Genomic DNA, 57,671 nt, shown 5'->3' with positions numbered 1-57,671 from the left:
CTGCTAAAACCCCGGCACCCCTCGGCCCAACCTTGTCGGCGGGCTTAGCGCATCACAAAGGGATCCGGGATCGGATCGTCAGAGGTGCGCAGCCAGACCGCTTTGACCTTGGTATAGTCCAGCGCCGCCTGCAAACCGCCTTCGCGGCCATGCCCTGACAACCCGTGACCGCCAAAGGGCGCAATGGGAGAAACCGCCCGATAGGTGTTGACCCAGACGATGCCGGCACGAATGCCCCGGATCATCCGATGGGCCCGTGTCAGGCTTTGCGTGAACACACCCGAGGCAAGGCCAAACTGGGTATCATTGGCGATGGCCAGGGCTTCGGCCTCAGTGTTGAAACTGACGACTGACAAAACCGGGCCAAAGAATTCTGTGTGCAGACAGGGGGCGTCCGGCGCATCGGAGCAATCCAGAATGGTGGGCGGAAAGTAGTAGCCCGGCCGATCAGGCGCGACGCCCCCGGTGACCAGCTTGGCACCTGCTGTGGTGGAGGCGGCAATCAGCGCCAGTGCATGGTCACGCTGCGCTTGGGTGCATAGCGGGCCCACCTCGGTCGCCATATCATCTGGGGCGCCGATCACCACGGCCTCGGCCTTTTGTTTCAATCTCGCCAGGAACTGATCCTTGATTGAGCTGGCGATCACCAGCCGTGACCCGGCGACGCAGCTTTGGCCAGTGGCGGCAAAGATGCCCGAGATCTGCGCATTCACCGCGCTGTCGATGTCGGCGTCTTCAAAGACGATAAAGGGCGATTTGCCCCCTAGCTCCAGCGAGGTGGAGGCCAGGTTTTCGGCGGAGTTGCGGACAATATGGCGGGCGGTTTCCGGCCCGCCGGTAAAGGCCACATGGGCAACCTTGGGATGCGAGGTCAGCGCCGCCCCCGCTGCCGCCCCGCCGGTCATCACGTTGAGCACACCGGGCGGAAAACCCGCCTGATCAAAAATACGGGCAAATTCCAGCAGTGGCGCCGGGGCTTCTTCTGAGGCCTTCAGCACCACGGTGCAACCTGCGGCCAGCGCCGGGCCGATCTTGACCGCCGACAGAAACAGTTGCGAGTTCCAGGGGACAATGGCGGCCACCACCCCCAGGGGTTCGCGCCGCAGCCAGACCTCCATGTCGGGTTTATCAATGGGCAGATGCGCGCCTTCGATCTTATCCGCCAGTCCGGCATAATAGCGGTAGTACTCCGCCACATAGGCAATCTGGGCTGAGGTCTCGCGGATGATCTTGCCGGTGTCGCGGGTTTCCAGCTCGGCCAGACGCGGGGCGTTTTCGGCCACCAGATCCGCCAGCCGCAGCAACAGCTTGCCGCGCTGGCTGGCGGTCATTTCTGCCCAGTCGGGCGCATAAAAGGCGGCCTCGGCGGCGTCAACGGCCCGGTCCACATCCGCTGGGCTGGCCTCTGGCATCCTGGCCCAGGCCGCGCCGGTGGCGGGATCCAGGCTATCAAACTGGGCTGATCCGGCCTCAAACTGGCCGCCGATATAGTGATGGAACTGCTGCATGATCTGTCCTTTTGTGCGACGGCGGCCTTTAGGCAAAGGCGGGCATGACCTCATGGATGAACCGCTCAAGCGAGGCCTTTTTGCGCTCAAAGCTCATGCTGGAATCGATCCAGAAGGAGTACTCATCATAGCCCAGGGCCTCATATGTCTTGATCCGGTCAATAACACCTGCAGGTTCGGCGATCACCAGATCACGTTCCATCGCCTCCGGCGAGTAGAAAGGATGCGCGGCGATTTCTTCATCTGAGAGCGGTGTGATCAGGCCCTGATCAACGGCGCGTTCGTTTTTGAACCAGGCGCCAAAGTAGCAGTAGAAGCGGTTCAGCTCTGCTGCGGCCTGCTTCACGTCTTCGGCGCTGTCGGCGACATAGGTGTGCAGCAGCAGCATGATCTTGGGGCGCGGGGTGTCGGGGTGTTTGGCGCAGGCATCGTTGAAACGCTGCATCAGGCTGCTGATCTCACCATCGCCCTGCCATAGCGGCGTCACCTGCACATTGCAGTGATTGGCGACAGCAAACTCATGGCTGTTGGGATCGCGGGCGGCAACCCAGATCGGCGGGCCGTCCTGCTGCACGGGCTTGGGGGCGGAGGTGGTTTTTGGGAAGGAATGGAACTCTCCCTCCTGGGCATAATCGCCCTGCCAAAGCCCCTGCACAGCGGGGATCAGCTCGCGCATGCGCTGACCTGCTTCCCAGGCCTCCATGCCGGGCATCATGCGCTCGTACTCAAAGGAATAGGCGCCACGGGCAATGCCCAGATCCAAGCGCCCATCGGTGATGATATCGGTCAGTGCCGCCTCACCCGCCAGACGGATCGGGTGCCAGAAGGGGGCAATCACGGTACCAGTGCCCAGCCGCACGTTTTCCGTATGGCGGGCCACATCAACGAGGTTCAGAAACGGGTTGGGCGAGATGGTGAAATTCATCCCGTGGTGCTCCCCCGTCCAGATCGCATGCATGCCGCCGCGATCGGCGATTTTGCACAGTTCTATGAACTCGTCATACAGCTGCTTTTGGTCCTGATCCGGTGAGATCCGCTCCATATGGGCAAACAAGGAAAACTTCATGCCGTTGCACTCCCTGACACGATTTTGCGGATATTGCCGCTGGTTTGAGTGCCGTAAAACACCCCGTAATTGCCCATGCGGCTTTCGCTGGCGAAACGCTCCAGCATAATGCGCAGCGCCGGGTCGGTGACCTCCATCATGGTTGATGCAGTCAGAGCCGTGAAACAGCCCTGTTTTGGGGTGCCTTCGCCAGCCTGACAGAGGAAGGAAATATGCTGATGCTCGCGGGCGGCGTCTTCAAAGACCGAGTAGATAAAGCCGGGATCCGCCTCAATTCCGCAGCTGGTGATCAGCTCGCTCAGCGCTACCGAGGCCCCGGCGCGGCCAACGGGTTTTTGCGGCAGGGTCAGCCCGCCAAACCCGTCGTCGATCAGCAGCACTTCGCCAGCCCGTTCAATCAAAGCCGAGACCACCAGGTTGGCGCCATGGGCCAGCGCCTCTGCCTCGGCGGCGGGAGTGACATAGGCGCCACGGGCATAGCCCAGACCAGGGGCGGTGCTGGTGTCAAAGGCCTCCACTTGGCCGATCAGGATCACATGGTCGCCGGCCTCAACCGTTTTATTCATGCTGCAGTCAAACCAGGCCGAAACCCCGGCCAAAATGGGCGAGCCCTGGGGCCCGGCCTGCCAGTCCACCGCAGCAAAGCGGTCCTCAGCAGGTCGCGCAAAGGTGTTGGAGATGTCTTTCTGGTCTTCCGCAAGAATGTTCACCGCAAAGCCGGAGGCCTGGGTCAGAGCCTCGAAGTTCCGGGAGCTATTGGCCAGGCAGACCAGCACCAGCGGCGGGTCCAGCGACACCGAGGCAAAGGAATTGGCGGTAAAGCCCAGCGGTGTGCCGGTGTCGTCATGGCTGGTGACCACGGTGACACCGGTCAGGAAGGTGCCAAAGGCGTCGCGCAGGGCGCGCGGATCAAGCGGGGAGGGGGCCATTGGGGTCTCCTTTATATTGGGTGTAGGGCGTCGCAACCAGCGGCTTAGGCTTTGTGTCACCGCATCCGGGTCGGTCAGATTGACCATATGGCGGCCGGGCAAAATTTCCGCCGTGCCGTTCTGGGCCAGATCCGCCATGGCGTGGGCCATTGCCGGGGTCGAGTTTGGATCGGCGTCACCGGTGAGCGCCAGCAGCGGGCAGGCAATCTGTGGCCAGGCTTTTGCATAGGTGGCATCGCCCCGGGCAAAGGCGCCATAGGCGGTGGCATAGCCCGCTTGATCGACCTGCGACAGCCAGCGCGCAACCTGCGCACGGGCCTGCTGTTCAGCCGGGCTATCGCCAAACCAGCGGCTGAGCGGCGTTTCCAGATCCACCTTGCCGGCCTTGATTTCGCCAGCACGGGCCAGCACCGCAGACCGGGCCGGGTCTGAGCGCCTGAACACGCCATTGATCAGCGCAACCCGGCGCAGCATTTGGGGATGCGTGCAGGCAAAGCCCCCCGCGATCAGCGCCCCCATGGAGTGGCCGGCAAGATTGACCGGGCCCAAATTCAGCGCACCCAGGGCCGCATGCAGCCAGGCCACATAGGCCGCCAGATCGGCACCTTCTGCCAGGGCGCTGCTGCCACCGTGGCCGGGCATGTCCAGCGACAGGACCCGATGGGTTTTCGACAGCGCCTCAATCTGCGGCGCCCAGGCGGCGCTCTGCATGCCGACCCCATGGATCAACACCAGGGCTTCGCCGCTGCCGGCTTCGCGGTAGCTGAGGCTGCCGAAGGGGTCAGACAGAGGCAGGGTTGTCGAGATCATGGCCCAGATCCTTTAGATCCTGATAGCGGTCACCAATACGGTGATGTGGTCGCCCACCAATTGAGGCGCCCAGGGCGATGACAATCTCATCCGCCGCCGGGGCATCCGCCACCGCGCATTGAATGGTGAGATAATGCGAGCGGCGACCGCCGTCGTTTTTATCCATCAAGGGGATCATCAGCGGCGCATTGGCTGGGCCACGGGTGTTGCAAAAGGCCAGGTAGCTCTTGGCGCCCACGGCCTCGCGGTAGTGGTTGCCAAACCGCAGGGTGTGGATCAGCGCCGAGGCATGCTCGACCTCGCCGTCCAACCCGACAATGGCGGATTTGCCATAGGCTTCGACCTTGTCGCCACCACCGGCAGCATCCAGCACCATCTTGGTCAGCAACTCGCCCAGCTCTGGCGCGCAGTCATGGATTTCCGGCTTCAGGTCCTCAACAAACCCCCGACCTGCCCAGGGGTTTTTGACCACCGCGATGGCGGCAATCAGTTTGAGCGGAGTTGCGGCTTCTTTGCCGCCCTCGATCAGGGTTTCTTCGATATGGAGGAGAGTTTTGCGAATGACAGCTGGCATGGGGCACCTGAGTTGGAGTGAATCTGTTGGGCTAACTTATGGTATACCATAATCTCGTTAGTCAAGAATCTATTGTCTTGCCGCAGGACTGCTGGTAGATAGCACCCATGGAAAACCCTGGTCTGGCTCAACTGAGAATCGAACAACCCCCTGCAACGCTTCGTGAAATCGTGCAGGAAAAAATGCGTGAGGCGATCATCGCGGGGGTATTTTCCCCAGGTGAACGGCTGGTGGAGCGGCCCCTGTGTGATCAACTGGGGGTCAGCCGGACGGTCATCCGCGAGACGATTCGATACCTTGAGGCCGAAGGGCTGGTGGAGATCCTGCCCAATCGCGGCCCCATCGTGGCCGCGCTGAGCTGGGAGGATGCGCGCCAGATCTATGAGATCCGCCGCATGCTCGAGACTTCGGTTGCCATGGCCTGCGCCCGATCTGGCGCGCCCAGCTTGCACCGCGATTTGCGGGCAGCACTGGCGGCCCTGAAACGGGCCTTTGCCCAGACCGGCGCAGATGTAGAGCCGGGGGCTTTGTATAAGGCTTCGACCGGGTTTTATCAGGTGATGTTTGAGGCCGCCGGCCATCATATCGCCTGGGAGGTGGTCAATCGGCTCAATGGTCGGATCAGCCGGTTGCGGGCGATGACGCTGTCAGCCAGCGACCGGGCCCAGCCTGGGCTGTTTCATATGCAGGCGATTTGTGATGCCATCATTGCAGGCGACCCCGAGGCGGCACGCCGCGCGGTGGAGGCGCATCTGGCGGATGCCTCAGCCGTGGCAGAGCGGCTGCTGGCGGGGACAGAAAGGGAATAGTCCGGTGCCTAAGGCCTATTGGATTGCCCATGTCACAGTGACAGACCCAGAGGCCTATCTGGGTTACCAGGCGGTCGCCCCGGCTGCGTTTGCGCAGTATGGCGCCATATTCCTGGCCCGTGGCGGCAGTGCACAAACCCTGGAGGGCGACAGTTGGCAGCGCCATGTGGTGATCCAGTTTGATAGCCTGCAACAGGCGCGCGACTGCTACAATTCACCCGCATACACCGATGCCCGCGCCCGCCGCGCAGGCGCCTGCGAGGCCAGCATTACCATCGTTGAGGGCTGCTGAGCTGGCTGCAGACTTGGCTGCAGACCTGGCGGATACTGCTGCACAGGTTGATGTTACTGGCGTCAGATTTCCAGCGAGACCCAAAGAACCTTTGCGTCCTCTGCGCTGGTGGATACGCAGCCATGGCCCATGCCGCTGTCGTAATAGACCGAATCACCTGCGGTCATGCTGAGCGGGCGATAGTGTTCGGTATAGAGCACCAGATCGCCGCTGATCACATACATGAACTCTTCGCCGCGATGGCGTACCCAGCTGTCATATTCGGTCACATCCCGCGCTTTGATGGTGCTGATATAGGGCAGCATCCGCTTGCTGGTGAGCTCGGTACACAACAGCTCATGGTCATAGGTCTTGGTTTCCTGATGCTCGCCGCGCCCCGACAGGGTGTAGTCACGGCGCCCCGAAATGCTGCTTTGCGCCGATTGGACGAACAATTGCGGCGTTTCCAGCTCCAATGTCTGCATCAGGCGGCGGATAATCTCAAAACTCGGGCGGGTCTGGTTGTTCTCGATCTTTGACAGGGTTGAACGCCCGATGGCCGCAGCCTTGGCCGCTTCCTCCAGGGTCAGGCCCTTTTCCTTGCGCGCGTCGCGAATCATCTTGCCCAGAACCTGCCCGTCCGGGGCTTCGCCTGCCTCGGGCGCGAGCCCTGCTTCTTCTGATTGAACCGGTTCCATGTTGGCGGTTTCTCCTGTTGCGGTTGAACCTTAGCCGTGATGCTTGCAGCAGTCAAAATTTCACTAGGACATCTTTTGTTGATTAAGGGGGAAAAGTTTCCTAAAGGAGATATGCGGGACGTATGGGCGCATTTTCCCAAACTGGGGGTGTCCTGATCGGAGGCGGAGCTGTGACGCGCGAAGATGTACAGATCAGAGGCCTGGCCCGTGTGGTGCGCAATGCGCCTTACACCGTTATGGTGTCCCGTGACTGCTCTTCGCAAACAAAGGCCCGATACAATGTCCGATACACTGACTGACGTACCCAAACGCACACCGCTTTATGACCTACATGTGGAACTTGGCGGCAAGATGGTTGATTTTGCTGGCTGGGAAATGCCGGTTCAATACCCCATGGGCATCATGGGAGAGCACAAGCAGTGCCGCGAAAAGGCAGGGCTGTTTGACGTCTCCCATATGGGGCAGGTGATCCTGAAGGGCGACGATATCGCCACCCAGCTGGAAAAGATCGCGCCCTCCGCCTTTACCACTCTGAAGGAGGGCAAGGCCCGCTACACCTTCTTTACCAATGACCAGGGCGGCATCATGGACGATTTGATCGTCTCCAATGCCGGTGATCATTTCTTTGTCGTGGTCAACGCCTCCATGCGGCACCAGGATATTCCCCATATGGCCCAACATCTTGAGGGCATAGAGGTCACCGAGATTTTTGACCGCGCCCTGGTTGCGGTGCAGGGCCCGGCGGCGGAAAACGTGGTGGGGGCGCTTTGCCCTGCTGCGCGCGATATGAAATTCATGGAAACCATCCTGGCTGACATCATGGGGGTCGAGTGCCGCCTGTCGCGCCTGGGCTATACCGGCGAAGATGGCTATGAGATTTCCATCCCGGAAGACAAGGCGGTAGAGATCACCCGTGCCCTGCTGGCGCATGAGGATTGCGAACCGGCAGGCCTTGGCGCGCGCGATTCCTTGCGTCTTGAGGCCGGCCTTTGTCTGTATGGCAACGACATCGACACCGAGACCACGCCGGTTGAGGCCGCGCTGACCTGGGCAATGCAGAAACGGCGCCGCGAAGAGGGCGGCTTTCCCGGCGCTGCCCGCATTCAGAAACAGCTGACTGAGGGCGCTGCCCGCAAACTGGTCGGGATTAAGCCCATTGGCCGCGCCCCTGCCCGCCAGGGCGTCGAAGTGCAAAGCACCGAGGGCGAGACCATCGGGGCGATCACCTCGGGGGGGTTTGGTCCCACCGTCGGCGGACCCGTCGCCATGGGATATGTCGCAGCCGACCACAGCACCCCCGGCGAAACGGTAAACCTGATCATACGGGGCAAGTCCCAGCCGGCCGAAGTGGTCGCGCTCCCCTTTGTGACCCAGAACTACAAACGCTAAGACACTAAACTTGGACACGAGGAGCGTCCCAGATGGCCACTTATTATTCAGAAGAGCACGAATGGATCACCGTAGAAGGCGATACGGCAACCCTTGGCATCACCAAACACGCGGCGGACCAACTGGGCGAAATCGTCTTTTGCGAACAGAAAGAAGCAGGCGATACCTTTGAAAAAGGGGACGAAATTGGCGTCATCGAATCCGTCAAGGCGGCCTCGGAAATCTACGCGCCACTGGATGGCGAAGTCATCGCCGCCAACGAGACCCTCGCCGATAATCCCGGCGCTTTGAACGAAAGCCCCGAAGGTGATGCCTGGATCTATAAAATCAAATTGTCGGATGCTGCCCAGCTCGACGATCTGATGGATCTGCACGGTTACAAAACCCTGATTGGCTGAGTGTGTCGGGGCCGGCTGGTCTGGCCCCGCTGTTTCACCTTTCTCCAAATATCTCCGCCGGAGGCTCCAACAGCTCCGGTTGGATGCCCCCTCTCCATAGGAGCGCTGCACATGGCCTTTAAACTGACCGACTACGAAGCCTATGATTTTGCCAACCGCCGCCACATCGGCCCCTCTCCCACGGAGATGGCCGAGATGCTCAAGGTGATTGGCTTCAAAACCCTGGATGATCTGATCGACGCCACCGTGCCCGAAGCCATTCGTCAGCAAGAGCCGCTGGACTGGGGTCCGGCGATGACCGAGCGCGACGCGCTCTATCACATGAAAGAAGTCGCCGGTCAGAACAAGGTGCTGACCTCACTGATCGGGCAGGGCTACTATGGCACCTCAACCCCGGCACCGATCCTGCGCAACATCCTGGAAAACCCCGCCTGGTACACTGCCTATACGCCCTACCAGCCCGAGATCTCCCAGGGGCGTCTTGAGGCGCTGTTGAACTACCAGACCATGGTCAGCGATCTCACCGGCATGGATATCGCCAATGCCTCATTGCTGGACGAGGCCACAGCGGCAGCCGAGGCCATGGCCATGGCGCATCGCGGTGCCCGGTCCAAAGCCAATAACGCCGCCTTTTTTGTCGATCAGAATTGCCACGCGCAGACCATCGCGGTGATCCAGACCCGCGCCGCGCCCCTGGGCATCGACGTGGTGGTTGCCGACCCGGATGAGCTGGACCCCGGTGCGGTCTTTGGCGCCATCTTCCAATATCCCGGCACCTATGGCCATGTGCGTGACTTTACCGATGAAATCAAAGCGCTGCATGACCACAAAGGCATCGCCGTTGTCGCCGCTGACATCCTGTCGCTGGCGCTGCTGAAATCCCCCGGTGAAATGGGCGCGGATATCGCCATCGGCTCCACCCAGCGCTTTGGTGTTCCCATGGGCTATGGTGGCCCCCACGCCGCCTATATGGCCACCACCGATAAGCTCAAGCGCGCCATGCCGGGGCGCATCATCGGTGTGTCGATCGACAGCCGTGGCAACAAGGCCTACCGGCTGGCGCTGCAAACCCGCGAGCAGCACATCCGCCGTGAAAAGGCCAATTCCAACGTCTGTACGGCACAGGCGCTGCTGGCGGTCATGGCCTCGATGTATGCGGTTTATCACGGCCCTGATGGCATCAAGGCGATTGCCCAGTCGGTGCACCGCAAGACCTCGCGTCTGGCTGCCGGCCTGGAAGAGCACGGCTTCAAGGTTGAGCCCGAAGTCTTCTTTGACACCATCACCGTCGAGGTCGGCCCGCTGCAACAGACCGTCATGGAGGCTGCCGTTGCCCGTGGTATCAACCTGCGCAAGGTTGGCGAAACCAAGGTGGGCATCAGCCTGGACGAACAGACCCGCAAGGAAACCATCGAGGCGGTCTGGGGTGCTTTTGGCATTGACCGCGAGGATGACAGTTCGAACAAACAGTATCGTTTGCCGGACTATGCACTGCGCGAAAGCGCCTATCTGACCCATCCGATCTTTCACAAGAACCGGGCCGAGGCAGAGATCACCCGCTATATGCGCCGTCTGGCGGACCGTGATCTGGCTTTGGACCGTTCGATGATCCCGCTGGGCTCTTGCACCATGAAGCTGAACGCCACGGTTGAGATGATCCCGGTCACCTGGCCCGAGTTTGGCAACCTGCACCCCTTCTGCCCCAAAGATCAGGCGATGGGCTATCATGCGATGATCGAGGATCTGAACGACAAGCTCTGCCAGATCACCGGCTATGATGCGATTTCTCAGCAGCCCAACTCGGGCGCCCAGGGGGAATATGCCGGGCTGCTAACCATCCGCAATTACCATGCCGCACGGGGAGAGGCCCATCGCAATGTCTGCCTGATCCCGACCTCGGCCCATGGCACCAACCCGGCCTCGGCGCAGATGGTGGGCTATAAGGTGGTGCCCGTGGTGGCGGACGATCACGGCAATATTGATGTGGCTGACTTCCGCGCCAAAGCGGAAAAGCACAGCGATAACCTGGCAGCCTGCATGATCACCTATCCCTCCACCCACGGCGTGTTTGAGGACACCGTGCAGGAGGTCTGCGAGATCACCCATGAGCACGGCGGCCAAGTCTATATTGATGGCGCCAACATGAACGCCATGGTGGGGCTGGCCCAGCCCGGCAAGATTGGTGGTGATGTCAGCCACCTGAACCTGCACAAAACCTTTTGCATTCCCCATGGCGGCGGCGGTCCCGGCATGGGCCCTATCGGTGTCAAATCCCACTTGACAGACCATCTGCCCGGTCACCCCGAGTATGGCTCTGCCGTTGGCCCGGTCTCGGCTGCGCCCTTTGGCTCGCCCTCGATCCTGCCGGTGTCCTGGGCCTATATCCTGTTGATGGGCGGCGCCGGTCTGACCCAGGCCACCAAGGTGGCAATCCTCAACGCCAACTACATCGCCGCCCGGCTCAAAGACGCCTATGGTATCCTCTATACCTCGGCGACGGGGCGTGTGGCCCATGAATGCATTCTGGACACCCGTGCGTTGAATGACGAGGGGGGCGTCACCGTGGATGACGTGGCCAAGCGTTTGGTGGATTCGGGCTTTCACGCCCCCACCATGAGCTGGCCTGTGGCTGGCACCCTGATGGTGGAGCCCACCGAGTCCGAGCCCAAGGATGAGCTGGACCGGTTCTGCGATGCCATGCTGTCAATCCGGGCAGAGGCGCAGGATGTCATCGACGGAAAGATCGACCCGCAGAACAACCCGCTGAAAAACGCGCCGCACACGGTGCGCGATTTGGTGGGGGACTGGGATCGTCCCTACAGCCGCGAAGCCGCCTGCTTCCCTCCGGGCTCGCTGGGGGTCGACAAATACTGGTCGCCGGTAAACCGGGTGGATAATGCTTACGGGGATCGCAACCTGATCTGCACCTGCCCGCCGATGTCGGATTACGACGAAAGCGGTGACAGCTGACACCAGCCCGATTGGCGCTGCCCCCTGTCTCATCTTGGGGCAGCGCCCACCCCTTCCTGCTTTTTGGCTGCAAAAGGGCCCAACACTAAGGTCTTGAACCGCTTTGCAAAGGCGGGTCAGGCTGCAGCCACCATCAGGGTCAAAGTCTCGGCACATCCTGTGGCCAAAGTTTTTTAAGAAATCTCTTGAACCTCTAGTCACTGTAGGTCCTATCTAGGGCAGGTCTTTGCAAACTAAGAGGCCCTAATGCCCCAGGATAGCTGCTGTAGTTCCGTCAATTCGACCCCTACCAACGCCAAAGCCCATAACCATGCCCATGCGGCTGAACCCGCGGGTTGTTGTGGCAGTGGGACTGTGGCTCCGCCGGATGCCGCAGAGCTAACGGCGGGGCGCAGTTTTCGCGTCAATGGTCTGTGCTGCGCCGAAGAGGTTGCGAGCCTAAATCGCGCCTTAGGCCCTGTGGTGGGCGGCGCTGACCATCTGGGCTTTGATGTGCTGAACGGGCGCATGACCTTGCTCGCCTCAGCAGTGCAAATCCCCGATGAACAGGTGCTGAGCCTGGTTGCCACCACCGGCATGAGCGCCAAGCCCTGGGACGCCAAAAGCGCCGAGGCGGATCAGGCGGCCCATCTGCGCCGTCAAAAGCGTTTTACCGCCGCCAGCGCGCTGTTCTGGAGCGGCGGTCTGGCCTGGCATGTGGCCCATTCCGGAGCCGCAGGTCTGGGGCAGCTGTTTGCCGGTCACGGCGATCTGCCGGTGCCTATGGGCGAGCTGGGTTTGTTTCTGGTCGCGGTGGCGCTGGGGGTCTGGCTGGTGCTGCCAAAGGCCTGGTATGCGCTGCGCAACCTTTCCCCTGATATGAACCTGCTGATGGTGGTGGCCGTGGCCGGCGCCATCAGCCTGGGCGAATATTTCGAAGCGGCAACGGTGGCGTTTTTCTTTGCCCTGTCACTGACGCTGGAATCCTGGAGCGTCGGACGGGCGCGCAACGCGGTGTCGGCGTTGCTCAATCTGGCACCCGCCACAGCGCGGGTGATCCGCGACGATGGCCGCGAGGTTGAAATGCCCGCCGGTGAGGTGCAGATCGGCCAGCACTTTGTTCTGCGTGGCGGCGACCGCATTCCGATGGATGGGCGGGTGATTGCAGGGGCAGGTGCTGTAGATCAGGCCCCCATTACTGGGGAAAGCGCCCTGGTTGCCAAAGAACCCGGCGATGAGGTCTATGCAGGCACGCTGAATGGCGACGGCAGCCTGACCGTGCAAGCAACCAAACTGGCCAGCGATACAGTGCTGGCCAAGATCACCCGCATGGTCGGCGACGCCCATGCCCGCCGCGCCCCGGTGGAGCAATGGGTGGCAAAGTTCGCCCGTATCTATACCCCGTCAGTTCTGGCCCTGGCCATTGCTCTGGCCTGTCTGCCGCCGTTGCTGGCGGGCGGGGATTGGGGCTTTTGGGTCTATAATGCGCTGGTGTTGCTGGTGATTGCCTGCCCCTGTGCTTTGGTGATTTCGACCCCGGTGTCGATTGTGGCCGCCCTTGCAGCGGCGGCCCGCGCCGGGGTGCTGATCAAAGGCGGCGCCTATATCGAGGCCCCGGGCAAGCTGCAGGCCATTGCGCTGGATAAGACCGGCACATTGACCGAAGGCCGCCCCGAAGTTGCCGGGATCCACCCCCTCGGCAGCGCCAGCCAAACCGAGGTGCTGCAGGCCGCAGCAGCGCTGGAGGCGCGGGCCTCGCATCCGCTGGCGCTGGCCATCCTAGCCGAGGCAACACGCCAGGATCTGGCCTATGTGGCCGCCACCGACAGCCGTACCATACCCGGGCGCGGGGTGGAGGGACGACAGGGAGAGCGGGCGATCTGGCTCGGCTCCCCTCGGTTTGCGACGGAAAAGGGTTTTGGCACCGCGCTGCCCGCCGCCCAGATGGCCGAGATCGAGGCCGAGGGAGCGACGCTTGTGGTGGTGGGGGATGCCAGCGGGCCAATAGGGCTGATTGCCCTGCGTGATCGGCTGCGTCCGGGGGCGCGCGACACCATCGCGGCCCTGCATGAACTGGGGGTCAAACAGGTTGTTATGCTTACGGGCGACAATGCGGCCGCCGCTGGCGCCGTTGCGCAAGCCACGGGGATAGATCAGGTGCATGCCGGGTTGCTGCCCGCAGATAAGCTTGCCGAGGTCGAGCGGCTCACCGAGCGCTATGATATGGTGGCGATGATGGGCGATGGGGTGAATGATGCCCCGGCGATGGCACGGGCGCATTTTGCCGTGGCAATGGGGGCTGTGGGCTCTGATGCGGCGATTGAAACCGCTGATATCGCCCTGATGAGCGACGACATCAGCCGCTTGCCCTGGTTGATCGCCCATTCGCGCCGGACCATGGCGGTGATCCATCAGAATATCGGGCTGTCGCTGGTGACCAAGCTGGGGTTTGCCCTGGCAACCGCCTTTGGTCTGGCCTCTATGTGGGGGGCAATTGCTGCGGATGTGGGGGTTTCCCTGCTGGTGGTGGGGAACGCGCTGCGGCTGTTGAAAGGAAAGGAGAGTTAAGATGCTGACCATTGGAACCCTGGCCAAACGCACTGGCACCAAGGTGCAGACCATTCGCTACTATGAGACCATCGGCCTGATGCCGGAACCCGAGCGCACCGAAGGCGGCCAGCGGCGCTATGGCCAGGCCGAGCTGGACCGGCTGGGGTTTGTCCGTCATGGGCGGCAGTTGGGGTTTTCGCTGGAGGCCATACGTGAGTTGCTGGATCTGGCGGACAATCCGGCGCAGTCCTGTGCCGATGCGGATTCTATTGCACAGCGACAGTTGAAACAGGTGGAGGACCGCATCGCCAGGCTGCAGGCGCTGCAGATCGAGCTGAAGCGGATGATCAGCGACTGCGGCCATCATTCGGTGGCGGAATGCCGGGTGCTGGAGGTGCTGCGAGACCACACAGAGTGCCTGACGGATCACGAACACACGGGCCAGGATCACAGAGGTCACGACCCCATTGGCACCTGACCGGGCAGGGCAGGTTCTGGACAGGCCCGGCATCAGCCGTGTGCCCGATCCTATGTCAGTGTGGTGGTTTCCGTTGGCAGCTGGTTGGTGGCTTTTTCAAAATTCAACTGTTGCCCGACCCAGGCTGCAAACATCTTGATCACTTCCAGATCGCCTGCTTCAAACGGATGGCGCTCTTCGGGGGAGGTGAAGTTCAAGGTGCCAAAAATCTCTCCGTCGACAATCAGCGGCACGCCAATATAGGTCTCCAACAAGAAGAGATCATAGCAGGGATGCGTGCCAAACTGCGACTGTTTGGCCGTGTGACAGGCCAGGGGGCCGCCGCTGTTCAACATTTCAGAACAATAAGTATCGCCCAGCGGGAAGACTGTGCCCCGTGGAATATCTACCAGATCCGAATAGCTGTAGAGGATGGTATAACGCTCCCCCTGCACCCAGCTGACCAAGGCCGAGTCGGTTTTAAAATGAGCGCAACCAAGTTTCAAAATGGCCAGGATCTTGCCGGATTGATCCAGGGCTTGATCCGTGGAAATATCAAACAACCTGTGCAAGAGATCTTCGATCGCACGGGTCTGGGAGATATCCCTGATAATGGCAAACAGGCCCATGACCCGGCCCTCTTTGTCGCGGATGGGGCCGCCAGTGGTGCGGGTCAGAAAACTGGTACCGTCCTTGCGCTTGTAGCGCATTTCGTAGTTGTGATCGAGATCTTCAACCGCAACCGAAAACCCGGCGCTGCGTTGTTTTTCATAGCTCTGTGGGGCGGCATAAAGCTGTTCGGCGCTTTGCCCGATCAATTCTTGCTGGCTATATCCAAATAGGGTCTGAAAGGCAGTATTGTACCACGTAATACGTTGGGTTTCGTCCGCGATGATCACTGCATCTGGCAGGTCTCGAAACAGATCGGGAATACGAATGTCGCCGATTGAGACGTCTTTTGTCCGTGGTGCGGGAGGCTCATTACTCGGCATCCTGTCTAGGCTCATACTGTCGTTCGCTTTATTTTTGCGCGCGCCTCTCGCCTTTGTTACCGCGTAACCGCCCCAGCCTGTTGCGGCCGCCGGGCGTTGAGATATCAGAGAAACGCAACGGGAAATCTGTTAGTTAAAGTCAGGCTTGGACAGACCTGTGCAGTGTGGAAAGTGAACAAGTGATGCTCATACCGCACAGGGTGAACTTGCTTTGACTATGATCAAAATTTGGTGGGCGTTCAGTAGGGGTCCTCTAATTTCATTACTTTGATTTTCAATTGTTGAGCTGAGAACTTTTTAGACGCTGCGCCCGCCGTGATGGGCTTCCCCGCGTTCACGGGCGAGACGCATCTGCTTTTGCCGCTCGCGGAACCGGGCCTTGTCTGCCTCAGTGGTCTCATCAATGCACTGATAGCAAGAGACCCCCATTTCAAAAGACGGCAATGTCTTATCCTTGGGCAGGATGGGGCGGCGACAGCCGTGGCACAGCTCATGTGGGCCTTCAACCAACCCGTGGCCAACTGATACCCGGTTGTCAAAGACAAAACACTCGCCTTGCCAGCTGCTGTCTTCGGGGGGCATTTCCTCCAGGTAGCGCAGAATGCCACCTTTGAGGTGATAGACATCCTCGACACCCTGGCTCAGCAGGTAGTTTGTTGATTTCTCGCAGCGAATGCCACCGGTGCAAAACATCGCCACGCGTTTGTTGTGAAACCGGTCCTTGTTGGCCTGCCACCAGGCGGGGAAGTCGCGAAAGCTGGCGGTTTCCGGGTCGATAGCGCCCTCAAAAGTGCCAATCTGCACCTCATAGTCGTTGCGGGTGTCGATGACCGCCACATCTTCGGCGCGGATCAGGTCGTTCCAGTCTTCGGGTTCAACATAATGACCAACACTGGCTTTGGGATCGACATCGGGTTGCCCCATGGTGACGATCTCTTTTTTCAGGCGGACCTTGATCTTGCCAAAAGGTGGCTGCTCGCTAAAGGCCTCTTTCCAGGAGAGATCCGCGCAGCCCGGCAGCGTTTTGATATGGTTGAGCACCGCTTCGATCCCGGCTTCAGGGCCTGCAATAGTGCCATTGATACCCTCCTGTGCCAGCAGCAAGGACCCCGTCACCGCGTGGTGCAGACAAAGCTCCAGCAGTGCCGGTTTGAGAGCGGCAGGATCGGTGAAACGGGTGAAGTGATAAAGGGCAGCGATTTTATACATGATGCGCCCTTAGAACTCTGCGCTGCATTTTTCAAGAAAAACAAAAAAGGCGGGCTGTTTTGCCGCCGGATCGCGCCCTTTCCCCCTGCATCAAGGTGACGTATTTCCTGTGTGGCAATAGACGTCTAGGTAGGTTGATAGAACAAACGCTTGGAGGAACAGAGATGACGCAGGCCCTGATCGTAATTGATGTCCAGAACGATTTTTGTCCAGGTGGCGCGCTTGCGGTCCCCGGAGGTGATGAGGTGGTGGCGCCGATCAATGCTATGATGGGGAATTTCGACACTGTGATCCTGACCCAGGACTGGCACCCGGCGGGGCATTCCTCCTTTGCGAGCTCGCACTCTGGCATGTCGCCGTTTGAGAGCGTCGGGATGAGCTATGGGCCGCAGGTTTTGTGGCCGGATCACTGTGTTCAGGGCAGCGCCGGAGCCGAATTTCACCCGGATCTGGATGTGAGCGGCGATCTGATCATCCGCAAGGGGTTTCGCCCCCTGATCGACAGCTATTCAGGGTTCTTTGAAAATGACCAAAAGACCCCCACGGGCTTGGACGGGTATCTGCGCTCTCGCGGGGTGTCGGAGCTGACCTTTGTTGGGCTGGCGACCGATTTCTGCGTTGCTTTTTCGGCCCTGGATGCCGCCAAGCTGGGTTTTAAGGTCCGGGTCGACCTCACCGCATGTCGGGGGATAGACTTGGAGGGGTCACTGGAGACGTCTTTGGCAGAGATGCAGGCTGCTGGGGTGCAATTACAACAAGTTTGAAGACCGAAACATAGTCTGCCGTCATTTTTCTTGCTACTGGTCTTTAGGAGTTTGAAAGAGTGAGGCGGCTATATTTGGCTGATTGCGCGGAGGCAACAGCACAGAATGACGACCCAAGGAAAGTCTGGCGAAGAAGAGCCTCGTATCAGCTCTTTGGCCCAACACCACGACCGATATAGCCAGCACGGGTTGTTCCGGCGCTATGTGCGTGGTCAGGTGAGGATTTTTTGGCCACGTTTGGCCTTTATTGCGCTGGTGTCTCTGATGATGGTGGTGTTTGCCTCAGTCGTGGCCGGGCTGATTGCATTTTTGGTCGCCGGTACCGTCGAGGTGATAGATGGCACATTCATGCGCTATGCCCAGCGAAAGCTGAAGGCTGGGGCTCCCAGCCGGGGATTGCGTCGCATCAGCGCGGTTACTGGCTTTCTGCAGAGTTGTGGCATGTTTGTCAGTACAGCGAGCCCCTATTGGGTGGGTTCGCTGATTGGCGAAACCAATCTGGCAGAATTAGATCCGCTTTTTGCAATTAGTGTTTTGGCGGGGGCAGCGATAAATGCGGGCCTGGTGATGCCCTACAATAGGCTAGCAACTGTGGCCCGTCTGAGCGTCTATATGCTGGCGCCCTATGTTTTGATGTTCAGTGGTGACAACGTTCTCAGCCAAATGGAATTTCAACTACGTCTCGGGGGATTGCTGATACTCGATGGGACGCTGTTTTGGTATCTGCATTTTATTAACCGCAGCTTTTCGCGCACCCGCAGCATGTTGTTGACCCAGGCCTTGCAGCAGCAGGAGCTGGAGGGCGCCTATCAGCGCTTGCTGGAGCAGCAGGTCGAGGCAAAGCGGCTGGCCTTGGTGGCACGCCATGCAAATGACAGTGTTCTTCTCATAGACGAAAACAACAAGGTAAAATGGGTGAACGAGGCCTTCACCCGGCTGACGGGATACGGCTTTGATGAAATTCTGGGCCGAGAGCCTGGTGACTTGTTGAACCATCCCGACACCAATCTAGACGCGCTTGACCAAATTCTGGAGGGGCGGCGCTCAGCGCAACCCTTTAGGATGGAGATCCTGAACCGCCACAAGGATGGGCGTGATATCTGGTTGGAAACCAACCAGGTTCCCATACGGGGGGATCAGGGCGGAGAGATGTCCTACATTGCCATCGAGCGTGACATAACGGCAGCCAAACAGAATGCCCAGCAGCTCGAAGAGGCCCGCCAGGCAGCCGAAGAAGGGGGCCGTGCCAAATCGGATTTCCTGGCCACCATGAGCCACGAAATCCGCACCCCGATGAATGGGGTCATTGGCATGGCACAACTGCTGGAAGAAACCGATCTGGATACCGATCAAAAGCTCTATGCCGACACGATTCTCAGCTCAGCCAAAACTTTGTTGGCGCTGATCAACGACATTTTGGATCTGTCAAAGCTGGATGCAGGTCAGATTTCAATCAACCCCTGTGATTTTGACCTGCACCAATGCATTGACGAGACTATTCGACTGCTGCGCACCCAGGCCGAAGCCAAGGGGCTGACCCTGGATGTTGAACGCGATGCCGATTTACCCCGCCACCTCAATGGTGACGATCACCGGCTGCGCCAAATTTTGAATAATCTGGTGGGCAATGCGATCAAGTTCACTGAACAGGGCCGGGTCAAGGTCACGGTAGAAGCAGAGCCAACACCTGGCGGTGGGGTATTGCTGAACTGGTCAATCATTGACACTGGCATTGGCATCCCAAAAGAAATGCTCACTGGCATTTTTGAGCGCTTCTCGCAGGCTGATGCGGCTATCAGTCGCCGTTTTGGCGGTTCAGGGCTTGGCTTGGCCATCTCCAGGCGCCTGGCCGAGGCCATGGATGGGCGCATCACCGTAACCTCGGAAATCGGGGCCGGATCATGTTTCACCCTTGCCCTGCCTTTTGCCCTGGCCAGCGCTGCGGACATCACTGTGGCACCAGTGCCAGAGCGGACAGGGGACACTGATGGGTTGTCTGGGCTGCGGGTGCTGGTGGCCGAAGACAACCGGGTCAACCGGTTGTTGATACAGAAGTTCCTGAAACAGACAGATCTGGAGCTGGAGTTTGCCCATGATGGCGCTGAGGCGGTAGACAAGGTCAAATCGTTCGAGCCGGATATCATCCTGATGGATGTTAGCATGCCGGTCATGGACGGATTGGAGGCGACGCGGATCATTCGCTCTTGGGGCCAGCCGCAACCGGCGATCATCGCCTTGACCGCAAATGCATTTGATACCGATCGTGAGGTCTGTCTGGCCGCTGGCATGAATGAATTTGTCACCAAGCCGATTTCCAGAACCCAGCTTTTGGAGGTTCTGGCCAGCTTTGCGCAAGCCCACCGGGTGCAAATGACAGGGTGACTGCGACTGGCTGACCAGGCCTGGGGGATCGTCACCGGAAACCCTTGGGGCCGGCCTTGCCTTGCTCTGGCTTGCTGCCTGTCCTATCAAGTCGTGACCCAACTTGCATGAGGCCGCCGGTGGATATCGCAACCCGCGTTTACAATCATAAATGGAAGATCGACCCGATCATCCGTTCCTTGATTGATACAGATTTTTACAAACTGCTGATGTGTCAGTCAGTCTTTCGCAATAAACCGCAGACCGAGGTGACATTCTCGTTGATCAACCGGTCAACCTCGGTGCCGCTGGCGCATCTGATCGACGAGGGAGAGCTGCGCGAGCAGTTGGATCATATCCGTTCTTTGTCGCTGTCCCGTGGCGAAAGCACCTGGCTGCGCGGCAATACCTTTTATGGCAAGCGCCAGATGTTTCGCCCGGACTTTATGGAGTGGTTCGAAAACCTGCGCCTGCCCGCCTATCATCTGGAACGCGTCGGTGATCAGTATGAGCTGACCTTTGAAGGCAAATGGCACGAGGTCATGCTCTGGGAGATTTCAGCCCTGGCGGTGCTGATGGAGCTGCGCTCGCGGGCGGTTCTGAATGACATGGGCCGGTTTGAACTGCAGGTGCTTTATGCCCGCGCCATGACGCGGGTCTGGGAAAAAATCGAACAGCTGCGCGATATCGACGGGCTGAGCATTGCCGATTTTGGCACCCGCCGCCGCCATGGATTCCTCTGGCAGGACTGGTGCGTGCAGGCGATGCGCGAAGGGCTGGGAAGCAAATTCACCGGCACCTCGAACTGTCTGATCGCCATGCGGCGCGAGGTCGAAGCCATTGGCACCAATGCCCATGAGCTGCCGATGGTCTATTCGGCTTTGGCAGCGGATGATGCAGCTTTGGCCCGCGCGCCCTATGATGTGTTGTCGGACTGGCATGAGGAACATGACGGCAATCTGCGCATCATCCTGCCCGATACCTATGGCACCCAGGGGTTTCTGGATCACGCGCCGGACTGGCTGGCGGGCTGGACCGGGATCCGTATCGACAGCGGTGATCCGGCCGCATGGGCGGAGGTGGCGATCAACTGGTGGCAGGAGCGCGGCGAAGATCCGCTGCAAAAGCGGGTGATTTTCTCGGATGGGTTGGACGTCGATAAAATCGCCGAGCTGCACGGGAAATTTGCCGGGCGGACCAAGGTCTCCTTTGGTTGGGGCACCCTGCTGACCAATGATTTTCGCGGCCTGGTCCCCGATGATGGGTTGGCCCCCTTCTCGCTGGTGTGCAAAGCGATCTCCGCCAATGGCAAACCAACGGTAAAATTGTCGGATAACCCGGAAAAAGCCATGGGGCCGGCGGATGAAATCGCCCGCTATAAACGCGTGTTTGGGATTGGAGAACAGGACCATATCGACGTGATCGTCTAGTCGCCCTGTATTGAGTGGTGTTCACCGCGCTTGCGCGCGGTGATGTCTCCGGCGGGAAATATTGGGAGAAGGTGAAAGCGGCGGCTTGCTCAGTCCCTCTCCAAACGTGTGATACCGGCTTGGTTTAGGGGTCAGCCGTGATGGGCCGCCACTGTTTTCAGCTGGGAAAACCCATAAAGCGCCTCAAAGCCTTTTTCGCGGCCGTGGCCGGATTTTCCAACACCACCAAAGGGCAGTTCAGCACCGCCGCCAGCGCCGTAGTTGTTCAGAAATACCTGACCGGCCCGCAGCTTCTTGGCCAGACGCATCTGCCGCGCCCCATCACGGGTCCAGACGCTGGCAACCAGGCCAAATTCGGTGCCATTGGCAATTTCCAGGGCCTCTTCTTCGGTATCAAAGGGGATCAGAACCTGAACCGGGCCAAAGATCTCCTGCTGTGCCAGCGCATGGTCCGCAGGGACATCGGCAAAAAGCGTCGGTCGCACATAGGCACCCGTTGCAGGGGCACTGTCCACAATCTGCCCCTGTCCGGCAATTTCAAGATCAGCCCCCTTGGCAAGAAAGCCTTCGACAATGTCTTTTTGCCGGTTCGAGATCAGTGGCCCAAGCCGCAGGTCGTCAGCAGCCGGGCCTACGGTCAGGTCGCCATAGGCGGCGGACATGCGCGCCTTGACTGTGTCATAGACCCCCCGTTGAACCAGAATACGCGAGGAGGCAGAGCAGGTCTGGCCACCGTTCTGAATGCCGGCATTGACCAGAAACGGCAGGGCGGCGTCCAGATCGGCATCGTCAAACACCAGTTGCGGTGACTTGCCGCCCAACTCCAAGGTCACCGGCACCACGTTCTTGCCTGCGGCCTGTTGCACCAGCGCCCCCGTGGCCACCGACCCGGTAAAGGAGATGTGATGCACCTGTGGATGGGCGGTCAATGCCGCGCCGGCTTCGGCACCGATGCCCGGAACCACATTCAGCGCCCCGGCGGGCAGACCGGCCTCCTGGGCGATATGGGCAAAGGCAAGCGCTGTCAGGCAGGCCTCTTCGGCGGGTTTCAGCACGCAGGCATTGCCCATGGTCAGGGCGGCGCCAACCGAGCGACCGATAATTTGCATCGGATAGTTCCAGGGCACGATATGGCCCGTCACCCCATGGGGTTCGCGCAGGGTGTAAACCGTGTAGCCGTCCAGATAGGGAATGGTTTCGCCATGCACCTTATCGGCGGCGCCACCGTAGAATTCGCAATAGCGTGCCAGCGCCACGGCATCGGCGCGCGCCTGTGTCAGGGGCTTGCCAACGTCGCGCACTTCCAGCGCGGCCAGGTCATCGACCCGCTCCAGCACCAGTTGGCCAATACGGGTCAGGATGCGGCCCCGCTCCAGCGCGGTCATCCGGCCCCAGTCGCCCGCCAGCGCGGCCTCGGCTGCCGCAACGGCGGCATCAATATCAGCGGCCCCGCCTCGGGCGATCTGGCACAGGTTCGACCCATCCGAAGGATCCACCAGCGCCAGCGTTTCGCCAGAGCAGGCAGGCGTCCAGACGCCACCAATCAGGCAGAGACTTGGGTCGAACCAAATTGGGGTTGCGTCAGCTGTTTTTGTGTCTGGCATAACGGAGGCTGGGATCTGCGAGTTAGGCATTATTGGGTCCTGCAATATCAAATGTGTAGCTTTTGGTCTGATGTTCGGTGAAGGGCGCGCCGGTCTGCAGAGCGCTGAGGCCGGGCACCAGGCTAAGACAGGTGCCCCAAAAGGCAGCAGCCTGTGGGGAACCTTCTGAAATGCCCATGCGCCAGCGTCCGGGAAACTCCTGCAGGATCAGGCTGGCGGCCTCTTGCCCGTGGCCCTGACGGCGATACTGCGGCACTATCATGAACTCTGACAGCTCGCGGCGGTCATCCGGCAGGTTCAGCACCAGGGCAAATCCAATGCGGGCTGCGGCGTGATGCAGCCAAAAGGCAGTGACGTCCTTGCGGTTCAACATCTGCTCCGCCCGCTTGACCGGATCAATCGGCGCGCCGGGCGCCACCTCGTGGAAATAGGGCGCCAGAACCGAGGCAAAGACTGTTTGCTCTCGGGGCAGGATCAAGGACAGTGAGACCACTATGCCGCCCCCTGTGCAAGGTCTGGCAGCTGTGGTGCTGCGGCGATCAGCGCGCGGGTATAGGGGTGTTTGGGCTCGGCAAAGATTTCTTCGGTCGGGGCGGCCTCGACAATCTCGCCTTTCTGCATCACCAGACAGCGGTCGGTGATGGTGCGCACGACGCTCAGGTCATGGCTGATGAACAGATAGCTGAGGCCATAAGCCTCACAAAGCTCTGCCAGCAGATCCAGGATCTGCGCCCGCACCGAAACATCCAGCGCCGAGACGGCCTCATCAAACAAGATCAGCTCGGGACGGGTGATGAGCGCGCGGGCAATGGCGATGCGCTGGCGCTGGCCACCGGAGAACTGATGCACGTATTTTTGGGCATCTTCCGGCTGCAGCCCAACCGCGCGCAGGGTCTCGGCAATGAGATCGCTGCGCGCCGAGCCTGTGGGCGGATCGGTCAGGGTGTAAAAGGGTTCGGTGATTAGCCGATCAACCCGGTGACGCGGGTTGAAACTGCCAAAGGGATCCTGAAACACAACCTGCATGCGGCGGCGGATTTCCGGATTCTGGGTGGTGGTGATCGCCATCCCATCCAGGCTGATTTCACCACCCTGAAGCGGCTCTAGCCCCAAAATGGCCCGTGTTAGGGTCGATTTCCCACAGCCCGACTCGCCCACCAACCCCAGGCGTTCCCCCCGGTAGAGGGTAAAGGAGACATCCTTGACGGCGCGAAAATACTCGGGCTTTGCAAACAGGCTTTTGCGGGGCAGCGGATAGTCCCGTACCGCACCCTTGATTTCTAGCAGCGGGCTTGGCGCTGGGGGCTCTGGCAGGGTCACCTGATGGTTGGAGGCTGCAAACAACATCTTGGTGTAGGGATGCTGCATATTGTGCAAAAGCTCCTGGGTGGTGCCGGTTTCCACCACCTCCCCATGGCGCATGACCACGATGCGATCGGCCAGATCGGCCACCACCGCCAGGTCGTGGGTGATGATCATCAACCCCATGTCAAATTCCCGCACCAGGTCACGCAGCAGCTCCAGAATTTGCGCCTGAGTGGTGACATCCAGCGCCGTGGTGGGTTCATCGGCGATCAGCAGCTTGGGGCGCAGGGCAATGGCCATGGCGATGACCACCCGTTGCCTTTGCCCCCCTGACAGCTCGTGTGGGAAGCGGCCAAGCGGGAAGCGATCCGCCGGCAGGCCAACCCGGTCGAGCAATTCGCGGGCCCGGGCGTGGGCCTGATCCGGCGGCAGGGCCTTGTGAATCAGGATGGTTTCCATCACCTGGTCGCCGATGGTTTTGACCGGGTTCAGCGCCGTCATTGGTTCCTGAAACACCATGCCGATGCTGTGCCCCCGCAACCCGCACATCTGGGCCTCGCTCTGGTCCAGCAGGTTGGTGCCGGACAGGGTGATCTGACCCGAGGTGGTCGCAGTATCCGGCAGCAAGCCCATGACGGTAAAAGCGGTCAGGGATTTGCCAGAGCCGCTTTCGCCGGTGATGGCGACAATTTCGCCAGCCTGCACCGACAAGGAGACCTCTTTGAGGATCTTATGGGTGCCGATCCGCAGCGAAAGGTTGGAGATATCAAGCAAGGTCATCAGCGTGCCAGCCTCAGTTTGGGGTCCAGCCAGTCACGCAGGCCGTCTCCCATCAGGTTGAGCCCCAGCACGGTGATCACAATGGCAGAGCCGGGAATAAGGGCGAGGTGCGGGGCAAAGCTCACCATGGTTTGGGCATCCGCCAGCATCCGGCCCCAGCTGGGGGTGGGCGGTTGCGCGCCAAGCCCGACATAGGACAGGCCAGCCTCGGCCAGAATGCCAAGCGAGAACTGAATGGTGCCCTGCACGATCAGCAGGTTGGCGATATTGGGCAGGATATGTTCGCCGGAAATGCGCGCCGCCCCCTTGCCCGAGACCCGCGCGGCCAGGATGAACTCACGTTCCCACAGGGACAGGGCCGCGCCCCGGGTGATGCGGGCAAAGACCGGGATGTTAAAGATGCCGATGGCGGCGATGGCATTGATGGCGCCGGCGCCAAAGATGGCGGTGATCAGGATGGCAATGACCAAGGAGGGGAAGGCAAAGACCAGATCATTGGCCCGCATGATGATTTCATCCAGCCAGCTGCCCTTGTTGGCGGCGGCGGCCAGCCCCAGGGGCACGCCCAGCCCCATGCCGATGCCGACAGCGACCAGGGCCACGGCGATCGAGGTCCGCGCCCCGACCATGATCATCGAGAAGATGTCGCGCCCAAAGTGATCGGTGCCCAGCCAGTGGGTGCCATTGGGCTGTTGCAGCTTGGCCGGGATATCCATCGCCGTATGGTCAAAGGGCGTCCAGATAAACGAGACCAAAGCCGCCAGTACCACGAGCGAAGAGAGCAGACAGCCCAGGAATAGATTACGGCTCATGTGCGGCTCCTCAGACGGGGGTCGACCAGCGCATAGGCTAGATCAACCAGAAAATTCACCGTGATCACGGCAAAGACCAGGATCATCACCACGGATTCCACCACGATCAGATCGCGCGAGGAAATTGCCTGAAACACCAGCCGCCCCAGACCCGGCAGGAAAAACACCTGTTCGATGATGATGGCGCCGGCCAGCAAAAAGGAAAACTGCAGCCCAATGATGGTCAGCACCGGGATCATCGCGTTGCGCAGGCCATGACGCCACAGCGCCTGCCGGCGGGTCAGGCCTTTGGCACGGGCGGTGCGCATGAAATCTTCGCCCAGGATATCCAACAGGGAAGAGCGCATGACGCGGGCCAGAATCGCCGCCTGCGGCAGCGCCAGGGCGATGGCGGGCAGGGTTAACGAGTGGATGGCGGCGCCAAAGCCTTCGTCCCAGCCAGCAAAGCCGCCGGCGCCAAACCAGCGCAGGTTGATGGCAAAGATTAGCACCAGGATCATGGCAAACCAGAAATTGGGCACCGCGACTCCCAGCTGAGTGGCCCCCATCACCGCCATGTCCCCGGCCTTGCCGCGACGAGCGGCGGCATAGATCCCGGCAGGAAAGGCGATCAGCGTCGATAGCGCCAGGGCATAAAGCGCCAGCGGCAGCGACACCCACAGGCGATCGGCAATCATCCCCGCAACGGGGGTGCGATAGGTATAGGACATGCCAAAGTCACCGCTCAGCAGCCCGCCCACCCAGGCGAGGTAGCGCTGTAGTTTGCTCTGGTCCAAACCCAGTTCGGTTCGCAGGGCGGCAACGGTTTCGGGCTCGGCATTGATGCCAAGCATAAAGGAGGCGGGGTCTCCTGGCGCAATTTCGATGACGAAAAAGATAACCAGCGAGGCGACTGCGAGGCTGATCACCAGCGACAGGCCGCGTTTCAAAGCATAACGAATCATAGGGGTCAGTAGGTGCTCTCAGGGCTGCGCAGATAGTCTGCGTCAGTAACATGTTCCAGCCAGTCGGCGGCCGAGCCATCCTGCTCTTCCTGCAGGGCCAGATGCACCATGGCGGTTTCTGGTGCGGCGCCGTGCCAGTGTTCCACGCCGGGCGGGATCCAGATGGTATCGCCGGGGCGCATGTGTTGCGGGGCGCGGTCACGCAGTCCAACCAGGCCCAAGCCGCTGATGATCTGCAATGTTTGTCCCAGGGGATGGCTGTGCCAGGCGGTGCGCGCAGCCGGGGCAAAGCTTACCCGCAGGGCATTGATCCGGGCGGGGGCAGGGGCAGCAATGATCGGATCCATCCAGACTTCTCCGGTGAACCATTGGGCCGGGGCTTTGCGGCTGGGTCGACTGCCCGCGGGGTAGATATCAATCATTGGTCTGGTCCTGAAATATTGAGGCCTGCCGAGCGCCAGAAATGCGGCGCCCGGCAGGGGAACGGGTGGCTTAGTCAGCCCAGCTGACGGCGGTCAGGTCGATGGCTTGGGTCGGCGCATTGGCCCAAAGCCCCTGTAGATCGGCCTTGGCCACGCTGAGAGAGGCCATCTGGAACAGGTATCCGTTCACATAGTCATTTGCGATGGTTTCCTGCGCCTGCTTGAGCATCGCCATGCGCTGATCAGGATCGGTGGTTGCGTTCAGGCTGGTCATCAGCTCCTGGAATTCAGGATTGTCATACTGAAAGTAGTAGTCCGGGCGGGCATAGATGCCGATGTCCATTGGCTCGGTATGGCTGACGATGGTGAGGCCAAAATCCTTGCCGCGGAACACGGTTTCCAGCCACTGGGCCCATTCCACATTGATGATTTCGGCCTCGATGCCAACCTGCGCCAGCTGGGCGGCGACGATTTCGCCACCGCGACGGGCATAGGAGGGGGGCGGCAGGTGCAGGGTGGTTTTAAAGCCATCTGCAAGGCCGGCCTCGGCCAGCAGCGCCTTGGCGCGTTCCGGATCATAGGCGGACTGACCGGTCAGATCGACATAGGCGGGGTGATGGGGGGCAAAATGGCTGCCGATTGGGGTGCCATAGCCAAACATGGCGCCGTCGATGATCGCCTGACGGTCAACCGCATGCGCAAGCGCTTGACGCACGCGGATATCGTCAAAGGGCGCTTTCAGGTTATTGGTCGACAGGATGGTTTCCCCCTCGGTCGACCCGACCAGGACCTGAAAACGCGGGTCTGCATCAAACTGCGGCAGGTTTTCCGGCGCCGGGAAGGCGGAAAAGGCATCTAGATCTTCGGCCATGACCGCTGCAAAGGCGGCGGTGGGATCGGAAATGAACTTGAAGGTGGCACCGTCGAGCACTGCCGGGGTGCCCCAGTAGTCGGCGTTCTTTTCCAGGGAGATGCTGTCGCCCTGCACCCAGCCGGCGAACTTGAAGGCGCCGGTACCAACAGGGGCGGTTTTGATGTCATCGATGCTTTCAGGGGCAACGATAACCGCGTCTCCCCAGGCCAGGTTGAACAGCATGTTGCCGTTGGCTTTGCTCAGGGTGACTTTGACCGTGGCGGGGTCGACGACATCCACGCTGGCGATATCGGCAAACAGGGCCTTTTGCGCGTTGGTGCTGTCTTCGGCGCGGGCGCGATCCAACGAGAATTTCACGTCCTCGGCATCCATTGTGGTGCCGTCATGGAAGGTGACACCCTGGTTCAGATGAAACGTATAGCTCAGCCCGTCAGCGGAGATCTCCCAGCTTTTGGCCAGGCCAGGCACCACAGAGCCATCGCCCATGAACCGGGTCAGCCCTTCAAAGACGTTGGAATACAGCACCTGATCAATCGCCCCGGCGGCGGCGCTGGTGGGGTCCAGATGTGGTGGTTCCAGCTGCATCCCGATGGTGACGGAATCCTTGGCAAAGGCAGTGCCAGCCATGAGAGCCAGTGTTGAACTGGCGGCAAAAACGATTGATCTGAATGTCATTTCTCAATTCCCTAGTTGCGTCTGATCCCCTGTCGCCGGGGGTCTTGGGACGCAGGTTTCCCGTTTTCTGCCGGGTAATCAAGGGGTGCGAGACATTTCGCCCACTGGAGGTGCGTCGCGTAAGTTGCTAGGCGTGCGAAAGCCGCACCAAACCGGGAAAAAACATGAGCGCGACCTCACAAACCTCTGCCATCACCGCGAGCGATATCCTTGCTCAGAAGGGAAAAGCGCCGATTGTCAGCCTGACCGCCTATACCACGCCGATGGCGCAGATGATGGATCAACATTGTGACTTTGTTTTAGTCGGTGACAGCGTTGGCATGGTTTTGCACGGGCTTTCTTCGACGCTGGGCGTCACCATGGAGATGATGATTCTACATGGCGCGGCAGTTGCGCGTGGTCTGTCGCGTGCCATGTTGGTTATCGACATGCCCTTTGGCTCCTACGAGGAAAGCCCCGATCAGGCCTTTCGCAATGCGGCCCGCTTGATGCGGGAAACCAATGCGGCGGCGGTCAAGCTGGAGGGCGGTGTCGAGATGGCTGCGACCATCCGGTTTCTGGTGGCGCGCGGCATTCCGGTGATGGCCCATGTGGGGCTGACGCCGCAGTCGATCAATACCCTGGGCGGCTATAAGGTGCAGGGGCGCGACGCCGCTGGGGCCGCCGTGCTGGCGGGGGCGCAGGCCGTGGCCGAGGCGGGCGCCTTTGCCGTGGTGCTGGAGAAAGTGCCCCAGAGCCTGGCGGATGAGATCACCGCCGCCGTTGCCATTCCCACCATTGGTATAGGAGCCTCCGCAGGCTGCGATGGTCAGGTTCTGGTGGTGGATGACATGCTGGGGCTGTTCACCGCGTTCAAGCCAAAGTTCGTCAAACGCTATGGCACGCTGGGCGTCGATGCCGAAGCCGCAATCGCCGCCTATGCAGCCGAGGTGCGCACCCGCGCCTTCCCTGCTGCTGAACATGTCTTTGCTGACCAGACAGCACCTGCAAAAGGGTAACAGTTGCCATGACTGCTCCGATTATTCGCCAGCTCGCCGCGTTGCGGGCCAAACGTAACGCCTGGATTCGCGCCGGTGAACGCGTCGCCGTGGTGCCCACCATGGGGGCGCTCCATGCGGGGCATCTGTCCCTGGTGGAGGCCGCCAAGGCCGCCTGCGACCGGGTGATCGTGACGATCTTTGTCAATCCCAAGCAGTTCAACAACCCCGAAGATCTGGCCAATTACCCGCGCACCGAACATGACGATGCCATCAAGCTGGCCCCCTACGGGGTCGATATGATCTATGTGCCGGACCCGGATCAGATCTACCCGGATGGTTTTGCCAGCACGGTTTCGGTGGCCGGGGTGGCCGATCAGATGGAGGGGGCCTGTCGCCCTGGTCATTTTGACGGGGTCGCCACGGTGGTGGCCAAGCTGTTTTTGCAGACCGGCGCCCATCAGGCGTTTTTTGGCGAAAAGGATTATCAGCAGCTTTTGGTTGTCCGGCGCATGGCGCGGGACCTTGATATCCCAATCCAGGTGGTCGGCAGTCCAACCGTGCGCGAGGCCTCAGGCCTGGCGATGTCCTCACGCAATATGCGGCTCTCGGCTGCGGGTACGGCCCAGGCCGGGGCGCTGCATCCGATCCTGACCAAACTGGCGACGGCGCTGGCTGCTGGGGGTGATTTTACCCCTCTGGGCACGGCAGCGGAGGCGGCGATCCTGGCGGCGGGCTTTGACGAGGTGGAGTACCTGTCGCTGTGCTGCGCAGAAGACCTGAGCACCCTGGACAGGGCCGACCGCCCGGCGCGGCTTTTTGTGGCGGCCTGGCTGGAAGGGGTGCGCCTGATTGACAATGTCGCAGTCTAGCGGTCGGCGCCTCAGCGGTTTCGGCAACTAAAGCTTTAAGAGGGACTGGCAGCGGTAACATCTTGCGGCTAAAGTCCCGCCCTGAGGAGATCCATCACAGGGGCGGGACATGAAATTTATTCTGGCAATCGATCAGGGCACCACGTCAACACGGGCGGTGTTATTTGACGGCGACATGCAGGCCGTGGGCACGGCGCAGCAGGAGTTCCCCCAGTATTTCCCCAAGGCGGGCTGGGTTGAACATGACCTGGATGAGATCTGGGAATCGGTTGTCGCAACCTGTCGACAGGTTCTGGCACAGACGGGGATCACGGCTGCGGATCTGGCCGGCATCGGCATTACCAACCAGCGCGAAACCACGGCGGTGTGGGACAAGGCGACAGGTGCGCCACTCCACCGGGCCATCGTCTGGCAGGATCGCCGCACGGTTGAGATCTGCGAGGCTTTGCGCGGGGGTGGCCATGAGGATATGATCCGCCACAAGACCGGCCTGCTGCTGGACCCCTATTTTTCCGGCACCAAGGCCAGCTGGATCCTGGATCAACAGCCAGAGGCCCGCGATCGCGCCGCGCGCGGGGAGCTGTTGTTTGGCACCATCGACAGCTTTTTGATCTGGCGGCTGACGGGCGGCGCCTCCCATGTGACCGATGCCACCAATGCGTCACGCACAATGCTCTATGACATTCGCGAAGGGGCCTGGAGCGAAGAGATCTGCGGCCTGCTGCAGGTGCCAATGGCGATGCTGCCAGAGGTGAAGGACTGCGCGGCAGATTTTGGCATAACGGTGCCTGAGATTCTGGGCGAGGCAGTGCCTATTCTGGGCGTTGCCGGCGACCAGCAGGCGGCTGGTATTGGCCAGGCCTGTTTTGCACCGGGGATGATGAAATCCACCTATGGGACCGGGTGTTTTGCGCTGCTGAACACGGGCGAGACACCGGTTGTGTCGCACAATCGTCTGCTGACCACCGTGGCCTATCAGCTGGGCGGCAAGCCCACCTATGCGCTGGAGGGGTCCATCTTTATTGCCGGCGCTGCCGTGCAATGGCTGCGGGATGGATTGGGGCTGCTTGAGGATGCCGCCCAGTCTGGGGCCTTGGCCCGGCAGGCGGACCCCGAACAGGATGTGCTGTTGGTGCCCGCCTTTACCGGGCTGGGGGCGCCCTATTGGCAACCCGAATGTCGCGGCGCGGTCTTTGGTCTGACACGGGGCACTGGCCCAGCTGAAATGGCCCGCGCGGCGCTGCAAAGCGTGGCCTATCAGACGCGGGACCTGTTGGAGGCGATGCGGGCCGACTGGCCGGAAGAAACCCATGTGACCCTGCGGGTTGATGGCGGTATGAGCGCCAGTGATTGGACGATGCAAAGCCTGTCGGACCTGTTGGGGGCCGCTGTGGATCGTCCCAAGATGCAGGAGACAACAGTTCTGGGGGCGGGCTGGCTGGCTGGTATGCAGGCCGGGATCTACCCGGATCAGGCCGGTTTTGCTGCAACCTGGGCGCTGGATCGCAAGTTCACGCCTCAAATGGCCCCAGCGCAGCGCGACGCGGCCTATGGCCGCTGGCAACGGGCGGTGCAGGCCGTCATTGGCGTTTAAGAAACCCGTTTGCTGCCCGGTATCGGCTTTACAATTTTCGGATCACCAAGGGGCAAGGGGGGGCTCCCGCCGCCGCGGGTCATCGGCTGGCGCCGAAAGCCCCTGGCGGTGTTGGGCCCGGCGCCGCGCTGTCGCGCGGCGCGGTTGCGATAGCTGCAGCAGAAGTGGCAGAGCGCCCGCCGTGCGTCCGCACGGCGCTGGGCCCAACGGGAAGAAGGCCCAAAGGGCCTGATGACGGGCGGGAGCCCACCGTTAGCTGCTCAGCCGTGCCCCAGCTTTGATCGTTGCCGGGCGGGCATTCAGTTCCTCTATCGAAAAGCCTGCGATGGATTTGTAGCGCGCAGCATGGGCGGCAAGCTCGGCCTGTGGGATGACCTCATTGATACTGGTAAAATCGCCACCGCAGAGATCTTCGACCTGTTGCAACACCCCATCCGGCCCCTTGCCGGCGCGGTTGGTTTGGCCGATGCCTGTTGCCAGGGGGCGCACCTCGGCCTCAAAGGCGGCAAGCGCGTCTGAGGTGAGACCATGGGACAGGAAAGATGCGCCGATGATCCGCGCGTCAATGATGGCCTGACTGGCGCCGTTGGAGCCAACAGGATAGGTCGGATGCGCGGCGTCTCCCATCAAGGTCACGGCGCCAAAACTCCATTGCGGCAGCGGGTCGCGATCCACCATCGGGTATTCATAGACCACCTCGGCCCCGCGAATGAGGCCAGGCACATCAATCCAGTCAAACTGCCAGTCTTCGAACTCGGCAACAAAGTCATCGATATCGGCGGCGCGGTTCCAGTCCTCTTTCTTCCAGGGCGTGGAAGGGTCAAAGCTTTTCTCCGCGATCCAGTTGAGGGTGGCGCGCCCATCAGCGTCGGGTCGGGAGATCGGATAGGCCACCATGCGCAGGCTGTCGTGACCGATCATCGCCATGGAGGCCTCGCCCTTCCAGGGCGTGCCCTGGGTGGTGGCACGCCACAGGATCCGGCCATTCCAGATAGGCGCGCCTTCCTCGGGGTACATCTGCGCGCGCAGGGCGGAATGAATACCGTCTGCTGCAATAACCAGCGTACCGCTTTGACGAGACCCGTCCGCAAACAGCAGATCTGCACCGGTTGCGGTCTGTTCAAACCCCACGGCGCGCGCATCGGTGGTGATGCAGTCGGCACCCGCCCGTGCCACCAGCGCCTGGTACAGCATCATTTGCAAAGCGCCGCGATGGACCGAGTACTGCGGCCAGGCGTAGCCGGCCTCAAGCCCGCGCGGCTCTTCCCAGATTGTCTTGCCGAGTTTTGAATAAAACCCCAGCTGCCGGGTGCGGATGCCGATCTCTTCCAGCTCCGCCTCCAGGCCCAGGTCAAACAGCTCGCGTACGGCGTTGGGCTGCAGGTTGATACCAACCCCCATGGGGCGCAGTTCAGCGGCGGCTTCGTAGATGTGAAACGGCACCCCAATCTGATGCAGCGTCAAACCCAGGCTAAGCCCGGCGATACCGCCACCGGCAATAAGAACTGACATGATATCTGTGCCTCCCAATACTTGACGGCACAGAACCATAGAGCCCGGTTAAAGGGCAAGGGGAAACAAGCCGGATCACGACCGGCATCTGGGGCAAAATGGCGCGCTCAGGATCAGGTCTTGGAGGCGATGATCAGATCGGGGCCAAAGATGATATCGGCGTATTTGTGCAGGTAAATCTTTAGCCAGGGGGTGAAACGTTCCGGGTGACGCTGCACCTCTGCCAACAGGTCATGGTAGTCCATCCAGCGGGTCTCCATCACCTCATCGGGGTTGGCAACCGGAGTCAGTGGCCGGTGCGCATGGGCGAGAAACACATCCACCACCTCATGTTCCACCATCCCATGGCCCACATCGGCCCGATATTCCAACTGATGGCGAAACTCAGGGTACAGCCCTCTGATGCCCAGCTCTTGCTGCATCCGCCGGACCGCGCAGGCCGAGGAGCTTTCCTCCCACATGGGATGGGTGCAGCAGGTATTGGCCCAGAGCCCAGGCGTGTGATATTTCCCCAGGGCGCGGCGTTGCATCAGAATTTTGACACCCTTGACCACAAACACCGAGACAGCCTTGTGTTTGAGCCCCTGTTCATGCGCCAGGAGCTTTTCTACCGGTGTCAGTTCGCCGTTCACCCAGGCCGGGATCAAATGGGGCATTCCGGATCCGTAATCAGTGTGCCGCCATCACGCAGCCTGCAATGGCTAACGCGGGTCGCAGAGCAAAGCAACTACGCGAAAGGCCGCGCCCCTGCGGTCGCGGCCTTTGATGCCTAAGTTTCAGGCAGTCAGATCTGGCCCCGGCCCGCCACAGCGGGCCAAAAGGCCTGATACACAAGTGGCAGATTACTCGGAGGCCGCGTCCTCGCTGGCTGCGGCATCTTCGGCTGGCTCTTCGGCGGCAGGGCTGAACTGGGCCAGGAAGGCATAGATGTCTTCGGCACCTTTTTTCAGCTTGTACGACATTTTTGATTTGGCCTTGCCGTCGTCCAGGTGCTCGCGCAGGAAGCCACGGGGATCTTGGGTATAGGCCTCAAAGCTAGCAAGATCCCAGACCAGGCCACCTTCGCCGGCGGCAACCAGATCCTTGCCGTATCTAAACCCTTCGTAGGTGCCCGCCGTGCGGCCAACAACACCCCAAAGATTCGGGCCGGTTTTGCCACCCTTGACGATTTTCTCGCCGGTGTCAGAGACGATGGTGTGGCAGGATTTGCATTTGTTAAAGGCCTTTTCGCCTTTGGCAGCGTCGCCTTCGGCAAAAGCGGGTGCGGCCAGAAGGCCAAGAATGGCTGCGGTTAGGATAGGTTTCATAGGCTTGCTCCGGTTTGAGTTGGCTTTGATAGAATACGGCGCTTGTTGGCGCTGAGTGTCAACGGGCGAATCTGCCGCATCTGAGGTTTCAGGTTTGGGTGGGGCTCCAGCAGGGCAGCAGGTCATTTTCCGCTGGTGTGGCGCAGTAGACCGCCCGTGCAATGGCGCGACTGAGACAGAGCGCGGCAGCATGGCCGATCTCGCCCAGCTCAGCCTCTGCAGAGGTGAGTGTCCGGCCGCCGGTGCTGGCGGCAAAGACCAGGTCGCCATCCCCCGGCGCATGGGCCGGAACGGTGGCTCGGCCAATACCGTCATGGGCCGCAGTGGCCATGCGCTGGCATTCAGCCTTGGTCAGGGCGGCATCGGTGGCGACGATGGCAATGGTGGTATTGCCACGCTCCGAGGGCAGGTCGTTATCGGCCGCAAGAGCGCGCATGGCCTGCATTTTGCGACTGTCGAGACTGCGTCCCAGCCCCACTGCGCTGTCAGGGCCGAGGCCGCCAAATTCTCCGTCGACCTCAAAAGGTGCGGCCCAGAAATGGCGATCTCCGGGGGTGGTGACGCTGCCCATCGGATTGGCAGCAACCAGCGCGCCAACAGTCACGCCACTGTCCAGCACAAAAGAGGCAGAGCCAAGCCCGCCTTTGACCATCGCGGTCAGGGCGCCGGTGCCAGCCCCATGGGAGCCAAGGGAGAAATCGCTTGAGACATCCTCAAAAGCGGCGCGACCCAAGGCGCGATAGGGGTTGTCCTGCCAGTCCTTGTCGCCGCCGTTCAGCAGGTCAAACAGGATGGCGCCGGGCACCAGTGGAATGAGTGCAGGCCCCAGGGTGAAGCCACGCCCCTGATCGCGCAGCCCGTCCACGACACCGGAACAGGCATCCAGCCCAAAGGCAGACCCGCCCGATAGCACCAGGGCGTCGATCTTGGCCACGGATTTATCCGGTGCCAGCAGATCTGTTTCGCGGGTGCCCGGCGCGCCCCCCATGACATGCACCGAGGCGGTCAACGGTTCGCTTGCCAGCAAAACCGTGGTGCCGGACTTCAGCGCCGCATCACTGGCATTGCCGACCATGAGGCCAGGGACATCGGTGATCAGGTTTTTGGGTCCAGGTCTCATGGTGCCAGATGACCTGAGATGTTGTTGCCTGAGGCCTGGTTTCCTGAGGGATGCATCATCTTATGATCTCCTGTTCCAAGGCAAAGGGCGGGGCAAAATCCCCCCCTTTTTAGATGCTATTTTGATTGGGTCTTTGATCCGGCGCAAACAGGCTGCGCCGGCTTTCAGGGATCTGCTCTGCGCTGTGGCGCTAGATCCGGTTTTTGGCGGCCGCTGTGCTGGCATCGCCGGAGTTTGGCTCGCCCTTGGGTTCGATCAGCAAAACCTTGCATTCCGCCTCGGCCCGGGGGCGGTGGGTGACGCCTTTGGGCACCACAAACAGCTCCCCGGCTTTGACGACATGCGCCGCGCCACCTTCGATCTCCATCACCATCTCGCCCTCTAACACCAGGAAGAAATCATCGGTGTCTTCGTGCAGATGAAAGGGAAAGGCGCCTTGGAATTTGACCACCATGATTTCGTTGTCATTGTAGTCGGCAATGACCTTGGGATCCCAATGGCTGTCAAACAGCGCCAGTTTTTCTGCCAGGTTGATGGTCTTCATATACAGCGGCCGCCGTCGACTTCCATGGCGACGCCTGTCACCATGCTGGCCTCGTCAGAGCACAGATAGCAGGCGGCATTGCCCATGTCCTCGGGGGTGGAAAAACGCCCGATGGGGATGGTGGACAGGAATTTGGCGCGCACTTCCGGGGTGTCTTCGCCCATGAAGGACTGCAACAAAGGTGTCTCGCCGGCCACTGGGTTGATGGCATTGACACGGATGCCCTTGGGGGCCAGTTCAACCGCCATGGTCTTGGTCGCGGTGATCATCCAGCCCTTGGAGGCATTGTACCAGTTGAGGTTTGCCCGGGGGGAGACCCCGGCGGTGGAGGCCACGTTGAGGATGGCGCCGCTGCCATTGGTTTTCATATGCGGCACCAGGGCGCGGGCGGTTAGATAGACCGATTTCATGTTCACATTGTACACCCGGTCAAAGTCTTCCTCGCTCACCTCGTCCAGCGGTGTGGGCAGATGGGTGACCCCGGCGTTGTTGATCAGAATATCGACCTTGCCAAAACCGGCAATCGCGGCCTCGGCCATGGCCTTCACAGAGGCCGCATTGGCAACGTCGACCTGCTGGGCCAGCGCCGCGTCGCCGCGTTCGGCTGCCAACGCAGAGGCGCTGTCACCATTGATGTCAGCAATCATCACCCTGGCCCCTTCGGCCAGGAATTTATCAACGATGCCAAGGCCAAAGCCAGAAGCGCCGCCAGTCACAATGGCGCATTTTCCTGCAAGCCGCATAATGCTCTCCTTCAAATCCATTTGCGGCAAACATGGCCAAGGTGACGGCCGGGTGCAATCGCTAGGATTACTCTGGAGTGATTTTTCCGCGCATTGATTTGACTGCGCTGCGCTGTTTCTTGCTGTCAAGCCGCCGTTTCACCGATCCGCGCGTTGGTTTGGTCGCTATACGACGTTTTGGCGCCACCAGGGCCTTGCGGATGAGCTCGGCCAGGCGGTCCCGCACCAGCTCGCGGTTGCGCAGTTGCGAGCGGGTCTCGTCGCATTGCATCAGAATCGCGCCCTCTTTGGTCCAGCGTCGACCTGCGAGACGTTTGAGTCGGGATTTCACCGCCGGGGTGAGCGCAGGGCTGCGGGCGGCCTCGAACCGCAGCTCGACTGCGGTGGCCACCTTGTTGACGTTCTGCCCGCCGGGCCCCGAGGCGCGCATGAAGCTCTCGGACAGTTCCCAGTCCTGCAGCGCTATATCATTTGTGATATGCAACATGGGGCGGATGTAACGTGGTTGGCGAAAATGGAAAAGGCCGCAGTCCGCTGGACCACGGCCTTTTGCCGAGACTGTTGTATTGGCGTGTGCCTTAGGCGGGCTTTGCCGTCAGGTGGGTGACGATCATGCGGAAGGGCACCAGCGCCAGCAGTGCCAGCGAGAGTTTCACCAGCCAGTCAGCCAGGGCCAGAGAAACCCACAGCGGCGCCATGGGGCCTGCGCCCAAAAGCGGCAGCATTTCACCAGCCCAGGAGACGTCATTGGCCGGTTCGATCCAGGTCAGCGCGCCGGAAAAGGCGATGGTAAAGAAGATGACGGTATCCACCGAGGAGCCCACAAGCGTGGAGGCCAGCGGTGCGCGCCACCATTTGCCGCTCCGCAGGGCGGCAAAGATCGACACATCGAGCAGCTGCGCCGTGAGGAAGGCAAGTCCAGACCCAAGCGCGATGCGCAGGGTCACAAGCGGGCCAAACTCGCCCATGATCTGGGTGCCAATGAGCGAGCAGACAACGCCCACCACAAAGCCCACAAAGACCACACGACGGGCAGGCCCGGCGCCATAGACGCGGTTCATCACATCAGTGATGAGAAAGGCAATTGGATAGGTAAAGGCGCCCCAGGTCAGCCATTGGCCAAACAGGAATTGCACCAGGATATTGGAGGCCACCACAACGGCAGCCATGGCAAGAATGCCAGGTAGATGAGAACGATTCATTTTTCAGTTCCGTTTTTTATACAAGGTCGCGGCGACTTGTTCCGCAGCTTGTGCGGAAGACGGGCTCACCTAGCTGTGTTGCAGCCGTTTGGCAAGTGTTTTGCCAATTGTGACGCGCGCAGCCAAATCAGTTTAGACCGCCTTCCATCAATGGCTGCAGCTCTTGTTCGAGCAGTGTTGCAAGCGCACCAGTAGGGGCTTTTCGCTCATGCGCAGGGCATGTAGCCCGTAAACGACAAACGCTGCGAGAGCAAAGAAAAACCTATTTCCCGTCACTCTGGCAGGGTGTATTCCACCAGTTCGGTGCGTTGCAGGGCTTTGAAGTTGTCGTCCGACACCATGGTGGCGCGCAACAGGCCTTTGGCGTCGCGCCAGACGGACAGACCTTCGAGGTTGTCATGCACCCCGGTGCTGCTTTCCAGCAGGGTGACTTCGTTTATCGCGCCCTGTTCGGTGATATCCCAGCGGCGCAAGCGGCTGCGAAAACCGATAAAGACAAAGTTGCGTTCCAGCAGATAGAAACGGCCGTCGGGGCCAAAATCGGCACCAACAGGCAAGAAACCTCCCCGTCGGGGCAGGGTGAAGGGCTGGCTCCATTGGCTGCCATTCCAGCGCCAGACAGGGATCTCCCCATCGGCGTTCAACGCGTTTTCGGGCAGGGTGTACAGCCGCCCCCGGGGGTCGATGGCCAGGGCCTCCAGGGATTTGTTCAGTGGTAAGCCGCGAAACTCATTAGGGCGGGGCAGGACACGGGCACGGCTGGCCTCGGTTTGGTGATGCACCACCCGGGACAGTCCTTCGAAGGAAATATAGAGCGAGCCATCCGGCGCCAGGGCCAGGCCTTCGCTGTCCATGATCCGACCAAAAAGCTGTCGCCCCTTGGAGGTGCGCAGATGTTGGGCACTGCGCAGGGTGATCTCTGAGATCTCGCCGTCCTGTCGATGGATATCGGCACGGGCCACATGGGCGCGATCACTGAGAACCACCATCTGCGCCCCATCCGCCGAGAGCTCAATCCCGGAGAATCCCCCAAACCAATCGGGGCTTGCCCGCCATGTATAGCTGCCTGCAAACTGAGCGGCGTTTTCCAACCGATCAAGCTGGGCTGCGGCAAAGGCTGCCGCCGCTGCAATGAGGCCGGAGGCCAGAACAAGGCCACCGACCAGTTTCCTACGCTTCATGGTGTTTATGCTCAGTTAGATTGCAAAACGGCGGCGCATTGTTTGGGCAGGTCCGTCAGGGTGTATTCGCGGCGGGGCTTGGGGGCCGGAGCATTTGGGTCTGCCGGTTTTGGCGGCGGAGGGCTCAAGATATCATTGACCCATTTTTGTGCAGCGTCACAGCCGTCACCGCGTGGTGGGCGATCCTGATCAACACAGCCTCGGGCGCCCCTGGGGCAGGCCAGACGCACATGGAAATGGTAATGGTGCCCCCACCAGGGACGGATTTTGCGCAGCCAGCGCCGATCGCCCTTGGCGTCCTTGCACATCTGCACCTTGGCGCCAGGAAAGACAAAAATCCGCGCCACCCGTCTGTCCTGTGCTGCGGCCTTGATGATCTCGTGATGGGCGCGGGTCCAGTCTGAATTCACATATGCGCCGTTGTTGCGCCGCATCGAAATGGAGGAGATCTTTTCGCGCTGGGCCCGGCTATAGGTCAGCTTGTTCGCCGGGCGCATCCAGATATCAATATCCAACCCCACTTGATGGCTGCGGTGCCCTGACAGCATCGGGCCACCACGGGGTTGGCTGATATCGCCAATATAAAGCCCGTTCCAGCCGGGCTGACGTGCGGCAAATTTGCTGAGCTTTTCGATAAAGCTGATGGTTTCGGGATGGCCCCAGTTGCGGTTGCGGCTGAGCCGCATGGCCTGCCAGGTGGCGCCGGTTTCCGGCAGCTGCACCGCGCCGGCAACGCAGCCCTTGGCGTATGAGCCATAGGGGGCCGGCGCCTGCTGTGATCCTGTACCCTTGGCACCAAAAAGCTGCTTGGCCGGGGTGGCGGCGCTGGCGCCACTGAGCGCTGCAAAGATGAAACAAAAACTCGCTACAAGCAGTCTCAAACCTGATCTCCTTCTGCCTTGACCCGGTACAATACGATCAATCCGAGGATAAACAGAAAAATCACCGGGCTAATGCCCAATCGTGCGCTACCTGTCAGGGTTGTGGCAACCCCAATTAGCCCAGGCGCCAAAAAGGCGGTGGCGCGCCCGGACAAACCATAGAGCCCAAAGCTCTCGGTTGCCTTTGCAGGGTTGGTATGACGCACCATCAGGCTGCGGCTGGCGGCCTGCAAGATTCCGCCGAAACCACCGATCAGCATGCCGCAGCCAAAGAAGATAGCGTCCGGCAGCTTGGAGCCCGTCGCCAGCTCGATGCCAAACAATGCCTCACGCGACATGTTCACCACGGTTAGGCAGACCAGCGTCAGCACCAGAATCGCGGCGACGATCACGGGTTTGGGGCCAAACCGTTTGTCGGCCATACCGCCGACCCAACTAAAGGCTGCGGCGGCAATTGCAGATATGACGCCAAAGATGCCGATACTGGTGATTTCCCAGTCCAGCACCAGGCTGGCATAGACGCCGCCAAAGCCATAAAGCCCGTTCAGCGCATCCCGGTAGAGCATCGATGACCCCAGATAGCGCGCCAGACTGCCGCGATAGCGCAGCGCCTTGACGGATGCGATTACCAAAGAGATGGCCTGTCCCAGGCTGCCCCGCTTGCCGGTGCGGGCGTCATCTTTGACCCAGAGAAAGTAGGGCACCATGAAGAGAATGAACCACAGGGCGGTGAACGGCCCGACGGCGCGGGTGCCCTCGCGGGTTTCAGCATCCAACCCCAGGACCGGGTCCAGCCCGATCAGGGTTTTGCCGCTGCCCTGTTCAACAAACAGCAGCAGCATGATGAACAGCGCCAGAACGCCGCCAAGGTAGCCAAAGGCAAAGCCAGAACCGGAGATGGCTCCGACATCATCCTTGTCGCCGAGGCTGGGCAGTTGCGAATTGGCAAAGATCAGGGCAAATTCCGCACCGATGAAGCCAAAGCCAAAGGTCACCAACATCCACCACAGGTTGCTGCCGGCTGGATCTGAATACCAGATCCCCCAGGCGCCGAGCGCATACATCAGCGAAAAGCCGATCAACCAGGGCCGTTTGCGTCCGGAAATATCCGCCAATGCGCCGATGAAAGGCGCGCCAAAGCCGATCATCAGCCCGGTTACGGTCATCCCGATCGACCACATGGTCTGCGCCTGGGCCTTGGCGGCTTCTGGGGCCAGGCCCTCTCCCAAATAGTAATTGGCAGCCACAGCAGCAAAGAAGGGGCCAAAGACAAAGGTGACCAGCAGTGTGTGATAGGGCTGGCTGGCCCAGTCAAAGAACCACCAGCCCCAAATACGCTTGCGCGATGAAATATTGCTCATGTGTTCCTGCCCGTCCTCACCGATTTGTTATCTGCGATAAGACAGGCACTTAGGTCCCTAGGCAAGGGGATCTTGCATGGGCGGCCAGGGACGTTGCGCGTCCGCCGCGCGCCAGGCGTCAATCCAGTCGGGCATTTCCAGGCTGGGCAGGTCAGGATGGCCCATGGCTTTGAGCACGCGGGCAGGGGGCACGATGCCGTTTTTGTCGGTCAGCGCGGTGCGCAGCATCACGTGGCTGGCGCAGGTGCCGTCCTTTCTCCACATGCTCTGTTCCAGGTAGATGAACTTATCATCCCAGGCCACGGCCCGGCTGCGCATCTCAAACCGTTCAAAGCCGCGAATGCGCTGGCGAAACCGCACAGTGGTACCGGCCACGGTCATGCCCCAGCGGTTTTGCCGCAGGGTGGTGATCAAGCCAACCCGTTGCGCCAGCATGGTGCGCCCCAGATCATACAGCGTCATGGCGCGGCCATTGTTCAGCTCCAGCCAGAAATCCAGATCCCAGGGCCAGCAGATATGGTTGGAGACATGGGTCTCGGTCAGAGCCAGCGGCGCCATACGGCGCGCCTTGAGCAGGTCTTTGATCAGGCGGACAATGGGAAACATCGGCATTACTTTCTTTGCGCATTGTGCCCCTCTTGCCACCGATTAACCAATGGTCAACCGCAACCTCGCGGAAGCCTTGCACATGGGCACAGGGCTGCTTACCTGTAAGGCTGCTATTCCAAAGAGGTAAAGAATGCTCTCTCTGTTCCAAATTCTGCTGCTGATCCTGGACATCGTCTGGTTCTTCATCATCGCCCATGTGATCATGAGCTGGCTGATCAATTTCCAGGTGCTGAACCTGCAACAGCAACTGGTTGGCCAGATCTGGTACATGTTGCAGCGCATTCTTGAGCCGCTTTATGATCCGGTGCGCCGTATTCTGCCCAATATGAGCGGCATTGATCTGGCGCCGCTGGTGGTGCTGATTGCGGTCTATGCGCTGCGTATCATCATCCAGAACAACATGGTCTATTTCTTATAGTCCGGGTGCTGTCCGTCAGGTCGTTGCCCCGCCGCTTGGCTGGGCAGCACTGCTGACGCTGAGGGCGGTTTTCAGCGATTGACGCGCGTAAAAGTCGAGGGGTGAGGCATAAAGCTTTGCCCCTTGCTCTTGTCGCCCGAATCGACCTGTGGGATTGTACCGCTCAAATCAGAGCAGCCGCCCCCAACGAGGTCCCACTCCATGACAGCCGCGCCAGCGATCCCCGAGCCGGAAAGCACCGCTAGTCCGCTCCTGCGTGAGATTTTTGGCTTTGACGCTTTTCGTCCCGGCCAGGAAGAGATCGTTGATGCGGTGACGCGTGGGGAAAACGTGCTGGCGATCATGCCCACGGGGGGCGGCAAATCACTGTGTTTTCAGCTGCCCGCGCTGCAACGGGCCGGCATCACCGTGGTGATCTCGCCGCTGATTGCCCTGATGCGCGATCAGGTACGCGCCCTACAGGCGGTCGGCGTTACCGCAGGGGCGCTGACCTCTGGCAATACCGAGGAAGAGACCGAAGCGGTCTGGCAGTCCATCGAAGCGGGCGAGCTGAAGCTCTTGTATATGGCGCCCGAACGTCTGGCCTCGGGCTCGACCCTGAATATGTTGCATCGTATCAATGTCAGCCTCATCGCGGTGGATGAGGCCCATTGCGTCAGCCAGTGGGGCCATGATTTCCGCCCGGATTATCTGCGCATCGGTGAGCTGCGTCAGGCGCTGGACGTGCCCTTGGCCGCCTTTACCGCCACCGCCGATTCCGAGACCCGCGAAGAAATCGTGCGCAAGCTGTTTGATGGCCAGGCCCCGCGCAGCTTCTTGCGCGGTTTTGACCGGCCCAATATCCACCTGGCCTTTGCCGCCAAGGACGGTCCGCGACGGCAGATCCTTGAGTTTGCAGCGGCGCGCAAAGGGCAGTCCGGCATTGTCTACTGCGGCACCCGCGCCAAGACCGAAGACCTGGCCCGCGCCCTGCGCGATGCCGGTCATGCGGCCTGCCACTATCATGGCGGCATGGAGGCCGGGGAGCGCCGCGATGTGGAAACGCGCTTTGCCCGCGAAGATGGGCTGATCGTGGTGGCCACCGTGGCCTTTGGCATGGGCATTGATAAACCTGACATCCGCTGGGTGGCCCATGCGGATCTGCCCAAATCAATCGAGTCCTATTATCAGGAAATTGGCCGCGCGGGCCGTGATGGCGCCCCGGCAGAGACCCTCACTCTGTTTGGATCAGATGACATCCGCCTGCGCCGCAGCCAGATCGACGAAGGCCTCGCCCCACCCGAGCGTCGCGCCGCAGACCATGGGCGGCTTAACGCGCTTTTGGGGCTGGCCGAGGCCCTGACCTGCCGCCGTCAGACATTGCTGGGATATTTCGAGGAAGAGGCTGCGCCCTGCGGCAACTGCGATCTTTGCGACACGCCGGTGGAGGTCTTTGATGGCACCACAGCGGTGCGCAAGGCGCTGTCGGCGATCCTGCGGACCAATGAAACCTATGGCGCCGGGCATCTTATTGACATTCTGTATGGCAATGAAACCGACCGGGTGCGGGAAAAGGGCCATAGTGACCTGTCGGTCTTTGGCTGCGGCAAGGAATACAGCAAGCGTCAGTGGCAGGCGGTGTTCCGGCAAATGATGGGCCATGATCTGGTGCGTCCCGACCCCGAACGCCACGGTGCCCTGCGCATGACCGAGGCCGCCCTGCCAGTGCTGAAAGGCGAGGCGCAGATCTCCCTGCGCAAGGATACCATCAAATCGGCGGAGCGTCGTCCTGCGGTCAAGATGCTGGTCTCGGAAGAAGACGCGCCGCTGCTGTCGGCGCTGAAGGCCAAGCGCCGTGCCCTGGCGGAGGCGCAAAAAGTGCCGGCCTATGTGGTGTTCAACGACAAAACCCTGATCGAGATGGCTGAAACCCGCCCCGCAACCCTGGACCAGATGGCCCGGATCGGGGGAGTCGGCGCCAAAAAGCTGGACCGCTATGGCGATGAGTTCCTTGAGGTGATCACCGGCGCGGTGGAGCAGCTGCACCCCCAGCGGCGCAAGTTGGCCAATCGGGCCGGGGCGGGCTCGACCTATGATGCCTTGATGGAAGCACAGACCCAGTTGATCCGGGGCGATTGCGGCACCCTGAAACCGCTGAGCTGCCCGGCGGCCCTGCTGGCGAAACTGACCCAAATGCGGCCAGATGATGAGCGCGGCATAACCATGTTGTTAGGCGAGCGCCGGGCCGAGAGATTCTTGCCCGCCTTTCTGGACGTTTTGCGCCAGACTGACTAAGTCTAACGGGAAACAAAGCGGAAACAAAAGGAGCGCGCGATGCTGGTAGTGGTATCCCCGGCCAAAAAGCTGGATTGGTCGGAGCGGGATCAGGAGATGAGCTTTCCTGCCTTTCAGGATGATGCCATCGCTCTGAATGCCGTGGCGCGTGCGCTCACTGTGCCAGAGCTGATGAAGCTGATGCATTTAAGTGAGGATCTGGCCAAGCTGAACTATGATCGGTTCCGCGATTTTGCCGCAGATCCACAGGCTGCGGATCTGCGCCCTGCGGCGCTGGCCTTTGCCGGTGACACCTATCAGGGGCTGGAAGCCGCCTCGCTGGAGCCCGAAGAAATGGCCTGGGCGCAGGATCATTTTCGCATTCTGTCTGGTCTGTATGGCCTGTTGCGGCCGCTGGACGCAATGCAGCCCTACCGGCTGGAAATGGGCTCGCGGCTGAAAAATCCACGCGGCAAAAACCTTTATGAATACTGGGGCAGCCAGATCGCCGAGGCGCTGAATGCCCAGGCCGAAGCGGTCGGGGCTAAGGTCCTGGTGAACTGCGCCAGCCAAGAATATTTTGGCGCAGTGGATCTGAAGGCGCTCAAACCGCAGGTGGTGACGCCGGTGTTTATGGAAGACAAAAACGGCACCCCCAAGGTGGTCAGCTTTTATGCCAAACGCGCCCGTGGGGCGATGGCGCGCTATGTGATCCAGAACCGGATTGCTGATGCCTCGGCATTGCAGGAGTTTGACAGCGGCGGATATGTCTATCAGCCACAGCTGTCAGAGCCGATGAAGCCGGTATTTCTGCGCCACCCGGCGGAGTGAGACGCGGATCTGACCCTAGGCGGCTGAGGTGACTTCGATGGGCTGAAACGCCTCCGTGGTATGTTGCAAAATGCGCTCCAGGATTACCGCCTTGCGCAGGGGCTTGGTCAGGTAATGATCCAGCCCGGCGGCGAGGATGCCATCGGAATCGCCGCTCATCGCATGGGCGGTCAGGGCAACGATCGGCACATGGCGCCCGGTTTCGGCTTCCAGCTTGCGGATCTCGCCGGTTGCCTCTTTGCCATCCATTTCCGGCATGGAAATATCCATAAAGATCAGATCCGGCTCAAAGGACTGATACAGCGCCACCGCTTCGACGCCGTTATTGGCAAATTGCAGTTCGATGTTGAAATCCTTGACCATCTTGCGGAAAACCAGCTGATTGGTCCTGTTGTCCTCGGCCGCCAGAATGCGCATCTGGCGTGTCCCGGGATCGTCAGGTGCCGACAACTGCATGGCGGCATTGTCGGCTGCATAGGCCTCTTCCAGGGTCTGGGAAGCGGCGTCGGTCTCTGCGCCTGCCCCTGTCTGGTCTGTCAGCTCTGTGGTGTCGGCTGCTGCCAATCCGGTCCGGTCGGGTTTATCGATGAGCGCATTGCCGAGGCTTTCAAGCTTGGAAAACAATTCATCGCGTGGTGTAGGACGCGGCAGAAGGTCCACCTTGAGATCCAGAATTTCATTTTCGGAGTATTCATGGGGGTTGCTGCACAGCATGACCATTGGGAGGCTGGCCCATTTGCTTTGCCGCAATTGGCGCGCCAGTGCGAGCCCGCCGCCACCGGCAATGGCATGATCGGCCAGAATCAAATCGACGCCGATATTCATTTTTGCCAAGGCTGCAGAGACGCTGTCCGCGATTGTTGTCTCTACGCCCAGCAGCATCAGCTGGCGTTGCAGGATTTCACTGTTGAGGGTGGATTCGTCCACCAACATAATATGGCGCAAGCTTTTGGGCAGTTTGGGCGTTGCACCATGGGAGCCTTCCACGATTGGCAGGGGAATGCGGAAGCCAAAGCAGGAGCCTTTGCCTTCGTCGCTTTCGACCCAGATCTCGCCCTCCATCATTTCAATCAGCCGCCGCGAGATTGCCAGCCCCAGACCGGTGCCTTCAAACTTGCGATTGCGCTCATCTTCGACCTGGTTGAACTCCCCAAACACGTGGTCGATCTTTTCTTCCGGGATACCAATGCCGGTGTCTTCTATCATGCAATGCACCGCGCAGATGCCTTGGTCATGGTTGAAAATTCCGGTTACCCGCAGGGTTACATGGCCCTCGTTGGTGAACTTGACCGCATTGCCGGCAAGATTGGTCAACACCTGACGGATGCGCCCTGGATCACCTACAAACTGTGTTGGCAGGAATAGGTCATAATCCACCAGAATCGACAGTCCCTTGTCCCGTGCGGTGGGCTGCAGCAGCATGACAATTTCGTGGATGCAGCGCTCCAGATCAAAGGCTTCTTCGTGTAGCACCAGTTTGTCGGCTTCGATCTTGGAATAGTCGAGCACATCATTGATGATCACCAGCAGCGCTTCGCCTGAGTTCTTGATGGTGGTGGCGTAGAGTTTTTGTTCGTCATTGAGCGTGGTGTCGTTCAGCAACTCGGCCATACCGACCACACCGTTCATCGGGGTGCGGATTTCGTGGCTCATATTGGCCAGGAACGCCGACTTGGCGCGGTTGGCGGCTTCGGCCCGTTCACGGGCGTTGCGCAGTTCTTCTTCGTAATGCACCGTCGAGGTGATATCGAGCGCCAGACTCACCACATCGCCCCCGTGCCCCCGTTGGTCAATGAGGCGCAGATAGCGATCATCCCACATTTGGATGATCACGGGATCCGGTGACATCGACAGCCAGCGCTCGCTCATCATTGCGCGCCAGGCGTCCGGCTTCATATCACCGGTGTTAACCAGGCCTTCGTCGGTCAGGATCTGCAAAATGCGCATGTAAGAGATGCCCGGCGTGACCTCCTCCAGCCCGTCAAAAATATTGAGATAGGCGGTATTGGCACCGATGAGCTGACTGTCGGCGTTGAAAAAGGCAAACCCGTCCTGAAAGGCCTGGATCGAATGCCAGAGCCGCCGCTCTGCTGTTTCGATCTTTTCATTGGCCATGCTCAGGTCTGATTTTACCTTGGCGTTTTCATCCCGCACGGTGGCCACTTCGGCCTGGGTTACCCCAATCTGTTTGGTCAGAGCCAGAGCGTGGCGACCAAGTTTGCGATTCGCAGCTGAGAGTTCGGCCTGCTTGAGTTCAAGCAGGCGCTCTGCCGCCAGTCTGGCCCGGCGCTCTTCCGCGATTTTGTCAGCAAGGCTCATCCCTGCAGGCTCCAACAAATACAACAAACAGTCCCCCAAAATATGGGGGGCGACAGTCGGGTGAAAATACAAAGGTCGTAGCAACAGTCTTACGCGTGAACTTCTTGCTATGATGTTAAGCTCGTGCCAGCCTGTGCTTGATTTAGGAGGGCGCTATGCCAGTTTGTTTTATTCAACGGTTCACCTTTTTTCTCCACGCATTTTGCCAGCGTGTTTGCGGCTGGGCAGGGCGGCCTGTATACAACGACCCGCAACAGCGGCAGCGAGCGGCCGTCATCGCGCATCTTGCCCTTGTGCTGATCACTGGGATTTCAACCGTTTTTGCAACTGCGGCGCAGGCTGATTCCGTTATCCCGCCGCAGCGCTATCAGGGCTTTATGGATACCGATTATTACGGATCGGATCTGCAGGCGCTGTTTGATACGGATCTGGCATCGTGTCAGGCGGCTTGTAGCGCCCAGGACAGCTGCGCTGGGTTCTCCTACAATAGCCGTTCAAACGCCTGTTTTCCTAAGCAGAACATGCAGTCGGCGTCGCAATTCGTCGGGGCGATTTCGGCCCTGAAGCAGGATCAGCCTGCTGCTCTTTTGGCCCAGGGCGCCGCACGGGCCAAGCGCTTGACCAGCCTGCGAGACGCGGATTTCAAAAATGCCTACCAGATTGCCGCAGAGATGGGGCGCCAGTTCCCGTCCGAGGGTGCGGCATTGGAAGACATGGTCGCGGCGGCGCGGATTCAGGCGCGGGGCGGCAATACCAAAGGCGCACTGCGGTGGTTGGCGCAGGCGGTTGCGCTGAGCGATGAAGCCGGGCTTTGGGCGGAATATTCCGCTGTGCTGCTGCGCCATAGCGATAATCAAAGCGGCTCCTCTGCCAAGCGGGAGGCGCGGAAACAGGCGCTGGCGGCTGGTCTCAACGCCTATCTGCGTGCCTCCTCCGGTGAGGTTCAGGTCAACGGTTTGGTTGCCGCGGCACGGGCGCTGGAAAAACTGGGACGGGGGCGGGATATGCTGCCGCTGCTGCGGCTGGCCGAAGAGATTGCACCGCGCCGGGATACCGCCCGGCTGCTGGACCGGATGATCGAAAAATACGGCTTTCGCGTCACCGACAGCCGGGTGCAAAGCGACAGCGCCACGCCGCGTCTCTGTGTTGAGTTCTCCGAACCCCTGCTGCTGAGCGGCGTCACCTATGAGGATTACCTGAAACTGTCAGCGCCAGGAATCGTCGCCACTGCCGAGGGTCGCGAGCTTTGTGTTGAGGGGCTGGAACATGGTCGCCGCTACCAGATGACCCTGCGCAGCGGTCTGCCTGCGGGCAATGGCGATGCGCTGATCAAGGATGTGGAGCTCACCCACTACATTGGCGATCGCAGCCCGGCAGTGCGGTTTCCGGGACGGGCCTATGTTTTGGCCAAGACCGATCAGGCGGCGCTGCCGGTTGAAACCGTAAACCTGACGGAGCTCACCCTGCAACTGCGCCGGGTCAGTGACCGAAACCTGCTGCGCAGCCTGCAGGAGGGCTATTTTGGCCGCCCCCTGTCACAGTGGCAGGAGGAAGATTTTGCCCGCGACATCGCCGAAGAGGTCTGGAGCGGCACCGCAGTGGTGCAAAACACCCTGAACCAGGACATGACCACCCGTCTGCCCCTGGCCGAAGCCATTGCCGACCAGCCGGTGGGGATTTACGTGCTCTCGGCCAGCTACAAGGGCGCTGACCCCTATGAAGATCCCAGTGCCAACCAGTGGTTTGTTCTGACTGATCTTGGGCTCAGCACCATGTCGGGCAGCGACGGGCTGCACGTTCAGGTGCAGGGGCTGTCCGATGCCAAGCCGCGCGCCGGGGTCGAGGTGACGCTGATCTCCAATGCCAATGCGGTGCTGGGCACAGCCACAAGCGACGCCACCGGCTATGCCCATTTTGCACCGGGTCTGGCCCGGGGGCGCGGCGGCTCGGCTGCGGCGATGATCCAGGCGCAGGTCATGGGCGCCACAGAGGTTGAGGATTTTGCCTTCCTGTCGTTGAAAGACGCGGCCTTTGATCTGTCCGACCGTGGTGTCGAGGGACGGCCCTCGCCGGGGCCGGTGGATGTGTTCTTGGCCACCGACCGTGGGGCGTACCGCGCCGGGGAGGTGATCCATGTCACCGCTTTGACCCGCGACAGCGCGGCGCAGGCGATCCAGGATCTGCCGCTGACCGCGATACTCACCCGGCCTGACGGGGTGGAATACAGCCGTCATGTGTCAACCGGGGGAAACATGGGGGGCCATGTCTTTGACCTGCCGGTTGGCAGCACCGCGCCACGGGGCACCTGGCGGCTAGAGATCAAGAGCGATGTCAAAGCGCCTGCCCTGGCCAGCCGTCAGATCCTGGTCGAAGATTTTATGCCCGAACGTATAGATTTTGACCAAAGCATTGCCAATTCCGGCAATCTGCGCCCGGGTGAATTTGCCCAGCTGGATATCTCTGCGCGCTATCTCTTTGGGGCGCCGGGGGCGGATCTTGGCATTGATGGGGATCTGCGCCTGCGCCCGGTCAGCACTCTGGCGAAATGGCCCGGCTATCACTTTGGCCGCTATGATGCGCCCAATGACAGCCAAAGGAACTATTTTGGCGGCGACAAGACGGATGCCAGTGGCGCGGCCCGGCTCACCGTTGAGCTGCCGGTGGTCGAGGCCACGGGTCAGCCCTTTGAAGCCTCACTCACCACCCGGCTGACAGATGGATCGGGCCGCCCGGTTGAGCGCCGGATGGATCTGCCGGTCAGCCCCTCGGGGCCGATCCTGGGCATCAAGCCACTGTTTGACGAGGTGGTCGCCGAGGGCACCGAAGCCGGGTTTGAACTGGTGGCCCTGTCGCCAGATCAGCAGCCGATGCCCATGCGGGTGAAATGGAGCCTGAACCGGATCGAGACCCGTTATCACTGGTATCAGCTTTATGGCAATTGGAACTGGGAGCGCAGCACCCGCCGCAAAAGCATCGCCACGGGCGAAGCCCTGCTGGGGGAGACACCTGTTCTGCTGTCGACCCCGACGGACTGGGGCCGCTATGAACTGGTGGTTGAGCGGCTGGATGGCGCCTATGTCGAGGCGGCTTTGGATTTCTACGCGGGCTGGTATGCCCCCGCCGATGCCTCGGCCACGCCGGACCGGCTGGAGATGTCCCTGGATGCCGACAGCTATCAGCCCGGCGATACCGCCCAGCTGCGGCTGGTGCCACAAAGCGCCGGCACGGCGCTGATTTCGGTACTGTCGAACCAGGTGATCGAACGCCACGCGGTTGAGGTCGAGGCCGGCGAAGTGCTGGTGCCACTGACCGTCACCCAGGACTGGGGCAGCGGTGCCTATGTCACTGCAATGATGCTACAGCCCCTGACCGGCAAGACCAGCCGCACCCCAACCCGGGCGCTGGGGCTGGCCCATGCAACCATCACCCAGCCGGGACAAGAGCTCGAGGTCGCCATCGAGGTGCCCGAGGTGGCCCGCCCCCGCAGTACCGAGACGGCGCAGATCAAAGTCACTGGCGCCAAGCCGGGGGAGCAGGTCTGGCTGACGGTGGCAGCGGTGGATCTTGGCATTCTCAACCTCACCGACTTCAAAAGCCCGGATCCCAGTGCCCATTATCACGGTCAACGTCGTCTGGGGATGGAGCTGCGCGACATCTACGGGCGGTTGATTGATCCGGGCAATGGTGCTTTGGGGCAGCTGCGCTCTGGGGGCGATGCCGATCGGGGCTTGCAGATGCAATCGCCGCCCCCGACGCAGGATCTGGTGGCCTTCTTCTCTGGCGCGGTGCAGGTCGATGCCAGCGGTATGGTTGCGTTCCCGATGGATCTGCCTGCCTTTAACGGCACCGTGCGGCTGATGGTCATGGCCTGGTCCGGGGCCGCAGTCGGCCAGGCCGAGGCCGATATGTTGGTGCGCGACCCTGTGGTGGTTACGGCCTCTTTGCCGCGCTTCCTTGCCCCTGGGGATCAAAGCCGGATCAATATTGAACTGGTGCACGCCGATGGCCCCGCCGGAGAAATGACCCTGCTGGCGCAGTCTCTGGGCGCGGGGATCACCCTGGGCAATTTGCCCGGATCAATCACCCTGAGCGACCAGGGCAAGGCGGTGCTGGAGCTGCCGGTCACAGCAACGGATGTGGGCGACCCCGAGGTGATCCTGTCGCTGATTACCCCGGATGGCAAACACCTGAGCCAGGTCTTGCGCCTGCCGGTGCGGGCCAATGATCCGGTGCTGGCCACTACCCGCCGGTTCACCCTCAACAAAGGCAGCAATTTTGAGCTGACCGAGGATGTCTTTGCCGGGCTCAGACCGGGCACTGCACGGGCGGTTCTGTCGGCGGGACCACTGGCAAAATTTGACGTGCCTGGACTGCTCGCAAGCCTCGATCAATATCCCTATGGCTGCACCGAGCAGGTGACCTCCAAGGCGCTGCCGCTGCTCTATCTGTCTTCGGTGGCGCAGTCGCTGGGGTTGGGCCGCGGGCCGCAGGTCAAGGAGCGGATCCAATCGGCGATCCAGCGGGTGTTGACGCGTCAGGCCAGCAATGGCGCCTTTGGTCTGTGGCGGGCCGAAAGCGGTGATTTCTGGCTGGATGCCTATGCCTCCGACTTCCTGTCGCGGGCGCGTCGGCAGGGCCACGAAGTGCCAGAGGCCGCCTTTGTGCGGGCGATGGACAATCTGCGCAACCGGCTGAACTACGCCTCTGATTTTGAGGAGGGTGGCGAAGACGTGGCCTATGCGCTGCTGGTTCTGGCCCGCGAAGGCGCGGCCTCCATGGGTGATCTGCGCTACTATGCCGATGTAAAGGCACGGGCCTTTGCCACGCCTTTGGCGGCGGCTCAGCTGGGCGGCGCGCTGGCGGCCTATGGCGATCAGCGCCGCGCCGACCGGATGTTTGCCCGCGCAGGCGAGCTGTTGCAGCGGGCCGAGCAGGAAGGACCGGTCTGGCGTGCGGACTATGGCACCCAGCGTCGCGATGCGGCGGCGGTTCTGGCTTTGATCACCGAGGCGGGGTCGGATGTGATCAGCGCCGAGACGCTGAGCACCCGGGTCAGCACAAACACCACCCGGATGTCGACGCAGGAATCCGCCTGGACGCTTTTGGCGGCCCATGCGCTGATCAAAAACCCCGAGAGCTCGGGGATGTTGATCAATGGCCAACCGTCAGACGGGCCCTTTGTGCAGATAGATGGCGGCCAGAGCCTGCCTGATATGTCAATCACCAGTGCCAGTGGCGCGGTAACGGATCTTACCCTGACCACGCTGGGGGTGCCTGAGGTGCCACCAGCCGCTGGCGGTTATGGCTATACGATTACGCGCAGCTACTACAGCCTGGAGGGGCAGGAGCTGGATGGCACGGCCTTTGAAATCGGGGATCGTTTTGTCACCGTGCTGCGGGTCACGCCCCATGAGACCGTGGGGGCGCGGCTGATGATCAGCGATCCGCTGGCCGCCGGGATCGAGATCGACAACCCCAATCTGTTGCGCTCGGGGGATCTGCGCGATTTGGCCTGGCTGAAGCCAACCTCAGCAGAACATGCCGAGTTCCGCAGTGACCGGTTCTTGGCGGCGATTGATCTGTCAGGACGCAAAACCGCAACGCTGGCCTATATCAGCCGCGCGGTGACGCCGGGCACCTTCCATCGTCCGGCCGCCCAGGTCGAGGACATGTATCGCCCGGCCTACCGCGCCCATACTGCTGCGGGCTCGGTTGTGATCCGGTGATCCGCCGTCTGAAGGCAAAGGCGCGCTTGGCTGTGCCTTTTGCCAGGCTCTTAGCTGGGCATTGGCGAAGACGCAGGGGCGGATCGGGCTGGGGGCTGTGGCAGCGCGGCTTTGCTTTGGCCCTGCTCCTGGCGGTTGCCGGGGCGGGGCTGCAGCGCTTTGACCAATGGATCGCGCAGACGGTTCTGCCGGTGACGCTGGCGGAAACCTCTACCGAGGTTCTGGACCGCGACGGGGCATTGTTGCGGGTCTATCCGGTTGGCGATGGCATCTGGCGCATGGCGCCGCAGCTGGCGCAGGTGGATCCGGATTTCATCGCCATGCTGATCGCCTATGAGGACAAGCGGTTTCAGACCCATGCCGGGGTGGATCCCCTGGCCATGCTGCGGGCGATGGGGCAGGCGCTGTGGCATGGGCGGACCATTTCGGGGGGATCAACCCTGACCATGCAACTGGCGCGGCTACTGGAGGATGGCACCACCGGAGCCTGGGCCGGCAAGCTACGTCAGATTCGTCTGGCGCTGGCGCTGGAGCGCCGCCTTTCCAAGCAGCAGATCCTGGGGCTCTACCTCACCCATGCGCCCTATGGTGGCAATCTCGAAGGCATCCGCGCGGCGAGCTATGCCTGGTTTGGCAAGGCCCCCAACCGGTTGACGCCCTCGCAGGCGGCGCTGCTGATTGCCCTGCCGCAATCGCCCGAGCGCCGCCGCCCGGATCGTGCCGCTGGGGCCGCCGCGGCAGCGCGGGATCGGGTCTTGGCGCGGCTGGCGCAGGCGGGTCTGCTGACTGCGGCGCAGGTTGCGGTGGCGCAACAGGCGCCCCTACCGCGCCGGATGCAGGGCTTTCCCCGGCTGGCGCCGCATCTGTCGGATCGGTTGTTGGCAGCGCGTCCCGGGGTCTCGCGTTTGGCGGTGACCCTGGATGCACAGGTGCAGGCCAAAATGGCGGCGCTGGTGGCAGAGGCCGCCCGCAAGGCGGGTCCACGGGTTTCTGCGGCGTTGTTGGCGGTGGATCATCGCAGCGGCGAAATCCTGGCCTCGGTTGGCTCGCCCTCTTACGAGGACAGTGCGCGGCAGGGGTTTGTCGATATGACCCAGGCGCAGCGCTCGCCGGGTTCGACCCTGAAGCCGCTGGTCTATGGACTGGGGTTTGACTCCGGCCTGGTCCACCCCGAGAGCCTGATCCATGACGGACCGGTGGATTTTGATGGCTATGCGCCGCAGAATTTTGACGGGCAGTTTCGCGGCGACCTGGGGGTGCGTGAGGCGCTGCAATTGTCCCTGAATATCCCGGTGGTCCGGCTAACGCGAGAGATCGGCCCGGCGCAGCTGTTGGCGGTGATGCGGCGTGGCGGCGCCACGCCCAAGCTGCCAGGTGGCAAGCCCGGATTGGCCATCAGCCTGGGCGGGATTGGCACCTCGCTACAGGATCTGGTGCAGCTCTATGCCGGTATTGCCGCCGGTGGTCAGGGGCCGCAGCTGCGGGCGCTGCAGAGCGCCGGAGCCAAAGATCTGCCCCGAATGATGTCCGAGGTCGCCGCCTGGCAGCTGGGGGATATCCTGCGTGGGCTGGCGCCGCCGCCCGGTGCCCGGGCTGGGGTGCTGGCCTATAAAACCGGAACCTCCTATGGCCACCGCGACGCCTGGGCGATTGGCTGGGATGGGCAGCATGTGATTGGCGTCTGGCTGGGCCGGGCCGATGGCACCCCGGTGCCGGGGGCCTTTGGTGGCGATCTGGCCGCGCCGGTGCTGTTTGAAGCCTTTGGCCGCCTCAAGCCCGAAACTGCGCCACCGCCGCCACCACCCGCCGCCACCTTGATCCTGGGGGCGGCAGAGCTGCCGCTGCCGCTGCGCCGGTTCCGGCCGCGGGATGCGGTTTTTGCCCAAAGCGCTGCCGCACCGCAGGTGCTGTTTCCCCCGGATGGGGCCGCCCTAGCGCTGGAGGGCGCGCCGCTGGTGGTGAAGCTGCGCGGCGGCACTGCCCCCTTTGCCCTGTTGGCGGATGGTCGGGTTCTGGCCAAGGGCCAGCGCCGCCGCGAGTTTGAAGTACCAAATCCGGGGCCGGGCTTTGCCAATCTGGTGGTGCTGGATAGCGCCGGTCATAGCGTCAGTGTTGACGTCGAAATCGACAGGTTGCTTCATTAGCCCGCACGCGATCTGCCCCTTGCCTTTGTTCTCTTGCGGCTTGCTGGGAAAGGCCACACGGTCTGCTAGCGGCGTCCCTCGCGCAGCCAGCCGGCAATGATCAAACCCGCTGCCAGCAGCAGACCCAGCCAGGCCGGCAGCAGCGTTGTTTGGGATACCGATCGGGTCTCATAGGCGGCGCGTGGCGTCAGCCCGATCCAGCCGCGCCCCGAGGCGGGACGACCAGCGCTGACCTCGCGCAGGCGTGGCAGCCCGTCTTCCAGAGCCATGGCGCCCCCACGCAGCGGCGCCAGCACCGGGGCCAAAAGATCCGCTGTGACAATGGTCTGTTGGAATTCGCGCGGCGCGGCGGGGCCGAGGCCAACAACCGTGTCGACTGCGCCTTCGCTCAGCCGGTAGAGCCCGGGTTCAGCCCCGGTATAGCTGACCTCCCACAGGCCCGGCGCGCGTTGCTGCATCTGCAGGCTGGTTTCGCTGCCATCCGGCGCCGTCACGGTGAGCGCGCCTGCGGTGCCGCTCATCCGGCGGCGAAACACCTGCATGGTCTGTCCGGTGACCTCTGCCCAGAGCATTTCCTCTTCCAGCTCGGGCTCTTTCATCATCCAATGGGCCAGCCGGCGCAGCAGTTCCAGCTGTGGTCCGCCGCCCTGATAGCCCCGGCTCCACAGCCAGGCATGGTCCGAGGCCAGCAGGGCCACCCGCCCGGCGGCGACCCGGTTCAGCACCAGCAGTGGCCGGGTCTCGACACCTTGCATCAGCACATGGCCCTGGGGCGCGGCAACTTCGATCTGGCGCAGCCAGCTGCCCCAGTGCGGCTCGCCCTCTTGTCCCGGCGGTTCCAGCCCTGCGGTGACGGGATGGCGATGGCCAAGCTCGGTGACTTTGGGGCGATAGGCCTGCTCCAGCACCCGTGCGGTTGGGGCGGCGGGCAGCACCCGCGCCAGCGGCGAGCGATAGATCGAATCGGCACTGGCAAAATCCGGTCCTGCTGCGATCAGAACCGCGCCGCCCTGTTCCACATAGTTGGCCACATTGTCGAGATAGATCGCCGGCAGGATGCCGCGCCGCTTGTAGCGGTCAAAGATGATCAGGTCGAAATCGTCGATCTTTTCCAAAAACAGCTCTCGCGTGGGAAAGGCGATCAGCGACAGTTCCTGCACCGGCACGCCGTCCTGTTTCTCGGGCGGGCGCAGGATGGTGAAATGCACCAGGTCGACCGAGGCATCGGATTTCAGCAGGTTGCGCCAGGTGCGCGTGCCGGGGTTGGGCTCGCCCGAAACCAGCAGCACGCTGAGCCGGTCGCGCACGCCGTTGATCTGCACCAGCGCGGTGTTGTTGCGGTCGGTCAGTTCGCCCTCGGCCGGCGGGGTCGAGAACTGCAACACGTTGCGCCCGCCATGGGGCAGCTTGAGCGGCAGGTCAATGTCACGCCCGACCGGCACCTGAAAGCGCTGCGGCTCTTCGCCATCGACCGAGACATCGACCGGCACGGTGATC

The 57,671-nt window shown here is 61.2% G+C and carries 46 protein-coding genes; 18 read left to right on the top strand and 28 right to left on the bottom strand.

The window, feature by feature from the left end; genetic code table 11:
• Positions 1-44: 44 nt before the first annotated feature.
• The 4 genes from QZ268_RS00230 to QZ268_RS00215 are packed head-to-tail and all read right to left on the bottom strand — an operon-like array spanning position 45 to position 4,887.
• Complete coding sequence (locus QZ268_RS00230; protein ID WP_295446569.1) at positions 45-1,508, bottom strand: aldehyde dehydrogenase; 1,464 nt, start codon at positions 1,506-1,508, stop codon at positions 45-47.
• A gap of 28 nt (positions 1,509-1,536) precedes the next feature.
• Positions 1,537-2,574 carry an LLM class flavin-dependent oxidoreductase gene (locus QZ268_RS00225; protein WP_295446567.1) on the bottom strand — a complete coding sequence of 346 codons (1,038 nt, stop codon included), beginning with the start codon at positions 2,572-2,574 and terminating at the stop codon, positions 1,537-1,539.
• On the bottom strand, positions 2,571-4,313 hold the full coding sequence (locus QZ268_RS00220) for an alpha/beta fold hydrolase (protein WP_295446565.1): 1,743 nt from the start codon (positions 4,311-4,313) through the stop codon (positions 2,571-2,573). Before QZ268_RS00220 ends, QZ268_RS00225 begins: the two co-directional genes overlap by 4 nt.
• Positions 4,285-4,887: an amino acid synthesis family protein gene (locus tag QZ268_RS00215; protein ID WP_281954404.1), complete on the bottom strand. Its 603-nt coding sequence runs from the start codon at positions 4,885-4,887 to the stop codon at positions 4,285-4,287. The genes QZ268_RS00220 and QZ268_RS00215 overlap by 29 nt, the downstream gene beginning before the upstream one ends.
• A 107-nt stretch (positions 4,888-4,994) precedes the next feature.
• On the opposite strand from QZ268_RS00215, the gene QZ268_RS00210 reads away from it, so the two are divergent.
• Both QZ268_RS00210 and QZ268_RS00205 read left to right on the top strand, forming a co-directional pair.
• Positions 4,995-5,696 (top strand): GntR family transcriptional regulator, encoded by a 702-nt coding sequence (locus tag QZ268_RS00210; RefSeq protein ID WP_295446560.1) that lies wholly within the window; start codon positions 4,995-4,997, stop codon positions 5,694-5,696.
• 4 nt (positions 5,697-5,700) lie between these two features.
• Complete coding sequence (locus QZ268_RS00205) at positions 5,701-5,988, top strand: DUF1330 domain-containing protein (protein ID WP_295446558.1); 288 nt, start codon at positions 5,701-5,703, stop codon at positions 5,986-5,988.
• A 62-nt stretch (positions 5,989-6,050) separates the two neighbouring features.
• On the opposite strand, the gene QZ268_RS00200 is transcribed toward QZ268_RS00205, so the two are convergent.
• The gene (locus QZ268_RS00200; protein WP_295446556.1) at positions 6,051-6,665 is read right to left on the bottom strand and encodes an XRE family transcriptional regulator; all 615 of its coding nucleotides are present in this window, start codon (positions 6,663-6,665) and stop codon (positions 6,051-6,053) included.
• 291 nt (positions 6,666-6,956) lie between these two features.
• Between QZ268_RS00200 and gcvT the strand changes: the two genes are divergently transcribed.
• From gcvT to QZ268_RS00175, 5 genes are all read left to right on the top strand, one after another.
• A complete protein-coding gene (gene gcvT / locus QZ268_RS00195; RefSeq protein ID WP_295446592.1) occupies positions 6,957-8,054 on the top strand; it encodes a glycine cleavage system aminomethyltransferase GcvT in 1,098 nt (365 codons plus the stop codon).
• 32 nt (positions 8,055-8,086) lie between these two features.
• Positions 8,087-8,452, top strand: a complete 366-nt coding sequence (gene gcvH / locus QZ268_RS00190) for a glycine cleavage system protein GcvH (protein WP_295446553.1) — start codon at positions 8,087-8,089, stop codon at positions 8,450-8,452.
• A 111-nt stretch (positions 8,453-8,563) separates the two neighbouring features.
• Positions 8,564-11,422 (top strand): aminomethyl-transferring glycine dehydrogenase, encoded by a 2,859-nt coding sequence (gene gcvP, locus QZ268_RS00185; RefSeq protein WP_295446551.1) that lies wholly within the window; start codon positions 8,564-8,566, stop codon positions 11,420-11,422.
• Positions 11,423-11,668: 246 nt separating this feature from the next.
• The gene (locus QZ268_RS00180) at positions 11,669-13,969 is read left to right on the top strand and encodes a heavy metal translocating P-type ATPase (RefSeq protein ID WP_295446550.1); all 2,301 of its coding nucleotides are present in this window, start codon (positions 11,669-11,671) and stop codon (positions 13,967-13,969) included.
• Position 13,970: 1 nt separating this feature from the next.
• Positions 13,971-14,429, top strand: coding sequence for a helix-turn-helix domain-containing protein (locus tag QZ268_RS00175; protein ID WP_295446548.1), 459 nt, complete (start codon positions 13,971-13,973; stop codon positions 14,427-14,429).
• 50 nt (positions 14,430-14,479) lie between these two features.
• Here QZ268_RS00175 and QZ268_RS00170 read toward each other — a convergent pair whose 3' ends face one another.
• Both QZ268_RS00170 and QZ268_RS00165 read right to left on the bottom strand, forming a co-directional pair.
• Positions 14,480-15,400, bottom strand: a complete 921-nt coding sequence (locus tag QZ268_RS00170) for a PAS domain S-box protein (RefSeq protein ID WP_295446546.1) — start codon at positions 15,398-15,400, stop codon at positions 14,480-14,482.
• A 297-nt stretch (positions 15,401-15,697) separates the two neighbouring features.
• Entirely contained in the window at positions 15,698-16,609 is a 912-nt protein-coding gene (locus QZ268_RS00165) for a rhodanese-related sulfurtransferase (protein WP_295446543.1), read from the bottom strand.
• A 164-nt stretch (positions 16,610-16,773) separates the two neighbouring features.
• On the opposite strand from QZ268_RS00165, the gene pncA reads away from it, so the two are divergent.
• From pncA to pncB, 3 genes are all read left to right on the top strand, one after another.
• Positions 16,774-17,373, top strand: a complete 600-nt coding sequence (gene pncA / locus QZ268_RS00160; RefSeq protein WP_295446541.1) for a bifunctional nicotinamidase/pyrazinamidase — start codon at positions 16,774-16,776, stop codon at positions 17,371-17,373.
• Positions 17,374-17,478: 105 nt separating this feature from the next.
• Positions 17,479-19,755 carry an ATP-binding protein gene (locus tag QZ268_RS00155; protein WP_295446539.1) on the top strand — a complete coding sequence of 759 codons (2,277 nt, stop codon included), beginning with the start codon at positions 17,479-17,481 and terminating at the stop codon, positions 19,753-19,755.
• Positions 19,756-19,874: 119 nt separating this feature from the next.
• Positions 19,875-21,164 carry a nicotinate phosphoribosyltransferase gene (pncB, locus tag QZ268_RS00150; protein ID WP_295446537.1) on the top strand — a complete coding sequence of 430 codons (1,290 nt, stop codon included), beginning with the start codon at positions 19,875-19,877 and terminating at the stop codon, positions 21,162-21,164.
• 131 nt (positions 21,165-21,295) lie between these two features.
• On the opposite strand, the gene QZ268_RS00145 is transcribed toward pncB, so the two are convergent.
• From QZ268_RS00145 to QZ268_RS00115, 7 genes are all read right to left on the bottom strand, one after another.
• The gene (locus QZ268_RS00145) at positions 21,296-22,768 is read right to left on the bottom strand and encodes an aldehyde dehydrogenase family protein (protein WP_295446589.1); all 1,473 of its coding nucleotides are present in this window, start codon (positions 22,766-22,768) and stop codon (positions 21,296-21,298) included.
• A gap of 22 nt (positions 22,769-22,790) precedes the next feature.
• Positions 22,791-23,264, bottom strand: a complete 474-nt coding sequence (locus QZ268_RS00140; protein WP_295446587.1) for a GNAT family N-acetyltransferase — start codon at positions 23,262-23,264, stop codon at positions 22,791-22,793.
• Positions 23,261-24,853: a dipeptide ABC transporter ATP-binding protein gene (locus tag QZ268_RS00135; RefSeq protein WP_295446535.1), complete on the bottom strand. Its 1,593-nt coding sequence runs from the start codon at positions 24,851-24,853 to the stop codon at positions 23,261-23,263. The genes QZ268_RS00140 and QZ268_RS00135 overlap by 4 nt, the downstream gene beginning before the upstream one ends.
• Positions 24,853-25,665, bottom strand: a complete 813-nt coding sequence (locus QZ268_RS00130) for an ABC transporter permease (RefSeq protein ID WP_295446533.1) — start codon at positions 25,663-25,665, stop codon at positions 24,853-24,855. The genes QZ268_RS00135 and QZ268_RS00130 overlap by 1 nt, the downstream gene beginning before the upstream one ends.
• A complete protein-coding gene (locus QZ268_RS00125; RefSeq protein WP_295446531.1) occupies positions 25,662-26,609 on the bottom strand; it encodes an ABC transporter permease in 948 nt (315 codons plus the stop codon). Before QZ268_RS00125 ends, QZ268_RS00130 begins: the two co-directional genes overlap by 4 nt.
• Before the next feature lie 5 nt (positions 26,610-26,614).
• On the bottom strand, positions 26,615-27,031 hold the full coding sequence (locus QZ268_RS00120) for a cupin domain-containing protein (RefSeq protein ID WP_295446529.1): 417 nt from the start codon (positions 27,029-27,031) through the stop codon (positions 26,615-26,617).
• A 70-nt stretch (positions 27,032-27,101) separates the two neighbouring features.
• Positions 27,102-28,580 (bottom strand): ABC transporter substrate-binding protein, encoded by a 1,479-nt coding sequence (locus QZ268_RS00115; RefSeq protein WP_295446527.1) that lies wholly within the window; start codon positions 28,578-28,580, stop codon positions 27,102-27,104.
• Between the two features lie 164 nt (positions 28,581-28,744).
• On the opposite strand from QZ268_RS00115, the gene panB reads away from it, so the two are divergent.
• The 3 genes from panB (at position 28,745) to glpK (ending at position 32,023) form a co-directional block, all read left to right on the top strand.
• Positions 28,745-29,578: a 3-methyl-2-oxobutanoate hydroxymethyltransferase gene (gene panB, locus QZ268_RS00110; RefSeq protein ID WP_295446525.1), complete on the top strand. Its 834-nt coding sequence runs from the start codon at positions 28,745-28,747 to the stop codon at positions 29,576-29,578.
• Positions 29,579-29,586: 8 nt separating this feature from the next.
• A complete protein-coding gene (gene panC, locus QZ268_RS00105; RefSeq protein WP_295446523.1) occupies positions 29,587-30,429 on the top strand; it encodes a pantoate--beta-alanine ligase in 843 nt (280 codons plus the stop codon).
• A 109-nt stretch (positions 30,430-30,538) separates the two neighbouring features.
• The gene (gene glpK, locus QZ268_RS00100; protein WP_295446521.1) at positions 30,539-32,023 is read left to right on the top strand and encodes a glycerol kinase GlpK; all 1,485 of its coding nucleotides are present in this window, start codon (positions 30,539-30,541) and stop codon (positions 32,021-32,023) included.
• A 252-nt stretch (positions 32,024-32,275) separates the two neighbouring features.
• On the opposite strand, the gene QZ268_RS00095 is transcribed toward glpK, so the two are convergent.
• The 12 genes from QZ268_RS00095 to QZ268_RS00040 form a co-directional block, all read right to left on the bottom strand.
• Entirely contained in the window at positions 32,276-33,535 is a 1,260-nt protein-coding gene (locus tag QZ268_RS00095) for a flavin-dependent oxidoreductase (protein ID WP_295446519.1), read from the bottom strand.
• Between the two features lie 113 nt (positions 33,536-33,648).
• The gene (idi, locus tag QZ268_RS00090; protein ID WP_295446518.1) at positions 33,649-34,191 is read right to left on the bottom strand and encodes an isopentenyl-diphosphate Delta-isomerase; all 543 of its coding nucleotides are present in this window, start codon (positions 34,189-34,191) and stop codon (positions 33,649-33,651) included.
• Between the two features lie 186 nt (positions 34,192-34,377).
• Entirely contained in the window at positions 34,378-34,842 is a 465-nt protein-coding gene (locus QZ268_RS00085; RefSeq protein WP_295446516.1) for a c-type cytochrome, read from the bottom strand.
• An 88-nt stretch (positions 34,843-34,930) separates the two neighbouring features.
• Positions 34,931-35,962 (bottom strand): P1 family peptidase, encoded by a 1,032-nt coding sequence (locus QZ268_RS00080; RefSeq protein WP_295446514.1) that lies wholly within the window; start codon positions 35,960-35,962, stop codon positions 34,931-34,933.
• Between the two features lie 190 nt (positions 35,963-36,152).
• Positions 36,153-36,506, bottom strand: a complete 354-nt coding sequence (locus tag QZ268_RS00075; RefSeq protein ID WP_295446512.1) for a cupin domain-containing protein — start codon at positions 36,504-36,506, stop codon at positions 36,153-36,155.
• A complete protein-coding gene (locus QZ268_RS00070) occupies positions 36,503-37,249 on the bottom strand; it encodes an SDR family oxidoreductase (protein WP_295446510.1) in 747 nt (248 codons plus the stop codon). Before QZ268_RS00070 ends, QZ268_RS00075 begins: the two co-directional genes overlap by 4 nt.
• Before the next feature lie 67 nt (positions 37,250-37,316).
• Positions 37,317-37,736 (bottom strand): alternative ribosome rescue aminoacyl-tRNA hydrolase ArfB, encoded by a 420-nt coding sequence (gene arfB, locus QZ268_RS00065; protein ID WP_295446508.1) that lies wholly within the window; start codon positions 37,734-37,736, stop codon positions 37,317-37,319.
• 91 nt (positions 37,737-37,827) lie between these two features.
• On the bottom strand, positions 37,828-38,451 hold the full coding sequence (locus tag QZ268_RS00060; RefSeq protein ID WP_295446506.1) for a queuosine precursor transporter: 624 nt from the start codon (positions 38,449-38,451) through the stop codon (positions 37,828-37,830).
• Positions 38,452-38,723: 272 nt separating this feature from the next.
• Complete coding sequence (locus tag QZ268_RS00055) at positions 38,724-39,632, bottom strand: esterase-like activity of phytase family protein (protein WP_295446504.1); 909 nt, start codon at positions 39,630-39,632, stop codon at positions 38,724-38,726.
• Positions 39,633-39,643: 11 nt separating this feature from the next.
• Positions 39,644-40,513, bottom strand: a complete 870-nt coding sequence (gene mepA / locus QZ268_RS00050; RefSeq protein WP_295446502.1) for a penicillin-insensitive murein endopeptidase — start codon at positions 40,511-40,513, stop codon at positions 39,644-39,646.
• Entirely contained in the window at positions 40,510-41,874 is a 1,365-nt protein-coding gene (locus tag QZ268_RS00045) for an MFS transporter (protein WP_295446500.1), read from the bottom strand. The genes mepA and QZ268_RS00045 overlap by 4 nt, the downstream gene beginning before the upstream one ends.
• 57 nt (positions 41,875-41,931) lie before the next feature.
• A complete protein-coding gene (locus QZ268_RS00040) occupies positions 41,932-42,480 on the bottom strand; it encodes an acyl-CoA thioesterase (RefSeq protein ID WP_295446498.1) in 549 nt (182 codons plus the stop codon).
• Between the two features lie 133 nt (positions 42,481-42,613).
• Here QZ268_RS00040 and QZ268_RS00035 point away from each other — a divergent pair, with 133 nt between their 5' ends.
• The 3 genes from QZ268_RS00035 (at position 42,614) to yaaA (ending at position 45,985) form a co-directional block, all read left to right on the top strand.
• Positions 42,614-42,901: a YggT family protein gene (locus tag QZ268_RS00035; protein WP_295446495.1), complete on the top strand. Its 288-nt coding sequence runs from the start codon at positions 42,614-42,616 to the stop codon at positions 42,899-42,901.
• Between the two features lie 201 nt (positions 42,902-43,102).
• A complete protein-coding gene (gene recQ, locus QZ268_RS00030; protein WP_295446493.1) occupies positions 43,103-45,175 on the top strand; it encodes a DNA helicase RecQ in 2,073 nt (690 codons plus the stop codon).
• A 39-nt stretch (positions 45,176-45,214) separates the two neighbouring features.
• The gene (gene yaaA, locus QZ268_RS00025; RefSeq protein WP_295446491.1) at positions 45,215-45,985 is read left to right on the top strand and encodes a peroxide stress protein YaaA; all 771 of its coding nucleotides are present in this window, start codon (positions 45,215-45,217) and stop codon (positions 45,983-45,985) included.
• 15 nt (positions 45,986-46,000) lie between these two features.
• On the opposite strand, the gene QZ268_RS00020 is transcribed toward yaaA, so the two are convergent.
• Complete coding sequence (locus tag QZ268_RS00020; RefSeq protein WP_295446489.1) at positions 46,001-48,304, bottom strand: response regulator; 2,304 nt, start codon at positions 48,302-48,304, stop codon at positions 46,001-46,003.
• A gap of 377 nt (positions 48,305-48,681) precedes the next feature.
• Between QZ268_RS00020 and QZ268_RS00015 the strand changes: the two genes are divergently transcribed.
• Together QZ268_RS00015 and pbpC are read left to right on the top strand one after the other, a co-directional pair.
• Positions 48,682-54,030 carry an alpha-2-macroglobulin family protein gene (locus QZ268_RS00015; RefSeq protein WP_295446585.1) on the top strand — a complete coding sequence of 1,783 codons (5,349 nt, stop codon included), beginning with the start codon at positions 48,682-48,684 and terminating at the stop codon, positions 54,028-54,030.
• Between the two features lie 116 nt (positions 54,031-54,146).
• Positions 54,147-56,174 carry a penicillin-binding protein 1C gene (pbpC, locus tag QZ268_RS00010; RefSeq protein WP_295446487.1) on the top strand — a complete coding sequence of 676 codons (2,028 nt, stop codon included), beginning with the start codon at positions 54,147-54,149 and terminating at the stop codon, positions 56,172-56,174.
• A 65-nt stretch (positions 56,175-56,239) separates the two neighbouring features.
• On the opposite strand, the gene QZ268_RS00005 is transcribed toward pbpC, so the two are convergent.
• Positions 56,240-57,671 (bottom strand): hypothetical protein (locus QZ268_RS00005; RefSeq protein ID WP_295446484.1); only part of this gene is annotated, 1,432 nt, incomplete at its 5' end.

This window comes from uncultured Pseudophaeobacter sp. (assembly GCA_905479575.1).
Classification (GTDB): Bacteria; Pseudomonadota; Alphaproteobacteria; order Rhodobacterales; family Rhodobacteraceae; genus Pseudophaeobacter.
Note: the sequence above shows the minus strand (reverse complement) of the source record. Positions and strands in the feature narration are given on the sequence as shown.

Bases quoted from the DNA above. Each gene is read 5' to 3' on its own strand.
- recQ (WP_295446493.1), top strand. From the start codon at position 43,103: ATGACAGCCGCGCCAGCGATCCCCGAGCCGGAAAGCACCGCTAGTCCG.
- QZ268_RS00120 (WP_295446529.1), bottom strand. From the start codon at position 27,031: ATGATTGATATCTACCCCGCGGGCAGTCGACCCAGCCGCAAAGCCCCG.
- pncA (WP_295446541.1), top strand. From the start codon at position 16,774: ATGACGCAGGCCCTGATCGTAATTGATGTCCAGAACGATTTTTGTCCA.
- panC (WP_295446523.1), top strand. From the start codon at position 29,587: ATGACTGCTCCGATTATTCGCCAGCTCGCCGCGTTGCGGGCCAAACGT.
- QZ268_RS00220 (WP_295446565.1), bottom strand. From the start codon at position 4,313: ATGATCTCGACAACCCTGCCTCTGTCTGACCCCTTCGGCAGCCTCAGC.
- QZ268_RS00225 (WP_295446567.1), bottom strand. From the start codon at position 2,574: ATGAAGTTTTCCTTGTTTGCCCATATGGAGCGGATCTCACCGGATCAG.
- QZ268_RS00020 (WP_295446489.1), bottom strand. From the start codon at position 48,304: ATGAGCCTTGCTGACAAAATCGCGGAAGAGCGCCGGGCCAGACTGGCG.
- QZ268_RS00155 (WP_295446539.1), top strand. From the start codon at position 17,479: ATGACGACCCAAGGAAAGTCTGGCGAAGAAGAGCCTCGTATCAGCTCT.
- QZ268_RS00075 (WP_295446512.1), bottom strand. From the start codon at position 36,506: ATGAAGACCATCAACCTGGCAGAAAAACTGGCGCTGTTTGACAGCCAT.
- QZ268_RS00145 (WP_295446589.1), bottom strand. From the start codon at position 22,768: ATGCCAGACACAAAAACAGCTGACGCAACCCCAATTTGGTTCGACCCA.
- yaaA (WP_295446491.1), top strand. From the start codon at position 45,215: ATGCTGGTAGTGGTATCCCCGGCCAAAAAGCTGGATTGGTCGGAGCGG.
- QZ268_RS00130 (WP_295446533.1), bottom strand. From the start codon at position 25,665: ATGAGCCGTAATCTATTCCTGGGCTGTCTGCTCTCTTCGCTCGTGGTA.
- QZ268_RS00070 (WP_295446510.1), bottom strand. From the start codon at position 37,249: ATGCGGCTTGCAGGAAAATGCGCCATTGTGACTGGCGGCGCTTCTGGC.
- QZ268_RS00085 (WP_295446516.1), bottom strand. From the start codon at position 34,842: ATGAAACCTATCCTAACCGCAGCCATTCTTGGCCTTCTGGCCGCACCC.
- arfB (WP_295446508.1), bottom strand. From the start codon at position 37,736: ATGTTGCATATCACAAATGATATAGCGCTGCAGGACTGGGAACTGTCC.
- QZ268_RS00125 (WP_295446531.1), bottom strand. From the start codon at position 26,609: ATGATTCGTTATGCTTTGAAACGCGGCCTGTCGCTGGTGATCAGCCTC.
- gcvP (WP_295446551.1), top strand. From the start codon at position 8,564: ATGGCCTTTAAACTGACCGACTACGAAGCCTATGATTTTGCCAACCGC.
- QZ268_RS00215 (WP_281954404.1), bottom strand. From the start codon at position 4,887: ATGCCAGCTGTCATTCGCAAAACTCTCCTCCATATCGAAGAAACCCTG.
- QZ268_RS00015 (WP_295446585.1), top strand. From the start codon at position 48,682: ATGGATACCGATTATTACGGATCGGATCTGCAGGCGCTGTTTGATACG.
- QZ268_RS00200 (WP_295446556.1), bottom strand. From the start codon at position 6,665: ATGGAACCGGTTCAATCAGAAGAAGCAGGGCTCGCGCCCGAGGCAGGC.
- gcvH (WP_295446553.1), top strand. From the start codon at position 8,087: ATGGCCACTTATTATTCAGAAGAGCACGAATGGATCACCGTAGAAGGC.
- QZ268_RS00170 (WP_295446546.1), bottom strand. From the start codon at position 15,400: ATGCCGAGTAATGAGCCTCCCGCACCACGGACAAAAGACGTCTCAATC.
- QZ268_RS00040 (WP_295446498.1), bottom strand. From the start codon at position 42,480: ATGTTTCCCATTGTCCGCCTGATCAAAGACCTGCTCAAGGCGCGCCGT.
- glpK (WP_295446521.1), top strand. From the start codon at position 30,539: ATGAAATTTATTCTGGCAATCGATCAGGGCACCACGTCAACACGGGCG.
- QZ268_RS00055 (WP_295446504.1), bottom strand. From the start codon at position 39,632: ATGAAGCGTAGGAAACTGGTCGGTGGCCTTGTTCTGGCCTCCGGCCTC.
- QZ268_RS00115 (WP_295446527.1), bottom strand. From the start codon at position 28,580: ATGACATTCAGATCAATCGTTTTTGCCGCCAGTTCAACACTGGCTCTC.
- QZ268_RS00210 (WP_295446560.1), top strand. From the start codon at position 4,995: ATGGAAAACCCTGGTCTGGCTCAACTGAGAATCGAACAACCCCCTGCA.
- QZ268_RS00230 (WP_295446569.1), bottom strand. From the start codon at position 1,508: ATGCAGCAGTTCCATCACTATATCGGCGGCCAGTTTGAGGCCGGATCA.
- QZ268_RS00095 (WP_295446519.1), bottom strand. From the start codon at position 33,535: ATGTCAGTTCTTATTGCCGGTGGCGGTATCGCCGGGCTTAGCCTGGGT.
- QZ268_RS00135 (WP_295446535.1), bottom strand. From the start codon at position 24,853: ATGACCTTGCTTGATATCTCCAACCTTTCGCTGCGGATCGGCACCCAT.
- idi (WP_295446518.1), bottom strand. From the start codon at position 34,191: ATGCCCCATTTGATCCCGGCCTGGGTGAACGGCGAACTGACACCGGTA.
- QZ268_RS00180 (WP_295446550.1), top strand. From the start codon at position 11,669: ATGCCCCAGGATAGCTGCTGTAGTTCCGTCAATTCGACCCCTACCAAC.
- QZ268_RS00080 (WP_295446514.1), bottom strand. From the start codon at position 35,962: ATGAGACCTGGACCCAAAAACCTGATCACCGATGTCCCTGGCCTCATG.
- QZ268_RS00175 (WP_295446548.1), top strand. From the start codon at position 13,971: ATGCTGACCATTGGAACCCTGGCCAAACGCACTGGCACCAAGGTGCAG.
- QZ268_RS00060 (WP_295446506.1), bottom strand. From the start codon at position 38,451: ATGAATCGTTCTCATCTACCTGGCATTCTTGCCATGGCTGCCGTTGTG.
- panB (WP_295446525.1), top strand. From the start codon at position 28,745: ATGAGCGCGACCTCACAAACCTCTGCCATCACCGCGAGCGATATCCTT.
- QZ268_RS00165 (WP_295446543.1), bottom strand. From the start codon at position 16,609: ATGTATAAAATCGCTGCCCTTTATCACTTCACCCGTTTCACCGATCCT.
- QZ268_RS00045 (WP_295446500.1), bottom strand. From the start codon at position 41,874: ATGAGCAATATTTCATCGCGCAAGCGTATTTGGGGCTGGTGGTTCTTT.
- QZ268_RS00035 (WP_295446495.1), top strand. From the start codon at position 42,614: ATGCTCTCTCTGTTCCAAATTCTGCTGCTGATCCTGGACATCGTCTGG.